This window comes from Paenibacillus sp. ATY16, from assembly GCF_003399985.2.
In the GTDB taxonomy this organism is placed as follows: Bacteria; Bacillota; Bacilli; order Paenibacillales; family Paenibacillaceae; genus Pristimantibacillus; species Pristimantibacillus glycanilyticus.
Window position 1 is genome coordinate 115,344 of record NZ_NMOK02000046.1, and the last position, 52,489, is coordinate 167,832.

The window sequence follows — 52,489 nt, forward strand, 5'->3', positions numbered from 1 at the left end:
GTAGCTGCTTATTGGACGGTGGATTTCCTGCCAGTACCGGGAAATCCGGGGCATCGAGTCATCCCCGATGGCTGTGTCGATATTATAGTGGACCTATACGCTTCATCAAGCAGGCAGGCCGCTTATGTCGTGGGGCTAACGACGCAGGTCGAAGTTTTGCAATTTGCAAAAGCACGCTCGGTATGGGGCATCCGGCTCTATTCGGAGTCGGCTCGCACGATTCTGAAGTCTCCCATATCGACATTAACGGCAAATCGTGTGTTTTTGGAGGATCTCTGGGGACAAGAGGCTCTCGATTGGGTCGAAAAGCTGCTGATTGCGCAATCGTTGCAAGAGAGGATCGAGATCGTCGAGCAGCAATTGAGCCAAATATTGGCTACGACCGAGGCGCCTGCTCCCACTTTGGTCTACCAGAGCATGCAGTATATATACGAGGTCAAAGGTAATCTTTCCGTAACGGATTTGGCGGATAAAGTGAACTTCAGCGAGAGGCATCTGCGAAGGGCTTTTGAACTCGAGCTTGGCCTCAGCCCGAAGGAGATGCTTGGCATCGTTCGCTTTCAAAGCGTGCTTGAGGAATTGTACAGCGGAGACTATTTCAGCTTGACGGATTTGGCGCTTCAACACGGGTACTACGATCAGTCGCACTTCGCTGGCGATTTTAAGCGATATTACGGACTTCCACTCAAACGGCTGACCAAGCAGGAGTGAGGAAGTCCGTTTTTTACTATTTTGCAATGAAGGACAATTACTATAATGGGAGTGAAAATTAAGTAAGGCAAGGGGAGCTGCAAAGCATGACGGTAAAGTTGAAACGAGTCGCGATTTATGTAGAAGAGATGAAGAGGGCGTTGGATTTTTATCGCGTACTGGGGCTGGCTATTCCGGACGGCGCCGACGAAGCGCATCACGTAGACGTGGAGCAAGAAGGAATTGTGTTTGCATTCGATATGGTGGAATCGGTAAAGCGTGTTTTTGAAGGCTGGGAAGATCCTGTCGGCTACCGGACCGAGCTCGCCTTTCAGTTCTCCAGCAACGAAGCGCTGGATGACGTGTACCGTCAGTTGACGACGCTTGGGTATGACGGCTTCCTCGAGCCGCGAGATACACCGTGGGGAGAGCGATATGCGATCATAAAGGACCCCGATAACAATTTAATCAGTCTCGTCGCTTAGCGATGAGAAGATATGCTTGTTTCTTATTGAGGAATAAAAAACGGGACACATTAGTTTACAACAAAAAACCGGCAGCAGATCAATGATCTGCTGCCTGTTTTTATTGAAGATCATTCCCGAACCTACAGAAACTTTCACCCTCCTTTCCGATCTCCTTATAAAGCCTGAATCTCACTTGAAGTCAAGGAAGGAAAAAGGAGGGGAAAAGAATGTAAATTAATTCTTGACCGTTCAGTCCGGAAATGTTATTATAAACTCATCAAGCGGAGGGAAGCTCAAACGATATAGAAGCAGACTTTCACGCGATACAGGTAGTGGGCTTTTTTTTACAACATTTTAGACTGAATGGTCAAAAAACGGAGGGATTAACCATGTTAAATCAAAATCAACAAAACATCGAAATGAAAGAATCGCAAGAAACTATTCGCGAGCAAGCGCAAGAAACGTTCCGCAATCATCTGAAGCACCTGTCCGGCGGCAATATTGAGGCTTGGGTCGACTTGTGGCAGGAGGACGGTGTATTGGAATTCCCGTACGGACCAGCAGGGTTCCCCGACAGAAAGCAAGGCAAGGCTGAGCTCTTTGAATATATGCAGAACTTTCCGAAGCATTTTGAGGTTGAATTCACCGATCTCGTCTTTCATCCGGCACAGGATCCGGAGCTGACGATTGCCGAATTCAAGTCTGCTGGCAAGCATCGAGAGACGGGGAACCCGTATAATCAAACGTATATCAGTGTCGTTCGAACCAAAGACGGCCTTATCGAAAGTTACCGCGATTTCTGGAATCCTTTGGTGGCAATTGAGTCCGTTGGCAGCGAAAGCGACGCCGTACGGTTTTCCGGATAATGCGTATGCCGTAATCTTGACTGAACGATCCATTAAAGGTAGTATAGGGACGAGATAAGGGGGAATCCCATGTGGCAAGAAACAAAGAGTTCGATATGAACGTGGTTTTGCGAAAGGCAATGGAAGTGTTCGGACATTACGGGTACGAAGGAACGTCACTTCCGATATTGCTCCAAGAGCTGGGCATTGCGCGACAGAGCTTATATGATACGTACGGCACGAAGAAGGATCTCTTCATTAAGGCCGTAAAGCACTATGTAAACGAAAAATCATCCGCCGTTGTCGTTTATTTGGAGAAGTCGGAATCCGTGAAGGAAGCGATCAACGCCATCTTCCGCGAGATCGTCTTTGTCCTTCAGGATGAGAACCGGCGTAATGAATGTTTCATTCTAAACAGCGCTATTGATCAGGTTCCTCACGAACCGGAGATTGCCGCCTTGTTCGAAGAAGATCGGATAAAACTTGAGCGTGCCTTCCATGACGCTTTGGTTCGGGGAAAACGGCGGCAGGAGCTGAGCACCGAACAGGACCTGCAAGCGTTGGCCAGATATCTATATCATGCACGATATGCACTGACCCAAGTGGCAAAACTAACAAGCAATCCAGAAGTGCTCGAAGACTTTGCAAAAGTATCCTTATCGACACTTGAGGCTTGACGGGAAGGTTTTGCTTTCCTTTCGCTGCCTTTATTAGACCATTCAGTCAATAATGCATTTTTAGACCAATCAGTCCGAAATAGGAGGATGAAAAAGATGAATAGCAGCCCTTTTAAGGGATTGGCGGCGCTTTTGGTGCTTGCCGTCTCCCAATTAATTATGGCACTTGATTATACGATTATTTTTGTGGCGATGCCCTCGCTAGGAATGGAACTTGGCTTCTCTGCAAACCATTTGCAATGGGTCGTTAGCGCGTATTCGCTAGCGTTCGGAGGATTCCTGCTCATCGGGGGAAGACTCTCGGACATGATGGGCAGAAGAAGAATGTTCATAATAGCTATGTCCTTGTTCGGGTTAGGTTCGCTGCTTGGCGGACTGGCCGAATCCCAATTGATGCTGATTATAGCCAGAGGCTTGCAAGGCCTGGGTGGAGCCCTCCTATCGCCGGCAACGCTATCGCTCATCATGTCTAACTTCGAAGAAGGCGCCGAACGGAATCGGGCAATGGGTATCTGGGCTGCAATGGGCGGTGTCGGTATGTCGCTTGGCTTGCTGCTTGGCGGCGTGCTCACCAGCTTTATCGGCTGGGAAGCGACGTTGTTCGTTAACGTTCCAATCGCTTTGCTCACCGTTTTGCTAGCTCCGGTTGTTCTCAAAGAGAGCAAAGCATCGAGCGGCAGCAAGCATTTCGATATTGCTGGGACCGTTTCGGTTACGGCCGGCATGCTTCTCATCGTGTATTACCTGATTCAATCTCCCGTCTCGGGTTGGCTTAGCGCAAGCACATTGCCATTCCTGCTAGTCGGTGCCGCGCTTCTCGCATCCTTTGTCGTGATCGAAAAACGTTCGAAAGGTCCGCTGCTTAACTTCCGCATGTTTCGTAACCGCAATTTGACTGGCGCGGCTCTTATTGCCTTTTTGTTCTCTGCTTCGTTCGGAACGCTTTATTACTTCCTGACGCTGTATACCCAGAATGTCCTGCATTATTCGGCCATCCAGTCCGGCTTTACTTTCCTTCCGCTGACGCTGAGCGCGTTTCTTGGAGCAAGGCTTATAACCCCCATGATAACCAAAGTCGGGATTTCCGGCACGATTGCATCGGGGATGGCGCTTGGAGGCATCGGCTTCCTGTTGCTGACCCAATTATCGGTTTCAGGCAATGCCTGGGGGGTTATTCCCGGAACAATCATCATTGGCCTTGGGCAAGCGCTTGTTTTCACGACGATGTTTATCGCCGGAAGCACCGGAGTCGATTCAAGTGAACAAGGAGTATCTTCCGCTGTCATCAATACTGGTCAGCAAATCGGCGGAGCGATTGGGCTTGCGGTAATCATGGCCATAATTTCGGCTGCCCTCGGCTCCGATACTGCAATGGAATCGATGAGTCCAGCTGCTCTTAATTCGTCCATTCATACAGCGTTTATGGTTGCAGCAGTGGTTACGCTGGTCGGTATACTCGTGGCGTTCGTCGCTTTAAAAAGAGCAAACAAAACTTCAACCGAGGATAGGAAAGTAGTCGCAGGCCATTAATAACGGAGGAAAACGGAACTGAAATAAAGAAAGATTTGAACATTGAATATAGCTGATGGAAGACTATCAATATATGGTACTATATAGAAAAAGTCGAAATGCTGGATTACCAATCCGATTCATTCAGGGAGGAAATAACATGCTATACGAGTTGCGAATCTATACGATTTACGAAGGCCGAATGGATGCCATTCAAGACAGATTTAAAGAGCATACATTTAGCATTTTTACAAGACTGGGAATGAAGGTCGTGAATTTCTGGATTGATGCAACAGGCCAAAATAAACTATATTATGTGATGGAATTTAAGGATATGGCGCAGCGTCAAAGGCTATGGGAGCAGTTTAAGAAAGACACTGAATGGATTCAAGTAAAACGCAACTCGGAAGAAAACGGAGGGCTCATAGTCGAAAAAATTGATGAATATTTTATGAATCAAGCTGAATTTTTCGGATTGGGAAATTGAACTAAAGGGAAATGTTAGTCAAGAACAATAAATGGCAACTGATCCGGCTCAGTTGCCATTTATGCTGAAGTAAAGGGCAGGATAACGCAATGACACAGTAGCTGGCTGTGAGATTACCATTTCACTTGCAGTTATGTTAGACTGATATTTCAAACTAGAAGTTCTCTTTCATTCTCAGAAAAGGATTACCGAGAATAATGTATTTTGAAATGCTGAAGGGAGAAGTAATTATGGGAAGAAAACCATCATATACGGAGTCAGAACTACTGGACATAACAAAAAAGTTAGTGCTGGAGCATGGATATGACGGGTTTCACCTCAAGTTGCTTTCACAGCATTTACCCGGTGCCAGGAGTACGATTTATCAGTATTATGCCAATAAAGAAGAAATTGTGGCTGCCTGCATGAAGCGTGTGATCTCGAGCGTCATCGAGAAGGCTTCAGCAATCGATGAGACCGATACAATGCAAGCCCTTCAGGAACTGCTTGACATTTATGTTGACGAATCCAAGCTTCATCAACTTTTAGGCGATGCTCATAAAATTAATACAACAAATTCGGCTGCGGCTAGTCGGGATCTAGATGTTGTTGAGCAAGGCCATACTACGCTAAAAATTCAACTTACGCGTCTCTTTCAAAGAGCGCAACAAGAGAAAAATCTCAGAGAAGACATTCCGCTCCCGGTACTGATCGGTGGTTTTTTCAACCTCATTAACACCCCAAATATGATAAACGTCCCTAATCCCCAATGGAGCAAGCTTTTGTTTCAAATGTGGATAGGAGGGGCACAAAGGTAGGTGGCTCTCTTTTTAATTTGACACAAGTGTCGGATATGTTGTTTAATAGGGGGGACGGAATCTGTGAAAGTGCTTGATCTATAACAAAAATGACACAAGTGTCATAAATGAAGAGCGAGGAGTGACAGAGCATGTTTTTAGCTTTAAAGGAACTCATGCACAGCAAGATGAAATTTTTGATGATTGTCATTATTTTTGTTTTAGTTGCTTGGTTAGTATTCATCCTATCGGGACTTGGTAATGGATTATCGTCGCTTGCAGCGTCCACTTTCCAAAACATGAAGGCCGATTATGTGGTCTTTGAACAAGGGTCGCAGTCGACCATGGGCAAGTCCTTGTTATCCGATGAATTGGTGGCGCAAGCGGAGAAATTGTCTAATGTAACAGCCGCATCCCCAATGGGAAGTACGATGGCCACCGCTTTGAAAGGAAATAGCACAAAGAACGAGGATAAAGTCGATATCGCAATGTTAGGGATACTTCCCGGCAGCTTCCTGGAGCCGACTGTAATTGAGGGTAAAGGATTATCTATAGCCAATCCAACAGGCGTCATTGTAAACAAGACGATGAAGGATGAAGGCTTTAAGCTTGGGGATACTTTTCAACTTGACGGCTCGACACAAGCTTTGACGATTATCGGATTCGTTGATAATCAGACGTACAACCACCTCTCAGCCGTATTTGTTCCGATGTCCGAATGGCGGAAGATTGCGTTCGCCGCGCCGGGCTCGGATAAGGGAATTGCTGGCCCGATTAATGCAATCATGTTGCAGGGCAAGCATATCGATCCTACTTATATTAGCAGCAAGCTCTCCAATACCGATACCGTCACGCGCGGAGCGGCTATTCACGGTATGCCGGGGTACAAGGAAGAAAACGGCTCGATTATGATGATGCTGGGCTTTTTGCTTGCGATATCGGCATTCGTGCTAGGAGTATTCTTCTATGTCATTACGATGCAGAAGACCAATCAATTCGGCGTAATGAAAGCCATCGGCGCAAGAAACGGTTTTTTAAGCACTGCCATTGTCTCACAGGTCGTTGTACTATCATTGACGAGTATCGTTATTGGCGTTCTGCTTACTTACGGGACTGCCGCAATCATGCCGAAGGGAATGCCGTTCAAGTTGGAGACGAACCTCGTTATCGAGTACTCTGTCATTCTTCTTGTCATAGCCGTTCTTAGTTCACTGGTCTCGGTTCGTAAAATAACGAAAATTGATCCACTGAAGGCGCTTGGGAGGGCAGAATAATGACAACAGGACTCCATATCAGCAACGTTACGAAGTTTTATGCCGAGGGAAGGAACCGGATATCCGCGCTTGAAAAGGTCTCTATTTCGGTGGAGCCTGGGGAGCTTGTTGCTGTCATCGGGCCTTCCGGGTCAGGCAAGAGTACGTTTCTTTCCATTGCGGGTGCATTGCTTAAAGCTTCAGAAGGAGAAGTCAACTTGAATGGGCATCTTCTCTCTAAGCTTTCCGAGAAAGAACTTTCGAATGTACGATTGAAAGAAATCGGCTTTATTATGCAATCATCCAATCTGGTCCCCTATTTGAACGTCCTTGACCAGTTGCTTTTAGTGAAGAAAATGTCGGGAAAGGTGAGATCCGAGGATCGGATGTTTGCCGTTAAGTTGCTCGAGGAGATAGGGCTCGGATCCAAGTTGAAGAGCTACCCAGAGGAACTTTCAGGCGGTGAAAAGCAGCGTACGGCCATCGCGCGTGCTTTAATAAACAATCCCAACGTTATTTTGGCGGATGAGCCTACGGCCAGTCTGGACACCAAGCGTGCCCATGAGGTAGTCAGTCTGATTGCAAATGAGGTAAAGTCGCGTCGTAAAGCAGCGATTATGGTCACGCATGATGAACGCATGCTTGAATATTGCGATAAAGTGTATCGGATGGAAGATGGCAGATTGTCGCTAGCGGGAACCAATGTTTCCGGTTGGCTCAAAGAGAATCTTTAAACAATAATTGAAATCACAGCGGTCGCATGTCTATCAACCATTCAGCGGTCGATTGCTGATGTATTAGGAGGATAAAGCCGCGAAAATTCGCGGCTTTTTATTGTTGGATAAGCAACTCATGCTTCAACGGAAATCGCAGAGCGAAATGGAAAGTTATAATTTAGCGTGTTTAGGGGATTATATCCATGTCGTTCCCAATTCACGGTATGACCGGATGCTAGCAAGGAGGATTGACCAATACAGTTATGAAGATAAACACTTTAAACCGTGTGTTGTCTGTTATATGTTTGGCAGTGCTACTCTTGCTGACCGGCTGCTGGGATCGCCGTGAAATAAATGACGTTGCGTTTGTCTTAGCAGGTGGAGCTGATAAAGAAGGAGATCTTATTCGTATCAGCGTCCTTATTCCGCTTACGGGGAATATGGGTAACACGGGCGGCGGGGGTGGATCCGGTGGACAGAAACCTTTCACCATTAAGACAGAGACAGGCAAGACCGTTAGCGATGCCGTTTCAAAGCTTCAATTTCGTCTCCCGCGGCATCTGTTCTTCGGTCATCGACGTGTAATCATCGTTGGAGAGGAACTGGCAAGAACGGAAGGAATCGAAACCGTTATCGATGCTATAACTCGTACCCCAGAAAAGAGATTGTCCACTTTTATAGCCGTTTCTGAAGGGAAAGCGATTGATTTGCTTAACGCGAATACGCGTATTGAGCGTTTCTCTGCAGAATCGATTAGAGAGCAATTACAATCAGAAACGACTGCTCGCATCAATCTAAAGGAAGCGGTCTGTAAATTAATTACCGTAGGCGAAGATGTCTTTCTCCCGTATGTGCAGAAGGTAAAAACAAACATAAAGGGCCAGGAATCTGAAGATATTCGAAGCGAAGGTTTTGTCCTTTTCCATGATGGGAAAATGACTGGGAAACTAGAAGGGGCATCGGCTATAGGTTTCCGGCTTCTAAATCAGTCGGTTCGAGATTATGATGAGACCCTTCATTTAGACGGGAATTATCTAACAGTAACGATTAATCATGCGATTATAAGCATTAAGCCCATTGTGAAGAATGGCGAATTGTCCTATCGTATTCACTCCAAGGTGAAGGCGAGTATTAGCGAAGATAAAAATCAGGAAAGAAATTATGATTATTCGGAGCAACGAAAACGAATAGAGCAAAGCATCGCACAAAATATTGTCCATCATATTAATCTTGCTCTAAAAGAGATGCAGCAAAATAATAGCGATGCCATCGGCTTTGGATTAAAAGCGTATCTTGCTTACCCGCAAATATGGACCAAAACATATCGAAAAGATTGGGACGAAATATTTCCAAAAATAAAATTTGAAGTAGCGGCGGAAGCGAACTTATTCCGACTAGGCATGAGCAGCGAGAACCTAGGGAGAAAAGATCATTAGAATACGTACGGCATTAGAGGTATCACTGCGAGCAGCAGCCACAAATGTGGCTGCTTTTTTTGTGGACAAAAAAATCTTCAGGATTTCTTTAGAAAGAACCTACGCAGGAACTAAGTTTTTTTCTCTAGACTGATTTCAGCATCTAAATTCCAATGAGGTGATTACATGTTAAGGAATAATTCACTACTTTTTTTCAAAAAATTCATTCATAATCCTAAATATGTGGGGAGTATTACTCCCAGTTCGCGTTATTTGGCCAATCGTATGGTTGCAGCAGCCAAATGGGAGGAAGCAGAGAATATTGTGGAAGTTGGGTCTGGCACTGGCGCAATAACACATGCGATTGCAAAACGCGTCATGCATAAAAGCAAGGTGATTTTATTTGAAAAAGATGAAGAAATGGCCCAAAGGCTTCAACAGGATTTTCCGCAGTTTATGAGGGAAGGTAACGCTTTAAGATTAGTTGACCAGCTCAAAAAGCATAAAATCCATGAAGTGGATTACATTTTTAGCGGATTGCCATTTTATAATTTTTCCCCCGCCATGCGTCTCCAATTGATTTTACAATGCAAAGAAGCGTTAAAACCGGGTGGTAAACTAATTGCTTTTCAGTATTCCTTGCAAATGAAAAACCTGCTTTCGGAGCATTTTGAAATTGAAACCATTTCTTTGGTTCCCTTTAATATTCCGCCAGCTTTTGTTTATGTTTGTAGGAAACCAGTGAAGTTCGAAGGAGAGAAGTCATATGGGCGTCATATTAGTCGTAGATGATGATACCGAAATCAGAGACGTTATTCACGTTTACTTGCGAAATGAAGGACACTCGGTTCTCGAAGCCGGCGACGGATTAGAAGCAATCGAAAGGCTTTCTCGGCAGAAAGTGGATCTTGTTATTTTGGATGTCATGATGCCAAGAATGGACGGTATAAAAGCATGCATGCACATTCGGGAACAATATTCCGTCCCCATCATCATGCTCTCCGCGAAGGAAGGAGATATGGATAAGATCATGGGACTATCGACAGGCGCCGACGATTACGTAACCAAACCGTTTAATCCTATGGAGCTGATTGCCCGCGTGAAAGCGCAGTTAAGGCGACAGAACATGCTTGCATCGAAAGAAGCTGCGCATGACCAGATAACCATCGATGAACTCGTGATCGACATTGCCAAGCACTTTGTATCGATTCGGGGGCAAGTAGTCATGCTGACACCGCTTGAATTCGCGATTGTAAGCCTGCTCGCGTCTAACCCGGGACAAGTCTTTAGTGCGGATACCATCTATGAATCGGTGTGGAAGGAGCGGGTTGGATTCTCGGATAACACGGTTATGGTACACATTCGAAATCTGCGGGAGAAGCTCGAAATTAATCCAAGAAAGCCAGAGTATATCAAAACGGTATGGGGTGTTGGCTATAAAATGGATAAATAAGCGATTCAAAATAAAACGCAGCGTAAGATATTCTTTTCTGGGGGCTACGGTTTTTACCCTTCTATTGTCCTACCTTCTTAGTCTGTATATTATTGGCCTTGTCGGACAACTGCTCGATTCGATTACGTCCAAAGGAAAGCTTGAGTATATTCCGATATTAATCTTCGCATCGCTGGCTGTTTTCATCGTGATTTTTCTTTTAACTTTTTATCTGTTAACGAAGCGTATGATTAATTATTTTTCCGTGCTTTCGGAGGGACTCGGATTTATTTCTCGAGGTAATTTTGAATATAGGGTTCCTGTTCGACGGGAAGACGAGTTAGGCATGCTGGCTAGAAATATGAACATGATGGCGGAACAACTTTCCTCGCAAAAAAGGAAGGAAAAAGAGGCCGAGGAATCTAAAATGAATCTTATCACGGGTGTGTCTCATGATCTTCGCACTCCGCTCACGAGTATGATTGGCTATTTAGATCTGCTTCGCAAAAGATCCTATATAGACGAGAATGAATACAACCGTTTTATAAACAATGCTTTTAGCAAAGCCCAACAACTAAAAAAGCTGATTGACGATTTATTTATCTATACCCGTCTAACTTCTGGAGACATGATTTTGACCAAGCAACAAGCAGATATGCGGGAGCTGGTGGAGCAGGTGTTGTTTGAGTTTATCCCCATTGCCGAAGAAAATCATGTGGTCGTAAGGCAACATATAAGTATACAGGAGGCAGCCGTCCATATTGACCCCGAACAGGTCGCAAGAATCTTGGATAATTTGCTGATGAATGCTCTGAAATATTCAAAGCCACCCAAAGTTATTGATGTACGGCTAACGTCTAACGAAGCATTCGTATATTTAACAGTAGCGAACGAGGGAGAACAAATCACGAAAGAGCAAGAAATTAAACTCTTTGATCGTTTTTATAAGCCGGAGAATATGGACCCCAATACTCATATCCAAGTAGGTGCTGGTCTAGGTCTTGCCATTGCGAGGCAACTTGCAGAGCATCAGGATGGTTGCCTTACACTCGAGTATGAGAATGGTCAATATGCGTTCACATTGGAACTCCCCCTTGCCTAGGGATGATAAATGAACAACAGCCGATTATATGAAATCGGCTGTTGTTCATTTGCGAGTTATAATCAGCGCCAAAAAGTAATTTGCTCGCTGTCCAAACGTACAGATTCATGTCCCTCTTGCGAGGCTTTGCCGATCGAGAGGATCATAACCGGTACATAACGTTCATCGTCCAGATCGAATGCGCGGACAATCGTATCGCGTTCAAAGCCCGCCATAGGATTGGTATCATAACCATGCGCGCGGGCAACCAGCATCAGTTGCATGGCAAATAAACTTGCATCGATTTTGGCGACCTCGATTTTAATTTCTCTAGGGAGCAGGGGGAACATGTCCATAATTTGCGTGACTTGCTTATCGCGCAAATCCTTCGGCATTTTCCCTTGTTCTACAGCTGAATCATAAATTTCCTCTACGTAAAGTTCGCTTTGAGTGTCGCCCAAAATAATAAGCATAGCGGCTGATGTATCATTTTGCCCCGTATTGAATTGCACGAGTGGCCGAAGCTTGTTTTTTCCTTCAGGGGTATGAACGACGATAACGCGCCATGGCTGCATATTCGCGGAAGAAGGCGCCAGGCTCGCTTCCTTGATGATATCCAACATTTCTTCCTTTGAGATCTTAATGTTCTCATCATAATGGCGTACTGACCGCCGGCCAGTGACGATGTTGTTAAAATCGTTGTTCGGTATTGGTTTCGGCATGAGATCTCTCCTTTTGATAGCCAGTTTATTTGACTTTCGTTATGTCACTGGTTAACATGTGCTTATTGTGAACTATGAACCTTGGTTCATAGCAAGTATGAATTTATTTTAGGGTTCAGAGGGGAATAGGTAATGAAAGCGAGTGAAGTATCCAAGCTGACGGGGCTGCCGATATCCACCTTGCGCTTCTATGAACGCAAGCAGGTGATTCCGGTGCAATTTGTATCGAGGGATGAAAATAATTATCGCGTCTACGCTAAAGAAGTGGTGGGCTTTCTCGAAGATGTAAGAACGCTGCTCTCCGTAGGCTTTACCATTCAGGAATTAATCCTGCTCATCAATGAAAGCGAAAATTCTTATTCGGAGAAGAAAGCGTTGGTACTGGAGAAAATTCAACATATTCAGGAGCAAAAAGCAAAGTTGGAATCATCAAAAATATTTTTAATGGACGTGTTGAAGGGCAAAGCGAGTTTTCAGACCCATTGCCAATCTTAAAAAGCACGCATAATAAAGGCAAGCGGTCGTCAGGATCGCTTGCCTGTTCGGGTCATCCTATTTTAATTGATAGCTAAATTCGTTTGCTACGCACTTACCCCTTGACTCCATTTGAAGAAGCCGTATCCCAACCCCTCATAGAACTCTAAAAAACCATTTCCCGCTTGTATAGGTTCAAGTATTACCTTAATCGTTTTAGTGGTGTCACGCAAATGAATGAGCTTACCCACCCATTCTCCATTTAACATTTCTTCTTTCACCTGTTGCATCGTTTGACTTACGTACATGCAGTTCCACCTTCCCTGTGTCTCTTATTAGTGGCGGCAACTTTCAAATACACGCTACCTTGACTATCATTTCGGTATTCATAGTTTTTGCCGCTACTCGATTATATAGAAGGTTGCGGATAAATAATGTCACTTTCCGTTGTCGCATATTAGGTAGTTTTATCGACGTTTTTTGAAGAAGTTGGCGATATTGACATCCTCGGTACTTCGTGTTACTTTATAGTGGTAGTAAGTACTGCTGAATACCGGTGATGCAGAATAGCAAGGAGTGATTGTGCTGGAAAATCTAACTGAAATGCTTAAAGGCGTGCTTGAGGGGGCTGTCCTTGAAATTATAAGCCGCAAAGAAACTTACGGCTATGAAATCACGCGGCGGCTGAACGCCCTTGGCTTTACGGATGTTGTGGAGGGGACGGTGTACACCATCCTGATTCGGCTTGAAAAAAACAAGCTGGTGGAGATCACGAAGAAACCCTCCGACATGGGACCGCCGCGGAAATTTTTCTCGATCAATGACGCGGGGCGCCAGGAATTGCGGAGGTTCTGGGATAAGTGGGAGTTCATATCATTAAAAATGAACGAGTTAAAGGAGGAGAAGCCATGAATTTCTGGGAAAAAATCACGGGCAGCGACATGACCAAAGAATTCAAAGCTTTTGAATCGCGCGCCAAAAAGCTGCCGGCTGATTATCAAGCGGCATGGAAGGAAGTTTTATCCATTCTATTCCAGTATTCCGATTTTACCGGTCGTAACCTCATGCCGATTCTTGATGGCGTTCTGGGGCTGCTTGAGGAAACGGCTGCGGACGGTCAGAGCGTCCGAGAGGTTCTGGGTGACGATATCAAAGGCTTCTGTTCGGCGCTAGCCGGCGAAGAAGGGGCAAAGTCTTTCCGCGACAAATGGCGTGAGCAGCTGAACAATAGCATCGCCAAAAAACTAGGCAAATAGGAGGGTAAAATGAGCATACGGGATATTATCGAAGGCAAAAAAGAGTGGCGTGCGCACGTGGCGCGCATCAAAGCCCTCCCGCGTGATTATCAGATCGTATATAAAGAGATCCAAAAGTATCTCTTTAAGGTCGGCCCTGTCGAGCTCACCGACTGGATGGGGGTGCTGTCGGGGATTATCGATCTTTTCGAAGAGGGGGCAGCCTTGGGGAAAGGCGTGCTCGAAGTGACGGGTAGCGACGTTGCCGCTTTCTGCGACGATCTGATCAAAAATTTAAAAACCTAAGCGGATAGCATTCAGTAGATGAAAAGAAGCCGATCAGCATGCGCTGTACCGGCTTTTTTCTTGATGATCGCGGATTAATCACGAAAAGCTCGATCCCCTTAGGACGGAGCTTTTCGTTTCATTTGGCGGCAAAGTGAGCCCGAAGGGCGACTTATGAACTTGGCTAGGCAGCAGCGGCTTATAGGTACTGCAGAAACCAACCGCATGGGTGACGCTGCCGATACATACCCAACCGGTCGCCATAACGAGGTCCCCCTGCCGGCGGAAGTGGATAATATTGCTATGCATGCAGAAATAAGTATCGGTATTGACTAACAATCGTTTAACCACCTTGTTCAATATATTTACAGAACTATACCATAATTAGTCTATGTTGGGAGGCGGCTAGATTTAGGGATGAGGTAGAGATAATTAAGATTGTTTGAAGCGTTAATAACAGCTGAGCGACGGAGCCTCATTGATTATGCTATGAGAATGCGCTCATGTTAAGATAGAAGTAAAAACTTTTTCGGAACGGAAGCAAATGGAGGAACCTATGGCAAATACGCATGTCTATTCGAAAAAAGAAGAAGCAGCTAACGCAATCACCCATGGCATTGGTGCCGGATTGAGTATTGCCGCATTGGTGCTGCTCATTGTCAGGGCGAGTTACATTGGTGAAACATGGCATATCGTATCGTTTGTCCTGTTTGGATTTTTTATGTTTATTTTATATATGTCATCAACCCTTTTGCATAGCTTTCCGGAAGGAAAAGTAAAGGATTTGTTTGAAATTTTCGATCATGGATCGATTTATTTGTTTATTGCCGGCACATACACACCGTACCTGCTCGTTACGATACGAAGTCCGCTGGGTTGGAGCTTATTTGGCGTTGTTTGGGGGCTTGCGATCGGCGGCGTGGTGTTTAAATGCTTCTTCGTAAAGCGATTTCTATTCCTATCTACGCTTGGTTACGTCATTATGGGGTGGATGATCGTCTTTGCATGGGGAGCTTTAGTTGATCATTTAGCCTATGGCGGTCTTGTATTTCTGGTCATCGGCGGCGTGTGTTATACGGTAGGCAGCGTCTTTTACGTATGGAGAGGATTCCTTTACCATCATGCGGTATGGCATCTCTTTGTTATCGCCGGATCGATTTGCCATTTCTTTTCGATTTTCATATATGTCTGAGAAACATATGAATTCATGAAAGCCGCGAAAATCGCGGCTTTTTTGTGTTGTTAATATTCGTTCTATTGGACTTTTCTAAAATACGGACTTAAAAAGATTCCTACGCAACGAAACCCTATATTGGCTGCCAAGAACCAAAACATGCATGTTTGCAACCTGAGGAGGTATATTTTGAAGAAGAAAATTTCCTATATATTAATCGGTGCTTTAAGCACAATTATGCTTTCTTACGGCGTTGTTGCCTACGCAGACTACGATTCTTCCGCAATCAAAGAGGACAATCGGGCAGCAAGCGATTCATACGTTGTCCCGTCAAAGACGGCTGCGGCTGAAGTTAAGCTTGCATCAGCTCAACCGACCGCCAGCGAAGCTCCAATTCAGCTTGATCAGCTGAAAGCATTGGAGTTGAAAATCGATGGCAATAACGTGAAAGTTAAGATCGAGCTTGAAAAGGAAGAAGCAAAGACCGAGTCCAAGGTAGAAATTAAAATCGGCGAGGATCAGAAAAAATATTTGACGGGAAATGAAGCGACTCAATTCATCGAGCAGCTGCTCGCGGCACTCAAGCTGCAAGCAAACATGGACAAGCAGCAAGTCATGGATGCGTTGTTCACTCATTTTGCCGTCGAGCCTGCTAAAGTCGAAATGAACATCGATATGAAATGGAAGGATCGTTCGGAAGAACTTAAATTCAAGGACGAGAAAGACGACGCTGACGTTGACGCTGGCGATGAAGCTGACAAGGACGAGGCGAAAGCTCAGACGGTAAAATCAACGGTGCAAGATAATCAGAAGGCACAGCTTGCAGCTAAGGAGCAATCCGCGAAGCAAGAGCAGAAAAAGACTTTGATTGCACAGAAAAAAGCGCTTCAGCAAGCTTGGCAGAAGGCTCATAAAGAGCAGCAAGAAAAGAAGAAACAGCAAAAGCAATTGAATCGCAGCGACCGGGACCACGACCAAAATAAAGGTCAAAAAGATGACGAAGACGATGATGATCAAGGCGAGGACCACGGCCATGAAGGCAATCATGGTAAACACCAAGAGCATGAAGAGCATGACCACGAGGATTAATACGAAACTCAAAAAAGAGCCGGAGTAACGATGTCCGGCTCTTTTTTGAAGCAAAAATGATCAATTTTCCGAGCGATTAGCGTCCGCCGCAAATTCCCTTCGGCACCTCCGCATACTTATTCGTATAAAATTCCTTGTTAGAAGTGATTTGTTGCAACGCCATTATTAGTCGATCGACCTCATCAGATGTATTATAAAAGCTTAAACTAATTCGGACTAAGCCTGGAGAGGGAATGCCGGGATCTTTCCGTATTTCATCCAGCCTCTCATCGCTTAGCAGAAGGAGCTTCTGCACATAGGGATACGCACAGAAAAAGCCGCTCCGGACGGAAATGCCCGCTTCTTTCGCTAAGAATTGCGCAATGTCCTGATGATGCAGCCCCTCAATGGTAAACGAAAGAACGCTCACTTGCGGCAGATTGTGGTTCGAAGCACTAAATAAGCTTAAACCGTTAATAGCATGCAGCCTATTAATAGCGTAATTCATGAGCTGCTTCTCATTTTCCTTGATCGTTTCCATATTAATCTGCTGAAGGGTACGGATGGCTGCTTGCAAGGCCACAATACCCATCACATTAGGAGTCCCGCCTTCAAACCTTTCGGGGGCTTCATTCCACTGAACAAAAGATTTCAAAGCGATTTGAGCGGTTCCTCCTCCTTTAAGCAACGGCTCCGCATCTTGAAATTCATCTTTTCCTCCAATCAGCACAGCCGTTCCGAATGGGGCATACAATTTATGTCCCGTAAAAGAGAGGAAATCGATATTTTCAGCCAAGTTGGGACGCATCATTTCGATGGATTCATGGGGAATGAGCTGGGCAGCATCGACGTGTAGTTTTCCTCCGTATCGGTGTGTCAGTTCGGCTGCCTCGTAAATCGGGTTTACGCAGCCTGTCACGTTCGATGCCCCCGTTATGGAGACAAGCCCGATTTGTCCCCGCAATTTTATAAGCTTGTCTTTTAAATCCTCCAATTGAATCTGGCCATCTTGATTAACGGCGATGTATTCAACCTCGAAGCGCTCTCTCCAAGGAAGATTATTCGATATATGTTCCATTTCCGATACGAGAACATAACGTTTATCCGTGATCTGCTGCAAAATATGCGAGAGAAGATTCATGGACTCTGTGCTGTTTTTCGTGAAAATAACCGTGTGGCTATCTTCCTTTCCGCCTACAAAATTCAAAATATTCAAGCGTGTACGCTCGATGTATTCTGCTGTGCGCTCTGATTTGTAGCCTTTTCCCCGGCCAACAGACGAATACCAGGGGGCAAATTGTTCGATAGCTTTTAAAACGCTTTTGAATGGCGGGGTTGTGGCCGCATTATCGAAATAGATTCCTTTGACGAAGCGCCCATCCTCTACAGGAATCTTTTCCTCCAACCCCATGATTAATTTTCTCAGCTTTTTGTTCGGCTTGGGTTGCATTTGATTAGCTAGAAAATGTCTCATATTGCTATTGGCCTCCTTTTCGAACCTGCCTGATCGGCACTTCACTTAAACCCATAAGAACGAATCCATTTCGTAATTGGATTGTAGTTGGTAATACCAAAGACAATCGCTCCTAGTGCCATTAAAGAGGAGAAGCCCACTCCCCACCAAGGATTCAATAATGCAATGGGCAAAGCCAACAGCAGTAAAAAACCAAGGATGAAGCTATATACCCTCTCCGCATTCCATTTACCGCCCATATTTTCCGATTCTATTTCACCCTGCCACTGCGCCATACCGCCTCTAAAGTTAAACACCTTGCCATGCGACTGAGCTAATCGTTCCGACACTTTACGGCTAGCCATGCCGACATAGCAGATGATTACAATTTCTTCTTCGGATGACAACTTGGGCGGTTTCGACCAGGAGGGATAAGGAATATTGATAGCGCCTTTGATATGACCGCGTTCAAAGCTTTTAGGCGACCGAACATCAATAATCTTTACATTCTCTCTTTTACTTAATTTGGCTTGCAGCTCATGAAAGGTTAGATCCGTATAGGCAGCATTCATTATTCAAACCTCCTCAAATAGGCTTTTTCCCGATTCTCAAACTCAATTCCGGAACAGCAAGAATGCATACGATCGCCCCGTAAAGTCCAATCGTATAGCTGGTTGCATAAGTAATGCCAATCATCTTGTGCAGGATGAAGGTAAACAGGTGAATGAGCAAATTCGTAAAGCAGAAGGCATAGCTGCGGATCATCCACCGGCGATGCTGAAGAACCCGTTTTTTCCGGATGTGCACAATCGCTGTCGTTGTGACGGCGAGCCAAATCAGATTAAGCAGATTAAAGCCCATGCTGCTCATTTTTCCTCCTGTGGCATAAGGGGCCATATAGCCGGAGGTCAGTACTACCAGCAGCACGGACGATACGTAAACGTAACCATTCAATCGATGAAACCGGGGGGACTTCGCATGACTGTTGGCCCGAAAGTTGAGAAGCCCCGAAGCCATGGCGATGCAGGCGAACGCGATATGAACATACAAGACCGTTAACCAGGCTGACGTTTGAAGCTCCCGCGTTAGATCCGTCTTGCGACTTAGGAACGTCTCCGCACCCGGATCGATCATGTAATTGCTGGCCAGCGAATAGAGGATGTAAACGGCGCAACCAACGGCAACCAATTTGTAGAAAGATAGATTTTTAACCAAAACTTCTCGTAACCTCCCATGTATTGAAGCGCTAAATAGAAGGATAACAAGAGAGTCTCTCGAATTAGACGCACAAATCATCACAAAATAATAAACAAACCGTCACAATATGAGGATCGCTCGTTTTTTCCGGGACGAAGATGGTACACTTTTGATCACGGGCATACTTGGAAGGAAGGCGGGATGAACATGAATAAGGAAGAACCGACCGTCTTGGTCGTGGATGACGATCAAAGTATCGTTGAATTATTGAGGGACTTTTTGGAGAATGATCATTTCCGGGTTGTGACGGCTAACGATGCCTTGGAGGCATGGGACATCCTTCAGCAAAATACCGTTCATTGCATCATCCTCGACATTATGATGCCGGGACAAAACGGCTTTGATCTGTGCCGGCGAATACGGGCGGAGAGCAGCATTCCCATCTTGTTCTTGAGCGCCCGCAGCGAAGATGTCGATAAGATTCGCGGTCTTACGCTTGGCGGGGACGATTATATTGTCAAAACCGCTTCGCCCGGCGAGATTGTTGCCCGGGTAAAGGCTGTTCTGCGGCGCACGGGAACGCCCCCATCCAATAAGAATCGGGTGTTCGAATATGGCCGCATTAAGCTTGATACGAGTACGAGAGAAGTGTTCGTGGATCAAGCGAATGTCTCGCTGACTCCGAAGGAATACGAGCTGCTGCGATTGTTCCTGGAGCACCCGAAGCAGGTGTTTACTTATGACCAGCTCTTGGAGAAGTTCTGGGAGGGCATTGGGGATAAACATACCGTGCGCGTTCATTTGAGCCGTCTTCGCGAGAAAATCGAGCTTGATTCCGATCAGCAGCAGCTTATGAATATATGGGGCGTTGGTTATCGCTTCGAGGGTGTGTAGGATGCAAAAACTTCGTCTGCGTACGCATTCCTTGCTTAGCTTAGGATTACTTCTGCTGCTGCCTTGGATTTTCTTTGTCGCTGTATTTTTTATTACTACGAAATCGCTGCATATTAGAGAGGACGGGCCGGATTCCTATGCGGTTCCCATGGTGGCTGCTTTCGTGGGCTTGCTGACCGCATTCGTTATCGTTGGCTTGCAAATGAGGAAGTTCCTGCTTAAGCCCCTTGAGGGGCTAGGCCTGGCAGCGCGCAAGATAGCGGGAAGCGATTGGAACATAGAGCTGCCCCAATCGACGATCAGGGAAATTTCCGAAGTTCGGAATGGCTTTGCATTAATGGTAAACGGGCTACAGGACTCGCATTTGAAACAAGCGAAGCTGGAGGAAGAGCGGCGGTTCATCATCGCTGCCGTCGCTCATGACTTGCGGACGCCGTTATTTGCCTTACGCGGATATTTGGACGGACTTGAGCAGGGCATCGCGCAAACGCCGGAACAAATTTCGAAATACGTAGCCGTGTGCAAGCAAAAATCCGCGCAATTGGACCGGTTGGTCGAAGATCTCTTCACCTTTACTAAGATGGAATATCAGGAGGCGGAGTTAAATAGAAAACGAGTGGACTTTGGAGGTATCGTTCAAAAATCGATAGAGAGCTTGGCGCCGCAAGCGAAAGCCAAGCGAATCTCCGTTCTTCTTCATTCCATGCCGGACGACTGCATCATTCAAGGAGATTCGCACCTGCTTGAGCGCGCAATAAGCAATCTACTGGACAATGCCGTTCGGCATACACCGGATTGCGGACGCATTTACGTTCAATATTGGAGAGAGAAGGATCAAATGTCTTTTACGATCCACGATTCCGGGCAGGGCTTTTCAATGGAAGAGCAGGAGCAGGTTTTTGAACCGTTATACAGGGGAGAGAAGTCTAGGAATCGCTTGACCGGAGGAGCCGGCTTGGGGCTCACCATATCACGGCGAATCATTCGCCAGCATGGAGGCGAGTTAGCTGCTAGCAATCATCCAGCAGGAGGGGCCCTTCTCTCGGGCTGGATTCCTGCTGACGGTAACAGCTGAACTGCTTAGGATAACGGGTTGGTCAGATCCCTGTACGATACTTGCGTTCGCTGGAGGAATCCCGTTTCGTGCGGTCTTTCTCCTTCTCGTCCTGCTGCTCAATCGTCTGGTCCTCGACCGGAATGGGATCAACGGTGCGTTCGCTGGCAAACTTGTCGAACAGACTCTCTTTCTCCGTTGGAACGCCCTCCGGATTGTCACGCTTGCCCTGCTGTTTGCGCCGGCGGTCGGCGCTACGCTCGAATGGATTCATCGCAATCACCTCACATCGTTTATGATTATACTTACCCGCCTTTTCACTATACTCAAACGATTTGCAGGAAAAGCTTCCCTGTACTTCACTAGCTTTCCCGGTTTATCGATTGCATCACTGCCTGGCGAATTCCTGTCGAACGCGCATTTTTGTAGTGCTCTTAATTACTAAATGTGTTACTTTTATAAGTAATTTCCATTAATGAATTGGAGGCAGAACGATGAATTTTGAATGGATGAATGAGAGCGAAATCATTGAAACGGATGGAAGAATTGAGATACTGGCGACAGAGAGGAGCGACTTTTTCATTAACCACGGGGCAGCAGCCGATGAAGGGATCACGCCGGAATCACTATGCAATGCGCCGTTTTACTATACGCATATATCCGGCGATTTTGTTATGCGGGTGAAGGTGTCGCATGATTTCAAAGATACATACGATTCTTCTTCCATTATGGTCATGAAGGATCTCACGCATTGGGCAAAGGCTTGCTTTGAATTAACGGATTTTGATACTCACGCGGTTGTTAGCGTTGTTACGAAGGAAGAATCCGATGATGCGAACGGCTGCAATATCGAGGATAACACGGTGTGGCTCCAAGCGTGCCGAAGCGGGAATTCCTTTGCCTTCCATTATTCCACGGATGGCGAGAATTTTTATATGATGAGGTTTTTCGCCTTGCCTGCGGATGAGACCGTCAAAGTCGGTTTATTGGCACAAGCGCCGTTAGGAAACGGCGGCAAAAGAATTTACGAGAATCTGACCATTGTAAGAAAAACGGTCAAAAATATTCGCATGGGTAAATAAGGTTTGGGACACGACAGCAGCCGGGAATTTCCGGCTGCTGTCTTTGTATTCCTCGCTGCAGCATGGCAGGTTGATTAAGCCCAGTCGCGGACCCACGTTTTCATCTCGAGCAAAATGCCGCTGAATGCTTCTCCTTTGGCTGTCAGCCGGTATTCAACGGTTGGCGGGACGGTGGCATGGATCGAGCGAATGACGACCTGATTTTCCTCTAGGTGGCGAAGCGTCTCCGTAAGGGATTTGGAGCTGATCCCATGAATAGCGCTCTTAAGCTCGGTGAATCTTTTTGTTCCATGAAAGAATAGCTCGCGAATAACAAGAAACGACCATTTGCCGCCAATGATACGCAATGACTTCTCAATCTCGCATTCATAGATTTCAGGGTTTCCCATTGCTGATTGCCTCCTACGTTTAGGTGAACATTTCCTTGATAGTATTCGAAGAAGCGGGCCGGATTTCCTTCCAATAGTCACCGCAAGGTAACAAACTATGGTTAAAGTGCGTACTTACGGAAACGTTGAAGTTCGATTAAGATAGGGCAGAACGCTATCTTAAGGAGGTTTGTCATGTATACGAGAAAGCTGGGCAAAACGGGAATTGAAGTATCCAAGATCGGTTTTGGAGCATATGCATCCGCCTCTGTTCGTCCGCTATTATCCGAGGATGATTTGAAGATCATCGAACAAATAAATTTAGTCATTTCATAGGGAGGAGCGTCACACGATGAAAGTACTGGTAACTGGCGCATCCGGCAATGCGGGACAAGCGGTATGCCGGGAACTGCTGCAAGCGGGCCATCAAGTGAGAATGGCGGATGTTATGCCTTCCGGGGTAATAAATGAGGGAGCTGCCGAATTTGTCCGTTGCGATACGCGGACGGTCTCGGATGTTCAGCAGGCCGTGCGGGGGATGGACGGAGTTATTCATCTAGCGGCTTGGCATTGCGCCCATCAACCGCCTGTCAGCGACGATACGATTTTCGCGGTTAACGTTGACGGTACCTACAATGTATTGGAGGCATGCAGAAAAGAAGGCATTCGTTCCATTGTTTACGCGTCGTCGATGGCATATGGCTGGGGGTCTGTCTATGGCGTCAGCAAAGTAATAGGCGAAGATCTGTGCCGGGCTTATCATGAGATGACGGGAGCTTCCATCGCGATGCTCAGATACCATGAATTTATTCCTCGCCTGTATTTGGAATTCGGAGCGAGACTGCTCCGCAACGGCGTTGACCGCAGGGATATCGCTTCGGCGACGGTTAAAGCGCTGGAAGCCGCGGCTGCGGAGAAATTCGGACTGTTCCAGACGATTATCCATACGAGCCATGGCATGCCCGAGTCTATCCGGGCTGATTTTGCGCGATTAGGGGCGGACTGGTGCGAACAGCAGGTTCCGGGCAGCGCCAAATTGCTGGACAGCTATGGCATCGAATTGCCGCAGGAAGTTGAGCAGCATGATCTATCCGAAGCCAAAAGAGTTATGGGGTGGCAGCCCCGGGTTGGATTTATCGATTTCCTGCGGGATCTAAAGCTGCGGGATGAACAGGGGCTTCGAATACGCGGACTTGTCGTGCCTTCCGAGCTTCCGAATTGATGGTTGAAATACGAGAATGGCAGCGGGACTCCTATCCGTTGCCTTTTTTATTTTATATGCAAGTTGCCTTACCGCAATAAAAATTGCTCCAGTAAACATAGTTTGTCCGGGTTTACAATGTTCGCTTATTGAAAAAACGTTTCTCTAGACCCACTTGAACTTTGGCTGGTACGATTGAAAAAGTCATGGATGAGCCGAAGGGAGTTTTTGGAGAAGCATGGAGCAGCAGCAACGATATGAAAATCTTAAACTAGGCGAACGCGGAGCTATTGTCAGTATTATTGCCTACATCTGTTTATCCGCACTCAAGCTGATTATAGGAAATATATCGGGATCGGAAGCCTTAAAAGCGGACGGATTAAACAATGCGACGGATATCGCGGCATCTATAGCAGTGCTTATCGGTTTAAAGCTGGCTCAAAAGCCGGCCGATAAGGATCATCCGTACGGCCACTGGAAATCGGAGACGATCGCCTCCTTAATCGCTTCTTTTATTATGATGGCGGTTGGCATAGAGGTGTTAATCAATGCGGTTTCATCCGTATTTAGAGGAAGCGGGCAGTCCCCGGACTTCATTGCGGTATGGACAGGATTATTTTGCGCGGCGGTTATGTACGTTGTTTATCGTTACAATATCAATCTGGCTAAAAAAATTAAAAGCCAAGCCGTTATGGCTGCCGCAAAGGACAATATCTCGGATGCTCTGGTGAGTATAGGCGCAGTAATTGGCATCGTGGGTTCTCAATTCAAACTGCCTTGGCTTGATCCCGTTACAGCCGTCGCGAGCAAGTTGAGGGCGTTGAGGATGTTAAGGATCTGAAGGCGAGGAACTATGGCAGCAATGCAGTAATTGACGTGGTTCTGTCGATTGATAAGAACCTCGATTTCCATAAAGCGCATGATATAGCGACAGAAGTAGAGAATGAATTGAAAAAAACGTCGGAAGTACTTGAAGTACACGTGCATTATGAGCCGGCGAAATAAGGGATGAATCGGCGGCTGAAAGAGATGAACTGCACTCTAACTAAGATACCGTATAGACATTAGAGAGCAGTTCATGAACAAGCCGTACTCACCTGATTGTGCCCATCGAGATGATTTTAACGTGAACGTCGAATTCAACCTCCGCATGCGAGAAAGCCTCGCCCCATTCCTCCTCTAACGGTTTGAAATGCTGGTATTGGTATGCGCGCGCATAAATACCGAACCCCACCGGATCGATTCGATTACGCTGGAATTTGCGAATTAATTTCTCCAATTGATCCTGCATTTGCTGCGTGAGCTGCGCCTCAAGCATATCCGCGTGTTTTTGGATATCGTACTTGAACAGCTGTTCCGTTAAAGCCGCTGACACCTTCATTTGAACCCGGAAGCGAAACCGATTATCCGAATAGGAAGATTCGATCCTTGTCTTTAAATTTGCCGGTGCAATTGCTTAAGCCTTTCCTGATTAAGTCTTAGATTGGCCTCCAGCGAATCGGAATCCGCAGGTTGGATGCGGGCTTTCGGTCCGCGATACTTCCGAAATCCTCTCGTTAGAGATTTCCCGTACATAATGCCACCATCTCTTATTTCCCTTATTGTTTCCGTCACGTGAGGGCATATGCATCCGGAATCGCAATGGCAGCAAAAGTTAAATAGTCGGCCGGTTCATTTTCACGGGTATAAGTTTACTATTGGTTAAAGAATAAATATAATCTATATTTATAATTATTTTCATTACTAAAATAAATGAGTTTAGGCCATAGGAGCGTAGACAAATGGAACTGACCCAATTGGAATATTTTTTGAAAGTGGCAAGAATGGAGCATTTAACAAAGGCCGCTGAATCCTTATCCATAACTCAGCCTGCTCTCAGCCATTCGATCTTGAAGCTGGAAGCGGAGCTTGGAGTTCCTTTATTCGAGAGGAAAGGTAGAAATCTAAAGATCAACCGGTACGGCATGATGTTCTCGAAGCATGTGGAGATGATTCTGCAGGAAGTAGAGCGCGGGAAAAAAGAGATCGAGGAGCATTCCAATCCGGAATCCGGCGTGATTCATCTCGCTTATTTGAATATACTCGGGGTTGATCTGATTCCTAAGCTCATCCGGGAGTATCAGCTTATAAACCCGGCAATCACCTTCGAATTGTCGCAAGGCGATAAAGGCGCTATTCTGAACCAGGTGGAGGAAGGCTATTCGGATCTTATGATTACTTCCGAACAACCGGTAAACGAAACCTATGAGTGGGTGCCAGTGTTATCCCTTCCGCTATTCCTTGTCGTCTCAAATGAGCATCGTTTAGCGGATCAGGCATCCGTTCATTTAGGAGAGATTACAGGGGAGCCGTTTGTCGGCCTGAAGCATAACTGCAGCTTGAAAAACTCGCTGCTGGCTCGGGTTCATCATCAGAATTTTACTCTTGCCGCCACCTATGACGCGGAGGATCTTCAGACGGTGGCTGGTTTTGTGGCGGCTGGACTTGGTGTATCCGTGCTGCCGAGAACGGCCGGTTTAAATCTCGAAGGGATAAAGTGGATTCCGATTGCTGAAGAGGGATGGCGCTGGGAGGTTGGATTGCACCTCAAAAAGGAACGATTCTTGTCTCCCGCGACTGCGCGGTTTGTCGCTTTTATTAAGGAAAAAGCCGGATTATAACGTTATGCGCCGGATTTATTCCTAAATAATTTTAAATATAATGAACTTTCTAAGCCTCAGCTTGCTCTTATCTATGAAAGGGGAGAGAACTTTGAAGGTAAGCCGGTTAGTCAGACAAGCCCAGAATGGCAATAAAGAAGCTTTATTGCAGCTAATCATGGCCGACCAGGACGCATATTATCGCCTTGCCTATACGTACATGGGGAACGAGCATGACGCGATGGATGCTATGGAGGATATGATTGTCACTTTATACGAAAAGATTGACCAGCTCCAAAAGAGAGAAGCCTTTTACAGCTGGAGCAAAACGATTCTGGTTAATCGATGCAAGGCCATGCTTCGCAAGAACGGGAAGTTCACGCCTCTTGGGGATGAGCAGGATGCGGTAGCCTATGAGTTAATGGCAGAAAATCCGTATCTCGGCACGGAAGCCGAGATGGATATGAAGACGCTGCTCTCCCATCTGAATGCCCATCAGCGGGAAGCTATAGAACTTCGGTATGTCCATGACTTTGCTTATCAGACGATTGCCGACATGACGGGTGCTCCGCTCGGAACCATCAAGTCAAGAATTTCGCAGGGCATAGAGAAATTAAAGGGGATTATCGGAGGTGATCGGTATGAAAGCGATTGAGGATAAAATCCAAAGGCATAAACAAAATTTGAATCAGATCCAGGCTCCGGTTGAATTGGAGGATCGGCTGCGGCAGGCTCTCCACCGGATTCCCGGGAAAAAACGCAGGAATAACAAGGCTCTTATGTGGAGTATTTCCGCGGCAGCGGCTCTGCTGATTATCGTGTCCACGTATCAATACCCGGCATTCGCCTACATTGGAGGTAAGCTGCTTAACAGAGTCCAGCTAACCTCGCTCAGCTTCTCCGAAGTCGCGGAGCAAGGGTACGGACAGACCGTAAATAAGAGCAAAACGTTCAAGGACGGCACCGTTATTACGATTAACGGAGTTATTGCTGACGATAATGCCTTTCTCATGTATTACACCATCAAGCTGCCGGAGGGCTTAACGTTTAAGGATGATGAATTTATCCGTTATGGCGTAACCAAAGTAAAAGGATTTATGACGAATTCCAATGTGACGGAAGGCGGAGGCAATTACAGCAAGGATAAAACGCAATTCCAAGGGGTTTATAAATTCGAGCCCGTTAACCCGTTTTCCCGAACATTAACGGTGAACTTCAGTGAACGGCTGGATAACGGCGAACAAGAGAAACAACCGATCTCCTTCAAGTTTGAGGCCAACAAGGCTATGCAAAGCATCATTAACGAGAAAATCTCGAGAGAAGTAACTGTCGATGAAGGAACGGTTCATTATGACTCCGTCATAGCTTCTCCGACTTCAACGGTCATCAGAGGACATTACGAACTGAATAATAATGGAGGGCACCCGATGTTCCCGGGGAAAACAAAGCTTTTTGTTAATGGTACGGAGGTGGAATCCTTCGGCTACCGGTCGGGCGGGTTAGACGGGAAAAACAGCCCTACATTCGAGTTTAGTTACGATGTGCTCCCAACGGATAAGATTGAGTCGCTGGAAATCGTACTCGATAAATTCAGCGGTTACGAGAAGATAACGGAGCCGATTCCGCTTACGTCGCCTTCCGATCAATCCATTAAAATCAACAACGAGAAGTTATGGATTCGCAGCGTAACGCAAACCGGAAGCGGCTATGATATCGTCATCGCCAGAAAAGAATTTACGATCTTGGACACGACCCATATGCTTGTGCAAGCCGGCGGCAAAAAAGTTCCCATCGCTCCGATATCCGCATCGCGTCCTTGGGATTTGGGGAACGGAAATGTTTTAAGAGAGCAGACTTACTCCGTTCAGACGCAGGACAAACCGGAATTTCTGCTGTTAGAAGGATTCCATTACATTAAGGAGTATAATACAAGGATATCCATTCCAATTGTTCATAAGTAAGGCCGTATTCGAGAAGGGAGAGGGAGGATTTGACTTCGTTTTTTGCCCGGTACGTGGAACAAGAATTTATTCCCTACTCCACTTCACATACCGTTATGCTTGCCGCATTGGTTGTGCTGGCGCTTCTTCTATATGGCTTTCGGGCGGGAATCCGGAGTAATACTCTAGTTAAAACCATGATCCGGTACGGCATCCTTGCGGGTCTTCTCGTACCTCAAATCGTTCTTTATTATTGGTACGCCAGTGTGGGCCTCTGGAGCGTTAAATATACGCTTCCGCTCGAGCTCTGCAGCATATCGCAAATGCTTGCGATTATCATGTTGTTTACGCGAAGCAAACTGCTGTATCAGATTGTATTTTTCGCCGGTATCGGCGGTGCGATGCAAGCAATGCTGACGCCGGATTTGGATTATCCGTATCCGCATTTCCGGTTTTTCCACTTCTTCATTGTTCATATTGCCATCATCCTTGCCCCTCTTTATATGACATGGATCGAGAGCTTCCGGCCGACTTGGAAATCCGTTTGGATTACGATGATTTTTCTGAACATTCTTCTTGTTGCGGTGGGAGGAACGGATTATTGGTTGGATGCCAACTACATGTTCCTGAGGGAAAAGCCGGAAGGCGCGTCCCTATTGGATGTATTGGGGCCTTATCCGTATTATATAGTAGCGGAAGAGGGGATTGCTCTTGTTCTATTCTCCTTGATGTACCTGCCCTTTATTCCATGGAGAAGAAGGCAGATGTAAGGTTTATCGAAAATGAAAGAACCCTTTAGCCCATCGCTAAAGGGTTCTGCTATTTAGTCTTCCTTAGGTATAAAATCGAATATTTCACCGGATTCGAAAGAATCGATTAAACGGTGCAGCCAGCGGTAGTATTTGAGAGCCTCGTTAATTTTCTGCTCGTCCACTGAAGTGATTTCCTGCAAGGTGTTGTTGTCGGGATCTGATGCTTGAAGCGCGTGAATCTCTTTTAATGACTTTTGCAGAGAGGCCATGTTGCTTTCCACGGCTTTCCGCCATTTAATCGAGAAGAAGTCCGTAAAGTTCTGGTACCAGTCGGGAACCACCTCGTAAAAGTCTTTCCTCGAGCCTTTGCCCCATACCTTATCGATCATCTTCAAATCCATTAACGTGCGCATCCCGGTGCTCATGGATGTTTTGCTCATTCCCATCTGCTGGCTCATTTGATCCAGGGTAATGGGATCGTTCTGAAAATACATATAACCATAAAGATGACCGATTGATAGTGTTATGCCGTAAAGATCCATATTTTTACCGATTGAGTCAATCACACGCTGGCGGGATACGTGCAGCGACCGTGATTGCTCAGGCGTTAGACCGCCTATATTTTCGTCCATAATTGCCTCCTGGGTCACCTTGTCACACTTCATTTGTTATTGTAAGCCGATCTGAAATTAAAAGTAAAGCATTCATTTCCATAAGCATTATGGAGGAAATGGAAGGGATCAGGAGTATTCGCATCGTACAGTTTAAACTGTACGTAAATTACGTACGGATATTAACGTTGACTAATCGAGGTCACAAGGCCTAAACTGGCGTCAGACCAAAAAAGTGAGCTTTTGCTTACGAAGCAATAGGGAGGGAAAGTATGTCCATCATCGAAGCCAAACAACTGACTAAAATATTCGGGAGTCATCCGGAGCAAGCGATGCAGTACCTCAAGCAGGGATGGACGAAAGAACGAATTCTAAAAGAAACAAGAATGACAGTAGGGGTAAACCAGGCTAGCTTCTCCATTGAAGCAGGCCAGATCTTTGTCATCATGGGTTTATCCGGAAGCGGCAAGTCCACCTTAATCCGCTTGTTGAATCGATTAATTGAGCCTACATCCGGTCAACTCTTGTTTGAAGGGCGGGATATCGTTCAGATGAGCGCCAAAGAGCTCAGGCAATTCCGCCGCAAAAAAATGGGAATGGTCTTTCAGAAGTTTGCTCTGTTTCCTCACCGGACGGTTCTGCAAAACGTAGAGTACGGCCTTGAGATTCAAGGAATCGATAAGCAGGCGCGCAAGGAAATGGCTGAGCAAGCTTTGCAGCTTGTAGGCCTGGGCGGATGGGAGAACAGCTATCCGGATCAATTAAGCGGAGGCATGCAGCAGCGTGTCGGCTTGGCCAGAGGGCTGGCTAACGATCCGGACATTCTGCTAATGGATGAAGCGTTTAGCGCGCTTGATCCGCTAATCCGCAAAGACATGCAGGATGAATTATTGCAGCTGCAATCCACCATGAAGAAGACGATTATTTTCATTACCCACGATCTTGACGAAGCGCTGCGCATCGGGGACAAGATTGCGTTAATGAAGGACGGTGTTATCGTTCAGATTGGCACGCCTGATGAGATTTTGATCAATCCGGCTACCCCGTACGTTGAAAAATTTATAGAGGATGTAGATCTCTCCAAAGTGTTGACCGCTGCTCATGTCATGAGGAAGCCTGCAACGATTACTTTAGAACGCGGTCCGCGTGTTGCGCTTCAGCATATGAAGGAGCAAGGGGTATCGAGCTTGTATGTGACCGATAAAGGAAAGAAGCTGCTTGGCGTCATTACGGCAGAGCTTGCTTCCGCGGCACTGAAAGAGAATTTGTCGATAGGAGATATTCTGATTAAGGAAGTACCGACTATAGACTCGGCAACACCGATTAATGAATTATTTGAACCTATGGCGGCCTCGAGCATTCCGCTCGCGGTAACGGATGACACGAACCGGCTGCTTGGCATCGTCATTCGCGGAGCCGTGTTTGCCGCACTTGCCGGGAACGCTGTACCAGAGGCAGGTGGTGCAAGATGAATAACATTCCTAAGCTTCCGTTAGGCAATTGGATTGAATCGTTGGAAAGCTGGTTAGAAAATCATTTTACCCCTTTGTTTGACTTCATCCGCCTGATTATAGGCTCAATCGTTGATTTTCTGCATAATGTTCTTCTCTTCAGTCCTTCAATCCTTATGATTCTGATTATTACGGCATTAGCCTGGTTCCTCGGAAAATGGAAGGTTGCCGCATTTGCGCTTATCGGACTGCTGCTGATTGATAATCTAGGCTATTGGGAGCATGCCATGGAGACGTTAGCCATCGTGCTTACGGCATCTTTGCTCTCCATTATCATTGGCGTGCCAACCGGTATTTTGTGCGCGAGAAGTTCATTCTTGCAAGGTATTATAACTCCTTTGCTTGATTTAATGCAGACGATGCCCGCATTCGTGTATTTGCTGCCGGCCGTATCGTTCTTTTCGCTTGGAGTTGTGCCCGGCGTCATCGCATCGATCATTTTTGCGGTACCGCCAACGATTCGCCTGACGAATCTCGGTATCCGCCAGGTACCCTCGGAGCTGGTGGAAGCAGCCGACGCGTTCGGCTCCACGCCTAACCAGAAGCTGTTCAAGCTGCAGCTGCCTATGGCGCTTCCTACCATGATGGCGGGAATTAATCAGACGATTATGCTGTCGCTGTCCATGGTCGTTATTTCTTCCATGATCGGGGCGCAGGGACTAGGGGCCGACGTATACCGCGCGGTTACCCAGACCAAAACCGGAATCGGCTTTGAAGCGGGGATTTCCATTGTTGTATTGGCCATTTTACTTGACCGGATGTCTAACCATATCGTGAAAAAAAATAAACGCTAGAGGTGAAGCATGTTGAAGAAAAAATGGGGATTGGCATTAACAGCTGTAATCATGTTGGCGGCTGCGGTGGCAGGCTGCTCACAGAAAACCGACTCGAAAAAGATTAAATTGGCATACGTGGCTTGGGATTCGGAGATTGCAAGCACGAATGTCGTCAAATACGTTCTGGAATCGAAATTGGATTATTCCGTTGAGCTCCTTCAGGTAGATGCAGGCCCCATGTGGGCGGGCGTTTCGGATGGCAGCGCCGATGCGATGGTAGCGGCTTGGCTTCCTACAACGCATGCGTCGTATTTGGAGAAGTACGGCAGCAGCGTAGAGGATCTTGGTCCTAACCTGGAAGGAACAAAAACAGGGCTTGTTATTCCTTCTTATATGAAGGAAAACTCGATAGAAGATCTGAACAACGACGCCACCGGCAAATCGGTTGATTATCAGATCATCGGAATTGAGCCTGGGGCCGGCATTATGCAATCAACCGAACAAGCGCTGAAGGACTATGGCCTGGATGGCAAATGGAAGCTGATCGAAAGCTCCTCGGCCGCAATGGCAACGGAGCTGCAGAAGGCCTATGAAGCGAAGAAGCCGATTATCGTTACCGGATGGACGCCGCATTGGATGTTCGCCAATATGGATCTGAAATATTTGGAGGATCCAAAAGGCGTGTACGGCGGTGAAGAAAGCATTCATACCGTTGCCCGTAAAGACCTGAAATCGGATAAGTCCGATGCTTATACGCTGCTCGACCAGTTTACGTGGACGGCGGACGATATGGCAGAAGTCATGGTTGCCATTCAGGAAGGGCAGTCGCCGGAAGAAGCAGCGAAAGCCTGGGCCGATAGCCATTCGGAACAGGTCGACAAGTGGCTGGAAGGCATTAAGTAACAACAAAGTTAACCAACCGGAAGATAGGAGAGGCGAGCAAGCAAGCCCTCCTGTCTTCTTTTTTTACATAATTATGTTAGCTGGGGAGAACAATGTAAACCGTAAAGATCTCATTAGAAAGTTGGATGTTAAGTATGGTTTTTATTATTTCTATCGTCATTATTGCCGTATTTGTTTTATGGGGAGCGTTTGCTCCGGAACAGCTTGCCGATGCGGCAAATCAAGTGTTTTCCTTCTCCATCGGAAATTTTGGCTGGTTTTATTTGATGTCCACGCTGTTTATACTTGTTTTTGCCTTCTATATGGCTTTTGGAAAATACGGGTCCGTTAAGCTTGGAGCGGATGACGATGAACCCGAGTATTCGACAATTTCCTGGTTTGCGATGTTGTTTAGCGCCGGGATGGGAATTGGCTTAGTGTTTTGGGGAGTTGCGGAGCCTTTATCCCATTATTCCTCCCCGCCGGAGGGGGCAACGGGAGGCACTACGGAAGCTGCCAGACTTGCGATGAGATACTCCTTTTTCCATTGGGGGCTTCATCCTTGGGCGATCTATACGGTCATTTCGCTAACACTGGCATATTTCCAATTCCGTAAAGGTTACAAAGGCTTGATTAGTTCTACGTTTATTCCTCTTATAGGAGAAAAGCTCGCGCAGGGTTGGGTAGGGAAAATCATCGATACGCTTGCCATCATTGCTACGGCTTTTGGTGTAGCGACCTCGCTTGGTTTAGGTACTCTCCAAATTAATGGCGGCTTGTCGCATCTATTCGGGCTGCCCAGCTCGATCCTAGTCCAGACCTTAATTATCCTTGCGGTTACCATCCTGTTTCTGTTATCTGCAACAACTGGGCTGGACAAAGGGATTAAGCTGTTAAGCAATCTGAATCTAACGATAGCCGTCATTCTCATGCTGTTTGTGCTTCTAATGGGGCCAACGTCTTTTATCTTTGATACCTTCACCTTGTCACTTGGCGGCTACCTGCAAAATATAATTGAAATGAGTCTGCGGCTCACACCGTTTACGCAAGGAACCTGGGTGGGAGCATGGACGCTGTTTTATTGGGCTTGGTGGATCGCTTGGGCGCCGTTTGTAGGCACTTTTATTGCCAGAGTCTCCAAAGGCAGAACGATTAAAGAATTTGTGCTAGGCGTGCTGCTTGTTCCAAGCACCTTCGGTTTTATTTGGTTTGCGGTATTTGGAGGGACGGGATTGAGACTGGAGATGTTTGACAAGGTTCATCTGGCTCAAGCCGTAAAGGAGGATATGACAACCGCTTTGTTCTTGACGCTTGAGCAGCTGCCTCTTGGAACGATCATATCGGTTGTCGCTACCTTATTGATCATTACCTTCTTTATTACGTCGGCTGACTCGGCGACTTTTGTTCTCGGCATGCTTTCTTCTGACGGCAGGCTGGATCCTTCTAACAAAGTGAAGATTATCTGGGGGGTTCTTCAGTCCTCGATTGCATTGGTCCTACTAATAAGCGGAGGATTAAACGGGCTTCAGACGGCTTCCATTGCCGCAGCATTGCCTTTCGCCATCATTCTTATCGGAATGTGCGCCTCCCTGCAGAAGGCTCTTCGGGAGGAAGATAAGTTAAGAGTCAAGAAAGAACGGATAATGAAGAAACAATTAAAAGCATTGCTTGAGAAAGAATTTAATGAAGCTTAACTCCCTTCTGGTTGCGGCATGCCCCCCTATCCATTATGATAATGGCAGACTTCAAAGGGGGAAAATGTCATGGCGATTCAATTTGACCGGCCGGAAGCGGTAATCTTTGATATGGACGGTACCTTGTTTGAAACAGCTACCCTGCTGGAAACGGTGCATGAGCGGTTGTTCCGCACCTTGCGCGAGGAAGGACTATACGATCGGACGCCTCCGCTCGATGATTTGCTTGGCTGCCTCGGCATGCTGCTAGAGGATATTTGGCGGAAGCTGATGCCGGGCAGCTCGGAAGCCGCGCGTCTTCGCGCCGACGAGCTTATGGTGCAATATGAGCTCGAGGAGCTGGAAGCGGGAAGAGGCAGACTGTACCCTCAAACCGCTGAAACGCTAAAGAGCCTGAAGGAGCGGGGCATCAAGCTGTTTGTGGCAAGCAACGGGCTGGAGGCTTACGTCAAGGAAGTGGCGCGATTCCAAGGGATTGCGGAGCTGTTCGACGGTTTGTACAGCGCGGGCGAATTCCAGACTGCGAGCAAGGTTGACCTTGTCGCCAAGCTGCTTAGCGACCATCGGGTCAAGACGGCCTGGATGGTCGGCGACCGTTCCTCGGACGTGGAAGCGGCCAAAGGCAACGGCCTTGTTGCAATCGGCTGCGCGTATGCCGGTTACGGACGCGATTCCGAGCTGGCAGACGCGGACGTTTGCATTCAGGCCATGCCGGAACTTTTAGCCTTGCTAAAATAATTTTCACTCAAAAATGGCGTCACAGCGATTAAACGGTGACGCCATTTTTCTGTCCTCTTTTGTAAGGGAATTCCAATCCTATTTGGATTGTTCCGAGGAATCCCCGAGCAATGGCGATCGGAAGAACATTCGAATGCGCAGTCCGTTAACGAAGTTCCATCGTTTAGAGAATGTTTATCTTTTTCTGTTAAGATACTAACGAAAGAATCTCATCCCGAAAGAAGTGCCGCCATGAAAGTAATCAACCGTATCATGCTATCGAGCGCCTTGTTGGTGATGCTTTCCCTGCTCTCCCTGCTGACCGTGTTTGGGATTATTTTGTTCTTCGATTCCATGAACGGCGACGGCGGCAAGGAAATGCTGGATGCCAAGCTATTCAAGGCGGAGGAGCAGATGAGCGGCTTCGATGCCTCTGCAGAGCAGTGGGGGCAGCTGCATGAACAGCTTGACTCGTTTGGCTACCAGCTGCTTGTCATGCGGGAAAACAACGTGATCTATAATACGCTGGCCGATTCCGGAGAGGATAGGATCAACAGCCTAACTAATATACGGCTTGGCAAAGACGTATTGGCAGGCAGAGTGCAGGACGCCACTTTTATCGCGATGAATAAAGAAAGTTATTTAATCTATGCCGTGAAGCAAACCGCGGACAAAAGCGGCGGCAATTTCTATGCCATTCTGAAGCCGGCTATTCTAATCAGTATAGCGGTCATTGTCGTAATCGTGCTGCTTAGCCAGCTGTTTACCCGCAGGATGGCTTACCGGATTGTCCGCCCGCTGAACGCCTTGTCGGAAGGCGCGAGACGAATCGAGAACGGTGATTTGGCCCAGCCGATCATTTACAAGGGCAATGACGAATTTGCCTCCGTGTGCACGGCTTTTAATCACATGCAGGAGCATCTGCTGGAAGAACGGCGGAAGAACAATGCCTATGAACAAGCGCGGATTGATCTTGTTGCCGGCATCTCCCATGATCTGCGAACGCCTCTTACCTCCATCAAAGGCTACATCAAGGGCCTTCGCGACGGCGTCGCCCAAACACAGGAGAAGAGAGAGCAATATTTGAAGATTGCTTATCAGAAGTCGACTGAAATGGACAAGCTGCTACAAAAGCTTTTTTATTTCTCGAGTCTGGAAACAGGCAATTTGCCGCTCGCGCTTAAACTTCGGGACCTGGGACAGTTTGCGCAACATTATGAGGCTGCGGTTCATGAGGAGCTTGCGCAAATGAATGCAACCTTGACCGCCAGCATTGAGCCCGCTCCGCATCCCGTACGGCTGGATAGCGAACAGATGAACCGCGTAATGGCGAACCTGACCGAAAATGCAATCAAATACGCAGGGGTAAGCCCTCTCCGTTTGACCGTATCCGTCTGGAGGGAAGGGGATTCGGAGCATCTGTTATTCGCCGACAATGGCCAAGGCGTTCCGGAGGAGCATCTTCCTCATCTGTTTGAGCAATTTTGGCGAGGGGATGAGGCGAGAACTCAAACGGACGGGAACAGCAGCGGACTAGGACTTTATATCGTGAACTATATTGTAGAACGGCATGGCGGGACGGTCACGGCCCGCAACCATCACGGCTTGCAGATCGAGATCGTGCTGCCTGGCGGAAAGGAGGCAAGCGTTGAGTAAAATCTTAATTATTGAGGATGATCCGGATATCGCCATGCTGGAGAAAGATTACCTGGAGATTAACGGATTCGAGACGGAGATTATCGCGGACGGGAAAGAGGCCGTTACCGCCATTCTTGCGCATCCTTACGATCTGATCCTGCTGGATCTGATGCTTCCCGGGCAGAACGGATACGATATTTGCCGGGAGGTACGGGATAAGACCGATGTTCCGATTCTGATGGTAACGGCAAGGACGGAATCGATGGACAAAATCAGAGGATTGGGGCTTGGCGCCGACGATTATATTGCGAAGCCGTTTGATCCTGCGGAGCTGGTTGCCCGGGTGAGGTCGCATCTAAGCCGCTATGAACGGCTGATTGGTTCATCCAGGAATGCAGACCCTGATCGGGACATCACGGTTGCCGATCTGGTTATCAAGCGGAGAAGCTGGAAGGTCTACAAGGCGGGGCAGGAAATCCGGTTCCCGAATCGCGAGTTTGAGCTTCTCTTATTTTTGGCCGAGCATCCGAATAGGGTGTTTTCCAAAGACGCCCTGTTCGACAAAATATGGGGTTACGAATACTCGGGCGACAGCGCAACCGTTACCGTTCATATCAACCGGATTCGGGAGAAGATTGAGGATGACCCGTCCAAGCCCGCTATTATCGAGACAGTGTGGGGTGCGGGATACAGGCTGAACCTTTAAGGGAGACAGACAACCATGCCCCGTGCCTTACGCGCTCGGCGTGGTTTTTTTATTGTTCGTTTATAAATTGTTTATAGGTTGTTTGAGGACTTGTTACGCCTTTCTGTTATGCTTTAATGGGCACCATTCCTAAATTCGCGTTTAAGTTATGCCGAAATAGCTTACACTTAGCAAAAATAATACAGAGTGCGGTGATGTACATTGTCCTTGCGGTTCAGACTGTTGCTATCTTTTACCTCGGTTGTCATTGTATCGGTTATTCTATTTGTCCTGTCTTCCTATTTGCTGTCCGTTGCCGTAACGGGAGATGTGCGAAGCTTCAATAATTTCTACAAAATTCATTATTCCCTCCATCCTCTATCGGAAGAAGAGGAGAGTCTCTTTCTTGACCTGAAGTATTTGGCGAAAAACGATCCGGGGCAGTTAAAGAACATTCAGCTGCTGGAGAAGTATAATACCGATCTGAAGATGGAGAAGGCGGCGCTTGTTGTCCGCGAGAACGATTCGATTCTGTACGCGGCGCCTTCGCTTAGCGGCGTTGATTTCCCGTCAATCCTGCCTGACTACGATATGGGGAACAACATGATCCGCAATACGATTAACGCCGGAAGCCGGTTTTTCTCTTATTCCAAGTTTGATTTTTATTTCTCGGCCGAAACGAAGGAGAAGGGCAGCATCTTTGTCATCCATGAGAGGAGTCCGTTCGCCCAGGTCATCCGCAGAATGCTTCCGATCCTGATCGGTTTGTTTGCGGTCATCTTATTGCTGACCGGCTTTCTGCTGTACCGTTACGTCACCCGGCAGATCATCAAGCCGCTAAACCAGCTTAGACGGTCCGCCGAGCATATCAAGGACGGGGATTTGACGGTTGAGCTTAAGCCGGGATCGAAGGATGAGGTGGGTCAATTGGTTCAAACCTTTGACCAGATGCGGCAAAGGCTGTACGAATCGATTCAGCTGCAGCTTCGCTACGAGGAGAACCGCAAGCAGCTGATTTCGAATATTTCGCATGATTTGAGAACGCCGATTACAACGATTAAGGGTTACGCCGAAGGGATCCGCGACGGCGTCACCAACACGGAAGAGAAGCTGAACAAATACGTTTCGGCGATTCATACCCGCGCTTCGGACATGGAGCGGCTTGTAAACGAGCTGCTGTACTTCTCCAAGCTGGATTTGAAGAAGGAGCCTTTTTCGTTCCGGAAGCTGGAGCTAAGCCCGTTCCTCTATAATACGGCGGATGACATGTCGATTGAATTCCATAATCAGCATGTGGAGGTAAGCTGGGAGAAAATGCCGGAGCAGCCGCTGTTCGTGCTTGCGGACCGCGAGAAGCTGAAGCGGGTTCTGATCAATCTGTTCGATAATTGCCTTAAGTACATGAATCGGCCTCCGAAGCGCATTGGGATTGCGGTTAATCACGATGAGGACGATGCGGTCATTACGATAACGGATAATGGCCCCGGCATTCCCGAGGAGGCCCTTCCTCATATTTTTGAACGCTTCTACAGGGTGGAGCCTTCGCGCAATCAGACGGTTGCCGGAGGGAGCGGGCTTGGCCTTGCCATCGCCCAGCAAATTATAGAAGGACATGGAGGCACGATCCGGGCCAGCAGCAAGCTGGGCCAGGGGACAAGCATTACCTTTACGCTCAAACGAGTGCGATAACGATAACAGGCGGTGACGGTTATGACGCGCATATTAATTGTAGAAGACGATCCCTATATCGCGGATCTGCAGAAGGACTATTTTGCGCTGCACGGTTATGAGGCCGAGATTTGCCATGACGGGCAGGACGGACTCAAGCAGGCATTAAGCGGGGATTACGATTTGATCATACTGGATATTCAGCTTCCGGGCATGAGCGGGTTCGAGATTTGCAAGACGATCCGCGAGCGGCTGGATGTGCCAATTCTTATCGTGTCCGCCAAAAACGAAGAGCTGGATAAGATCCGAGGCTTTGGCTTTGGCGCGGATGATTTCGTGACAAAGCCCTTTAGTCCGAACGAGCTGGTGGCAAGGGCCAAAGCCCACCTGGCGAGGTATGAGCGGTTCAAGAGCGGGCAGAAGAGCAATCCGGACGAAAGTCTGCGCATCCGCGAGCTGACGATTCACCCTTCCTCCCATCGCGTATTCGTGCACGATCAGGAGGTGTTTCTTACGGCGAAGGAATTTGAAGTTCTCGTCTTTATGGCGACGAATCCGAACCGGGTATTCAGCAAGGATCAGCTGTTCGAGAGGATTTGGGGGCTCGATTCGAATGGGGATATCGCGACGGTGACCGTTCATATCTCGCGGATTCGGGAGAAGCTTGAGGCTGATCCGTCCAATCCCCAATTTATCGAGACCGTGTGGGGAGCCGGATACCGCTTTACGGTTTAACGCCATTTTGTAAAAAGTTATCGAACAATTTATAGTTTGTTTATACTTTCTTTTCCTCGAATTAAGAGCGGCGGCCTAAGATAGATTCAGGAACAGGCCATCACTTTAAACGGGGAAGGAAAGATGAATGATGAAGAAGATTCAGCAAAAGGCGGCAATCGCGGCGTTAACGGTATTAATCGGAGGAGGGGCGCTCCTGCCCCTCCAGGCGAAAGCAGCGGCTGCGGGTCCGGCGGCCAGCGCTGCGGCTTACTTTGATCAACCGGTAGAGCAAGTGATCCAGCAGCTCGTCAGCCAGAAAGTGCTTCAAGGCTATGAAGACGGAACGATGCGCGCGGAGAAGAAAATAACCAATGCCGAGCTTATCAAGATGATTGTGCTTGCGCTCGATCTGGAGACGGCTGCGGATTCCAAGGCCGCTAATAACAAATGGTATGCCTCTTACGTTGACGCGGCTGTAGCTGCCGGACTGCTCGAAAGCGCGCAAGGCTTCCAGCCTAATCAACCGGCATCCAGTGCGGTTGCTGCCCGGTATATTGCCAAAGCGCTGCAGCGGGATACGAAATCGGTCCAATACTGGATGTCGGGCATGAAGATTGACGGCAAGCAATTGAACCGGGGCGATGCGGCGAAGCTTCTTGTCCTGTCGGAACAAGCGGTCCGTTCCTCTAATGCGGAGATTGTATCCATCAAGGCTCTTAATAAAATCACGTTCGAGGTTACCTTCACGGCTCCTCTTACCATTGCGGACGAAACAACGGATCAGGCCAATGCCAATTTCACCTTTAGCGACGGCATCAAGCTGGTTAACCAGCCTCGATTGAAGACCGGAGCTATCGCAACTTATATTATTCCCGTGCAGACGATGAAGCCGGGCACAACGTATTCCTTGAACTATAAGGGCAAGCAGGACTTTAAGGTTGCGTCAAGCGACGAGATGATTCAGCTTCAAAATGCACGTCAGGTTACTTCCGATACGTTTGAAGTCGAGTCGTTCCGTTCGGACGGCGTTATTGATTACGGCTATTTGATTTCCGCTTATGCCGGCGGCCGCGGCGCAGATGCCGTTGTGTTGGATGACAGCAATAAGCTTAACGGCCGGCAGATGCAAATTATTTCCTCGCTTGCAACAAGGCAAGCGGTGCTCACCTCCGAAACCGGAGAGCGGACGACGGTTAATTACGTTGGCTTTACGCAGTCGACCGACGGCAAGCAAGAGCCCAAATTCCGTCTGCCGGCGGGCAAGACGTTGCAGCCAGGCGTGAAATATACGGTTACTTCCGACTGGTTCGCCGTGAACAACGGCACGTTTACCGCGCAAAGCGTCGAGCCTCTTGAGATCGGAGCGGTCCATAAGGTGAACGATACAACGCTGAACGTAACGCTGAAGGCAGATCCCGGCGACGAGCTGTTCGCTTACCGTTCCATTGCCCTTAAAGGCTCCGACGGGACCACCTTGACGGCGCAATACAAAGTGCAGACCCGCAAAGGCGCCGTTGGCGTATTTGAGCTTCAGAATAACGGCAAGCTTGGAGCCGGCGTTCAATATGAAGTAACTCCTGTCGGCAGCTGGGCAACGGCAAACAACGTAAAGCTAAACTCCAATTAATACGTCTCGTATCAGTAAATTAAAGAAGTAATTTTTCGATATTGATCCTTTGCGTGCTTCGATCTTCGTTCCATCCACGAAGGTGGTTTTCCATCGTCATTTTCATGACTTATGGGACGCCACCTTCTTTCATGTTCCGAATCGTTTAGAAATCGTTTATCTTTTCTCCCCCGTATATTTAGGTCTGCGGCTTACAATTGGAATATGGAAACCACGACAAATCGGAGGAAAGAACGTGAAACTGACAGTAGACCGCGTAAGCAAGCATTACGGGAAGAAGCAGGCGCTCTCCGGCGTCAGCTTTGAGATGGACAACGGCGTATACGGCCTGCTCGGGCCAAACGGAGCGGGCAAATCCTCGCTAATCCGCATATTAGCAGGTGTCATGGAGGCAAGCGTTGGAGAGGTGCTGGTAAACGGCGTGAACCGGAAGCAATGCGAGCGCGAGTATCGGATGAAGCTTGGTTATTTGCCGCAGTCCCTCGACTTTTACACGGAGTTCACCGGACGGGACTATTTGCGGTATATTGCCGCGCTGAAAGGACTGAAGGGATCGGCGGCAGAGCGGAAAATAACCGAGTTGGCCGAGCAGGTGCGGCTGACGGGAGATTTGGAGCGAAAATGCGTCCATTATTCCGGCGGGATGAAGCGCCGGCTCGGAATCGCCCAAAGCCTGTTGAACGATCCGGAAATTCTTATTCTGGACGAGCCAACCGCAGGACTCGATCCGTATGAGCGAATCAAATTCCGGAATTTGATCTCGTTCATCTCCCGCGAGCGGACCGTGCTTCTCTCCACCCATATCGTATCGGACATTGATTCCATTGCCAAAGAGACCGTTATGATAAAAGCCGGCAAGGTTGGCCGGATGCAAAGCAATCAGGGCTTCGTGAACGATATGGAGGGCAAGGTGTGGCTGGCCCGGATGCCGGTGGACGAGCTGGTGGTCTATCAAAATGATCATTTAATCAGCCGTGTTATGCCGGCAAACGATGGCATGGAGGTGCGTATTGTCAGCGACGTCAAGCCATTTATGCATGCTGTCCCTTCGGTGCCTACTCTTGAAGATGCTTATTTGTACGAATTCCATTCCGAGGTGCAATGATGAAGCTATTCCAATACGAAATGAAAAAGCTGCTCGTTAACCGGAACAAGCTTATTTTGCTTGTGGTCTTGTTCGTCATTTATACCGGAGTTGCCTGGGTGTCGGCCAAAGGGATATTCGAGCTCAGTGGCTCGGAAGGGGAAAAGGCAGTGAGTCACTATACCCGATTGCTGGATGGTCATAGCGGGGTATTGGATCGTGGGCAGCTTGCCTCTTCTAAGGCGATTCGCGATGCCGCTATTGAGAAATACGGAACGGGAGAAGGGCTGAGCGTAAGGATCAATCGTGATCCGGAACTAAAGTTCCATGTGCGTTATGCGGCATTCGGCAGCAAGGTGGATGAGTACTGGAACGGTCCGGCGGAGCAGGATCAAGATCATATCAAAGGCATCTATCCATTGCGGGAGAAGCTTGAATCGCTTGAAGCGGAAAATCATACCGCCACGTACGATTACAGGCTGTACTCGAAGGAGCTGGCTAACGAGCTTGCGATAGGCGAGCCGGTTTTCGAGAATACAATCTTCTGGAATTTCTTCTTTATCCGGTTTGACGGATTTATGATTGTTTTTTTGCTGCTGCTTGTCCTGACCTACTTCATGGCGCCGTTGTTCACGCAGGAGGTCCTAACGGAGATGGACAGCATTCTGCTCAGCACGGTAAAAGGCCGCAAGGAGATTGTAACGGCGAAGCTGTTGAGCGCCGGTCTAACGGCCGTCGTGATTACCGCTGTGTATCTGATAGGATCCTTTACCGGGACCTGGCTAGGGTACGGGGATTTAAGCGGTTTTTCCGCGCCGCTTCGCAGTCTGGAAGGGTTTGAGTTCTCCACGCTTCCTTTCTCGATTGGCGGGACTGCCTTGCTAGGCGCCGTGTGGCTGATCGCTTCGGCTGCTGCTTTCAGTATGGCGCTTGCTTTTATCTCCTCCAAGCTGAAGGGTCAAAGCTCCGCATTCGGAATCGGGATGGTTATTCTTCTTGCAGGCTCTTTGTCTAATTATTTCAGCAACGGGATCAAGAAGCTGATTTGGCCGATTGTCGATTTCAATTACGGCTCTCTTGCCATGGTGAACACGATCTTTGGCGCGCCGAGGTATTACGACTTTTTCGGATTCCCGTTATCTTACGGCTTGGCTGCTTGTCTCGTAGGCTGCCTCCTCGCCATTGGCGCGGTGCTGCTTACTTATGCCGCGCAGAAGAGGCGGTCGGTGGCATAACCTCATCCCGCAGCCACTCGAACCGCAGCGTTTGCTTGCCGGTGGGTCCGGTCGACATGGAGACCGCCTTCATGCCAAGGCGGAAGAAGAGAGTCAGGCTGGGCACGTTGTCGAGCGCAACCTGACAGGTCAATCTTCCCAGCTTCTTCATAATGGCTTCCATTACCGCGTTCCCGACCCCAAGGCCGCGAGCCTCGGGGTGGGTTACGACGATGCAGCACTTTTCGCCTGCTTCCTCCGCGTAGCCAAGTCCTACTATCCGGCTGCCAAACCGCGCAACCGCCATAACGGTCCCGCTCTCCTCCTGCGAGAGCAGCTCGGGAGGCAGACGGCGAAGGGAATGGATGGCTGCAACCGTCAGCCGCTTCTCCCCGAAACGGACGGCAAAATCAATGAGTCTCTTGCGTTCTTTCGCCCATAATTCGGGGGTAAGCAGCTGCAGTTCCATTATCTCGTCGCCTCCTGCTTCACTCGTTCGTTTCTCATCCTGGCCAGATAGGTGCTGTATTGGAAAATCCGTTCAAGCGACTTCTGCCGGATATGCGGCTCGTCAAACTTCATCGGCTTGGAGTTGGCTTCGAAAAACCAGATATGGCCTTGACTGTCTATGCCCAGGTCCATGGACATTTCGCCAAGCATAAAGCCGGAGCCTTTTTCAATCTGTCTGGCGATCATAATGGAGGTTTGCTTGGCTTTAATCAGTATCCTTCTCGCCTGATCGGCGTTGAAGGAGCTTTTCAGCAGCTTCTCGGGATCTTCGATGGAGCCGCCCCTCGGGACATGGGTCGTAATGCTGGAGGACCCTGCTACCCTTGCGCCGATGCCGGTCAAATCCCATTTGCCGCGTTCGTTTTTTTGCACGAGAGCCCTGAGATCAAAGCGGCGGTCGTTAAAGGAAGCAAGCTGAATGCCTTGCTGGGCGATATAAGGCTCGCTGCCGCATTCCTTCTTGATGCGGTTCCACAGCTTTTGAAAATCCGCGCAGCTGAAGGTAGAGCTTTTTTTGTTCTCCTGCACCTTAAGCAGATACGGAAGCGGCTTGTCGGGCTGCACCATGACGGTCATAATGCCTTTGCCGGCTTTGCCGCTCTCCGGCTTCAGGTAGAGAAAGGGATGCTTTTGCAGCATTCTCTCCAGCCTTGCCGCCGTTAGCAGCTTGCGGGTTGCCGGGATAAAAGGTTTGGTCGACTTGCTGCCGCGCAGCCATTCGAACAGATACCATTTGTTGAAGAAGGAAGGGTTGAACAGTTTGATCCGCGGATCCCGCATGCAAGCGGCAATTTTGTTCCGCACGGCAGGAAGCATCTCGTCTTCGCGCTGCGGAATCCGGTTGTAGATTATATCCGGGAAAGGCAGCAAGCGCTGCTGCCATGTATCCTTCTGTTCGATATAGACAAATCCCCGGAGTGTGGAACGGTTCAAGACCAGGTTTTTTACGGTGAGCACATAAACAAGGAATCCCTTTTCTTGACCCGTTTTTATAATGTCCGCGAAGTTATTCCGGTTGCCCCGGAAAAACTGTTCGTCGTTCTCAATCGTCAGTATGGCGAGTACCAGGCGTCCAGCCGGCCGATCATACACCTCTTCTTTCTTCGATGCTCTTAGCTCCATTAGCTGTTCCCTCCTTGAAACTTGCTGAGGTACAAGCAATGATCAACGATGCATTCCACGGATGCACGGCCTTCCGCTTCAAGGGAAGGGTGCTTGAAGATAGAGCGTCCCGGCTTTGCGTTGGCTTCGAACATCCAGATGTCGTTATCTTTGTCGATGCCGATATCGAGGCCCAGCTCGCCAAGCCGGTGCGGATAATTACGCTCAATCGCCTCAGCCATTTTGATGGAGACCTTCTTCGCATTCTCCAAGATTTCTTTGCCCTTTGCGCCAAATGCGCGGCTCAACGCCTGCTCAGGCGTCATAAGCGAACCGCCGTTTTTCACATGGGTCGTTACGCTGCCTTTGCCGGCTTTTTTCGCGCCGATGCCTGCCGGTACCCATTCGTTTTTGCCGTTCTTGTGCATATGAAAGCGGAAGTCGAGAGGGCAGCCGTCAATCTCTACCAGCCTGATGCCCTGCTGCGCGACATAGCTGCTTAGAGTTGCGCCATGACGCGCTTGCAGCATTTTATACAGGCTGTTGAAGGAAGAAAAGCGCAGCAGGACGTTTTTTCCGCTCTTCCGGTAGCGGGCGAAATAACCGCGCTTCGGATGGTAGGTGAGCCGATAGATGCCGACGCCAAGGCTGCCTGCCGTTGGTTTGAAATAGACGAAATGATGCTTCTCCAAAAGCTGCTTCAGCTTCTCGCTTGTTGGCGCGGCTACGGATTCCGGCAAATGCTGAAGAGCCTCCGGATCGTTATCCAGCAGCTTATACACATCCGATTTATTAAAGAAGCCCCAGTTGAAGAAAGGAATTTTTTTGCGAAGCAGCCTTTCGCGGAGCGAACCGATATAATTGGACGTTTCCGCTTTGCGGCTCCGGAGCCGGTTATAGATAACATCGGGGAGCGGGACGGTCTTGCGGTACCAGCCCCCCTGCGGGTTCAGGAAATAGCCGAGCACCGTCTCCTGCTGCCAATTGATATCCTGAGGCGTAAAACCGAAGAGGAATGCCTTTCGGTCGCCGGATCGGATAATCTGCTTAATAAAATTTGTTCTCATGCCGAAGGGCTGGCTAGCCGATTGGGAGTAGCCCGAATCGCTCAATACGCCGATGAGAGGTCCGATCTGCACCTCGTTTTCGCCGTTTTTATGGACGAAGATGCTGCCGGTTTTGGGCACCCGGATGTATTGCCTGACCCCGGCGGACAAATAAAGATGATTGCCTTGGCGCCTGACGGGCCTGACGGCTGTTGTTACCACTTCTTTGCCGAGCTTCAGGTGAACGGTTTTTTTGCCGGACAGCTTCAGCTCCTTGAGAAGCGTGTTGGATAAATAAATGACTTTATCCGATTGTTGCGAGAAATGGACGTTACAAGTTGTCAAGCTCATGGGTGAACCTCCTGAACGTTATCAGACCGGATCCTTTTGTCTGCCTGACTGTCTTGGATCCGACCTGTTGCGGAGTCGTTTATGATCAAAGGTTTGTTAAGCCCCTGCGTAAGCAGGCGGGCATATCGGAGCGGCAGCTCGACGGACATCCGCTCTGCCTGGTTGTCGCCGGACAGCCGGAAGGAGGAACGTCCCGGCCTGGAGTTTACTTCCAGAAGCCATATCCGTCCGTCCGGTTCGATTCCGAAATCAATGCCCAGCTCGGCTAATCGTCCGTAGTTGTTTTCCAGCTTCTCTGCTGCCCGCAGGCTGGCATCTATTATTTTATTCAACGTCCGCTTGGCTTTTGCTTCGCCAAACAGACGGGACAAGTAATCGGATGGCTGGCTTGCCGTTCCGCCGCCATGAAGATTGGAGGTGACGGTTCCGGAGCTTCCGGCACGGACGGCGGCGCCGGTGACGCCCCAGCGTCCCTTGCCGTTTTTCTGCGCAAGCACGCGAAGATCAAACGGATTGCCTTCCGGGTCTGTCAGCTGCAGATAAGGCTGAGCGATATAAGACGCATTCCCCATAAATCTAGCGATCCATTGCGACAACGAAGAATAGTGGTTGAAGCGAAGCCGGAACGGGAGATTGCTTCCGGTCCGCCCGGCAGCAACCCATTCGCGGGTTAAAGGGGACTGCTTCAGATGAATAGCCCCTTTGCCTTGCATGCCCGCCGAGGGCTTTAAGAATAGTTCCCCGTTATTACCCTTTAGAAGGCGCAATAGAGTGTCCGGGCGGTCCAGCCTGGTTGTGGAAGGAAGAAGCGGAGCCAGAAGAGCGTCCTGGCGAAGCGTACCGTATACCTCCCATTTGCCGGGGAGACTTCCGTTTAAGATCGTCACGGGCTTTTGTTCCCGGATGGCCGCAAGTACCGCTTGGCAGAGCATGCGTTCTTCAATCGTTCGATAGAAGCAGCGGTCGTAGAGGATATCCGGGAGCGGGCAGGGTTCCTTTACCCAGCTGCCATGGCGAAGCCGGAAGGCATTCAGCTGTCCGGTTTTTTCCTCGTATTCGGCTGGGGAGAAGACATACAGGTCAATGGCCAGAGTGCCGGCCGTTTCGCTGAGCATTTGCGCAAATGCCGGCTCCGGCAGCTTAATGCCGTTCTCCGGTCCTGCGCCGGCTTCTATGGAAGCGACATACAGTCCTACTCTCACAAGCGCAGCCTTCATAAGGGCCTCCGGTTAGAATCCCGACAGGAAGCGGGAGTATTGTATGACATTTCGGACCGATGGACGGATCTTGTTGTCATTTTCCTGGTTGAGAGGCGTGTTGTCGCTTTTCGAAGGCTTGGAGTTAACCTCCAGCAGCCATACTCGGCCATTGGTGTCCAGCGCCAAATCGATTCCCAGTTCGCCGAAATGCGCCGGGATATGCTTATCGATTCCTTCGGCAATCGTCAGGGCGGCCGTTCGAAGACGTTTGGAGGCCCCTTCCTTGCCGGCAAAAATATTGGAGCGCGCGACAGCCTCGTTAACGGTGCTGAGCGTTCCCCCGCGTGCGAGATTGGAGACGAAATGCTGGCTGCTCGCGGTACGCGCCACTACGGAAGTCAACGTCCATTTGCCTGTTGCGTTCTTCTGCACCACTGCGCGGAAGTCGACCGGCCGCTTCTGGATCTCAATCAGATTGAGTCCTTGCTGGGCTTGATATTTAATGGTTTTCATCTTGGTCGAAATGCTCGAGAACAGCTTCACAAGGTTCGGGTATACCTGCCGCCTTGTTCCGGTGCCGGTTGTGAAATGCGCCTGATAGATGTCTCCCTCGAGCTTTGTTACGCGGATAATGCCTTTGCCGAGACTGCCTTTGGAAGGCTTGAGGAATACGTTGCCGTAACGGGAGCACATTGATTTCAGCGTGGTATAGTTGCGGAGGAAGTGGGATTCCGGCAGATAGCGACGGACGCTTTCGTCTTTTTTCAGCGCATCGAAAACTTCCATTTTGTCCAGGAACTTTTCGTTAAAGACGCTGGCATGATGAGTACTCTTTATTTCCTTGAAAAACTGCTGCACAAGAGCGCGGCTTTCCAGTTTGCGAGACGTCAGGCGGTTGTTCACGACATCCGGCAGCGGAAGCTTTGCCCGCTTCCATCCGTTCGCAAAGGTCCAACCCTCGATTTGCTTGTCGCTGCTTCCCGAGACATGGTTCGGAGTGAAAAAGTATACATGCGCCCCCTGATTCGCGCAGCCGTCGACCAATTCCTTGCAGAACATCGTAATCGTGCCAAACGGTTTGTCGGGCGTACTCGGATAATCCCGGCTGATCAGAACGCCGATCAGAGGCCCAAGCCTAAGCGTGGAAGACGAGGAATCGTAGCTCAGGCGAAGGGAGGTGCTGCTAAGAATGCCCATCTGTCTGGCAAGCGATTGGTTGATGCGCATTCCGTCGTACTTCGGTACCGGAATGACCTTCACCGTCTTCTTGAATGCTCCGAACCGCAATACGATCGACACGCTGTGAGAAATATGCCATTGCTTCAGGTAGGCTTCACCGAGCATAATCGTATCTTCCGGAAGCATGCCGGAGCTGATAAGCTGAACGGCTACTTTCGATTTTTGCATTGTGTAAATCTCCTTCCAAGCAGGAGGATGACGAAAAGCGGATAAAGGCCCATAGGTGTTTTACACGAATTACTTCATCATATGAGGACATCTATCCCTTGGTGATTGGCCAAAGAAATTAGTGGAGCGGTCATATCCGGCGGTTTGTCTTCATAGGATAGTGGTGCGGACAAGCAAAAGCTATTGAAGCGGGAGTTGATTCGAATGAGGGGAAAAGCCCGGCATATTATGTATCTGGCAGTTGCTTTGGCGATGCTGTTCTACGGGGTAACGAAACTGGATCTTACGGGTCCATGGAATGCAGTGACGATATTCGGCGTAGTGTGGACATTGTTTGCGCTGCTCGTTATTGCCGCTCATTTAAATGCGCTGCTCTGGATGAACGAGCAGAGGAAGAAAGAACTGGACCGCATCAAGCGGATGAAGAGAAATACCTGGGAGCGCAGGCTGCAGCAGGCGGTGGACAGGGGTTCGAACCGAAGTGCAAGAGGTTGAGGCATAGACGAAAAGCGCTAGGCCCCCGCAAGGGGGCTTTTTCATTTGCTAAGCTTTTTGAGAATGGGTAGTCGCGCTTGCCTGTTAATCGATTTCTTTGAACTGAACAAGCTGCTTGACGAATTTATATACCGCTTCTTGTTCCTTGACGGATAACCCTTGAAGCTGAGATGCGATTTTCTCCGCATAGGTGCTTTCTTCGTGAGGTGTCCCGGGCATATGGACCAGCTGCTCAAGCGGACATTGGAGGGCGTGGGCAATTTTGCTCAAGACATCGACCGTAGGACTTTTCTCGCCTCGTTCCACTTGGCCCATATAAGAGCCGTTGATTTCGGCCCGCAGAGCCAGCTGCTCTTGGCTGAAGCCTTTTTGTTTGCGTATTGCCCGTATATTCTCACCGATATTTCGGCTGATTTCGTTCACATTCGTCACCTCAGCCTTAAGATAGAGCTTTCCTATTCCGGCAACAACGTCTTATAGTCCTTATTAAAAATAGTGCCTATAGTCATTGACCAAAGGTTATGCTTTTTATTATAATTGTGTAAAAAGGTTCTACCTATTAACATCATTTCCTAAACAGGAACTTTTTAACAAGGAGCAACGCTTATGGTTGATGAGTTTGAGTTTTTTCGAAACGTACAGACTTACTATCAGCATATGCGGTTTCAGGTGCAGTTCACGTACCGCATTTTACATAAGACCAATAAACCGGCGAAGGCGCACGGCAGCTTTAATTGCAGGGTGAATCCCCGCACGCAGCAGGTGGAATTTCAGATGAGCCTGCGGTCGGAGACGATCGCAAGGCCTTTTAGCGAGAAGGGTTCCTTTTTATTTTCCAGCCAATATCCGGAAATCCCGCCTCAATCGGTCGTTCTTGAGAATTATCCGATTCTGAAGCTGAAGTATCCCGTACCTATCAATTATGATTGGTACTCCTTTATATTTAAAGGAACGCAAGAAGCATTTACGGTGCAGTCCCTCCAGCAGGTGTTCGACAAATATCGTTGTACCGGGTCAGACGGGGAAGATGTGGATGCAGGACTAAAGGTCGCAGCCGTCTCTATCGACTGGTATAATGGAATGAAACGAACGAAGGTTTAATTGGGGGAGGGCGGTGCCGGTGGCATCCGTTTCCGGAATGGATACAAGCACGAAGCGCGAACAAATTCTGCAATACATAGAGACGCTCGATATAGGCGAGAAAATCTCGGTAAGGGCAATCGCCAAGGCGCTTGGCGTAAGCGAAGGAACCGCTTATAAAGCGATTAAGGAAGCGGAAGCTTCCGGACTTGTAAGCACGAAGGAAAGAATCGGGACGGTCCGCATTGACCGGCGAAGGCGCGAGGCGCTTGATCAGCTCACCTTCGGCGAAGTCGCGGAGATTGTCGAAGGGCATATATTCGGAGGCACTTCGGGGCTGGACAAGTCGCTCCACAAATTTGTAATCGGCGCAATGGAGCTGGACGCGATGCTCCGCTACATCGATGAAGGCAGCCTGCTTATTGTAGGCAATCGCAGCGGCGCGCATCGCTGTGCCCTGGAGCAGGGAGCCGGCGTTCTGATTACGGGCGGATTCGAGCCAAGCGAGGAAGTGAAGGCGCTGGCCGACGAGAACGGACTGCCTATTATTTCATCGCGGTACGATACGTTTACCGTTGCATCGATGATTAATCGGGCAATGTATGACAGGCTGATCAAACGCAAAATTATGCTCATCGAAGATTTGATGACGTTCAGCAAGCCGGCAGACGTGCTGCGGTCCGGCAATACGCTGCTCGACTTTCACAAATTAAGCCGGGAGACCGGCAATTACCGATTCCCGGTTATTGATGACAGAGGCAGGGTTGTCGGCATGATGACCTCGAAGGATGCAGCCGGTTCATCGGATGAAAGTTCAATCGACAAGCTGATGACCCGTCATCCGATCACGGCCGCGCCTAACATTGCGGTGACTTCGGCCGCGCATACGATGGCTGCCGAAGGAATTGACCTGCTGCCGATCGTTGACCGCCACCGGAAGCTGCTTGGGGTCGTCACCCGCCAGCAGCTGCTGGACGCTCTCCGTTTTGCCGGCAAGCAGCAGGAGATCGGAGAGACCTTCGACGATCTCATCTGGTCCGGCTTTGACGCGGATGAAGCGGATGGCGTTCCGCTCTACAAAGGAGCCATTACGCCTCAGATGTCCGGATCTCTTGGCATGGTGTCCGAAGGGATATTGGTTACCCTGATGACCTTGGCCGGACGCCAAATGATCCGGGACGCAGGCAAGCGGGACTATCTGATTGACGGAATGACCGCCTTCTTCGTCAAGCCGGTGCAGATCGACAGCCAGATTACGATCGTCCCCCGCGCCCTCGAAATGAGCCGCAAAGCGACCAAGCTCGAGATCGAGCTGATCGATCAGACGGGGTTGGCGGCGAAGGCTATGATGACGGCGCAGATGATTGATTCGTATTAGGGTCAGTCTTACAGAAATGTATCTCCTTCCGGCCGCTGTTGTAATCGTGAATTTTAGAATCAACTCGCCTATGCGATATTTCACGATTACAAAGGCGAACGCTAACGCTCCTCCAGGAGATACATTTCTTCCATCCTTCCACATACGAATCAATCATCTTTATAAGAGATAGTTAAAGGAGGTGTCCCATAAGTCATGAAAATGACGATGGG

The 52,489-nt window shown here is 48.4% G+C and carries 59 protein-coding genes and 1 pseudogene (1 of these 60 running past the window's edge); 44 read left to right on the top strand and 16 right to left on the bottom strand.

The window, feature by feature from the left end:
• The 13 genes from CFI03_RS24800 to CFI03_RS24860 all read left to right on the top strand — a co-directional run.
• Window positions 1-711, top strand: partial view of a helix-turn-helix domain-containing protein gene (locus CFI03_RS24800; protein WP_116394372.1) — the 3' portion only. Its footprint begins 108 nt before the window's first position; 711 of the gene's 819 nt are visible here — the last part of the coding sequence; the start codon falls outside the window, past its left edge; the stop codon is at window positions 709-711.
• 86 nt (window positions 712-797) lie between these two features.
• Window positions 798-1,175 carry a VOC family protein gene (locus tag CFI03_RS24805; protein WP_116394373.1) on the top strand — a complete coding sequence of 126 codons (378 nt, stop codon included), beginning with the start codon at window positions 798-800 and terminating at the stop codon, window positions 1,173-1,175.
• 371 nt (window positions 1,176-1,546) lie between these two features.
• A complete protein-coding gene (locus CFI03_RS24810) occupies window positions 1,547-2,023 on the top strand; it encodes a nuclear transport factor 2 family protein (protein WP_248760584.1) in 477 nt (158 codons plus the stop codon).
• 71 nt (window positions 2,024-2,094) lie between these two features.
• The gene (locus CFI03_RS24815) at window positions 2,095-2,679 is read left to right on the top strand and encodes a TetR family transcriptional regulator (protein WP_116394374.1); all 585 of its coding nucleotides are present in this window, start codon (window positions 2,095-2,097) and stop codon (window positions 2,677-2,679) included.
• A gap of 96 nt (window positions 2,680-2,775) precedes the next feature.
• On the top strand, window positions 2,776-4,209 hold the full coding sequence (locus CFI03_RS24820; RefSeq protein ID WP_116394375.1) for an MFS transporter: 1,434 nt from the start codon (window positions 2,776-2,778) through the stop codon (window positions 4,207-4,209).
• A gap of 139 nt (window positions 4,210-4,348) precedes the next feature.
• Window positions 4,349-4,675 (top strand): NIPSNAP family protein, encoded by a 327-nt coding sequence (locus tag CFI03_RS24825; RefSeq protein ID WP_116394376.1) that lies wholly within the window; start codon window positions 4,349-4,351, stop codon window positions 4,673-4,675.
• A 230-nt stretch (window positions 4,676-4,905) separates the two neighbouring features.
• Window positions 4,906-5,472 (top strand): TetR/AcrR family transcriptional regulator, encoded by a 567-nt coding sequence (locus tag CFI03_RS24830; RefSeq protein ID WP_116394429.1) that lies wholly within the window; start codon window positions 4,906-4,908, stop codon window positions 5,470-5,472.
• Window positions 5,473-5,603: 131 nt separating this feature from the next.
• Entirely contained in the window at window positions 5,604-6,725 is a 1,122-nt protein-coding gene (locus tag CFI03_RS24835) for an ABC transporter permease (protein ID WP_116394377.1), read from the top strand.
• On the top strand, window positions 6,725-7,438 hold the full coding sequence (locus tag CFI03_RS24840) for an ABC transporter ATP-binding protein (protein WP_116394378.1): 714 nt from the start codon (window positions 6,725-6,727) through the stop codon (window positions 7,436-7,438). The genes CFI03_RS24835 and CFI03_RS24840 overlap by 1 nt, the downstream gene beginning before the upstream one ends.
• Before the next feature lie 230 nt (window positions 7,439-7,668).
• Window positions 7,669-8,856: a Ger(x)C family spore germination protein gene (locus CFI03_RS24845; RefSeq protein ID WP_248760587.1), complete on the top strand. Its 1,188-nt coding sequence runs from the start codon at window positions 7,669-7,671 to the stop codon at window positions 8,854-8,856.
• Window positions 8,857-9,021: 165 nt separating this feature from the next.
• A complete protein-coding gene (locus tag CFI03_RS24850; protein WP_116394380.1) occupies window positions 9,022-9,627 on the top strand; it encodes a class I SAM-dependent methyltransferase in 606 nt (201 codons plus the stop codon).
• Window positions 9,602-10,288, top strand: a complete 687-nt coding sequence (locus tag CFI03_RS24855; protein ID WP_116394381.1) for a response regulator transcription factor — start codon at window positions 9,602-9,604, stop codon at window positions 10,286-10,288. Before CFI03_RS24850 ends, CFI03_RS24855 begins: the two co-directional genes overlap by 26 nt.
• Window positions 10,266-11,369 (top strand): HAMP domain-containing sensor histidine kinase, encoded by a 1,104-nt coding sequence (locus CFI03_RS24860; protein ID WP_248760589.1) that lies wholly within the window; start codon window positions 10,266-10,268, stop codon window positions 11,367-11,369. Before CFI03_RS24855 ends, CFI03_RS24860 begins: the two co-directional genes overlap by 23 nt.
• Window positions 11,370-11,431: 62 nt before the next feature.
• Here CFI03_RS24860 and CFI03_RS24865 read toward each other — a convergent pair whose 3' ends face one another.
• Window positions 11,432-12,070, bottom strand: coding sequence for a nitroreductase family protein (locus tag CFI03_RS24865; protein ID WP_116394382.1), 639 nt, complete (start codon window positions 12,068-12,070; stop codon window positions 11,432-11,434).
• 132 nt (window positions 12,071-12,202) lie between these two features.
• On the opposite strand from CFI03_RS24865, the gene CFI03_RS24870 reads away from it, so the two are divergent.
• Entirely contained in the window at window positions 12,203-12,565 is a 363-nt protein-coding gene (locus CFI03_RS24870; protein WP_116394383.1) for a MerR family transcriptional regulator, read from the top strand.
• A gap of 86 nt (window positions 12,566-12,651) precedes the next feature.
• On the opposite strand, the gene CFI03_RS24875 is transcribed toward CFI03_RS24870, so the two are convergent.
• Entirely contained in the window at window positions 12,652-12,852 is a 201-nt protein-coding gene (locus CFI03_RS24875; protein WP_116394384.1) for a hypothetical protein, read from the bottom strand.
• A gap of 295 nt (window positions 12,853-13,147) precedes the next feature.
• On the opposite strand from CFI03_RS24875, the gene CFI03_RS24880 reads away from it, so the two are divergent.
• From CFI03_RS24880 to CFI03_RS24890, 3 genes are read left to right on the top strand one after another with little or no spacing between them, the layout of a single operon-like run.
• Window positions 13,148-13,456 carry a PadR family transcriptional regulator gene (locus CFI03_RS24880; protein ID WP_283094688.1) on the top strand — a complete coding sequence of 103 codons (309 nt, stop codon included), beginning with the start codon at window positions 13,148-13,150 and terminating at the stop codon, window positions 13,454-13,456.
• Window positions 13,453-13,800, top strand: coding sequence for a DUF1048 domain-containing protein (locus CFI03_RS24885; RefSeq protein WP_116394386.1), 348 nt, complete (start codon window positions 13,453-13,455; stop codon window positions 13,798-13,800). Before CFI03_RS24880 ends, CFI03_RS24885 begins: the two co-directional genes overlap by 4 nt.
• Before the next feature lie 9 nt (window positions 13,801-13,809).
• Window positions 13,810-14,085: a DUF1048 domain-containing protein gene (locus CFI03_RS24890; RefSeq protein WP_116394387.1), complete on the top strand. Its 276-nt coding sequence runs from the start codon at window positions 13,810-13,812 to the stop codon at window positions 14,083-14,085.
• A gap of 78 nt (window positions 14,086-14,163) precedes the next feature.
• Here the strand turns inward: CFI03_RS24890 and CFI03_RS24895 are convergent, their stop codons facing one another.
• Window positions 14,164-14,328: a hypothetical protein gene (locus CFI03_RS24895; protein ID WP_248760593.1), complete on the bottom strand. Its 165-nt coding sequence runs from the start codon at window positions 14,326-14,328 to the stop codon at window positions 14,164-14,166.
• A 292-nt stretch (window positions 14,329-14,620) separates the two neighbouring features.
• Here CFI03_RS24895 and trhA point away from each other — a divergent pair, with 292 nt between their 5' ends.
• Together trhA and CFI03_RS24905 are read left to right on the top strand one after the other, a co-directional pair.
• Window positions 14,621-15,256: a PAQR family membrane homeostasis protein TrhA gene (gene trhA / locus CFI03_RS24900; protein WP_116394388.1), complete on the top strand. Its 636-nt coding sequence runs from the start codon at window positions 14,621-14,623 to the stop codon at window positions 15,254-15,256.
• Between the two features lie 171 nt (window positions 15,257-15,427).
• Window positions 15,428-16,327, top strand: a complete 900-nt coding sequence (locus CFI03_RS24905) for a YusW family protein (RefSeq protein ID WP_162862789.1) — start codon at window positions 15,428-15,430, stop codon at window positions 16,325-16,327.
• Between the two features lie 76 nt (window positions 16,328-16,403).
• Here CFI03_RS24905 and CFI03_RS24910 read toward each other — a convergent pair whose 3' ends face one another.
• Genes CFI03_RS24910 through CFI03_RS24920 form a run of 3 tightly spaced genes read right to left on the bottom strand, consistent with a single transcriptional unit; the run spans window position 16,404 to window position 18,974 of the window.
• Window positions 16,404-17,780, bottom strand: a complete 1,377-nt coding sequence (locus CFI03_RS24910; protein WP_116394390.1) for an aminotransferase class V-fold PLP-dependent enzyme — start codon at window positions 17,778-17,780, stop codon at window positions 16,404-16,406.
• Window positions 17,781-17,821: 41 nt separating this feature from the next.
• Entirely contained in the window at window positions 17,822-18,331 is a 510-nt protein-coding gene (locus CFI03_RS24915; protein WP_116394391.1) for a rhodanese-like domain-containing protein, read from the bottom strand.
• 13 nt (window positions 18,332-18,344) lie between these two features.
• Entirely contained in the window at window positions 18,345-18,974 is a 630-nt protein-coding gene (locus CFI03_RS24920; protein WP_116394392.1) for a DUF2306 domain-containing protein, read from the bottom strand.
• A gap of 189 nt (window positions 18,975-19,163) precedes the next feature.
• Between CFI03_RS24920 and CFI03_RS24925 the strand changes: the two genes are divergently transcribed.
• A complete protein-coding gene (locus CFI03_RS24925; protein WP_116394431.1) occupies window positions 19,164-19,850 on the top strand; it encodes a response regulator transcription factor in 687 nt (228 codons plus the stop codon).
• Window position 19,851: 1 nt separating this feature from the next.
• Window positions 19,852-20,925 carry a sensor histidine kinase gene (locus tag CFI03_RS24930; RefSeq protein WP_116394393.1) on the top strand — a complete coding sequence of 358 codons (1,074 nt, stop codon included), beginning with the start codon at window positions 19,852-19,854 and terminating at the stop codon, window positions 20,923-20,925.
• Window positions 20,926-20,947: 22 nt separating this feature from the next.
• Here the strand turns inward: CFI03_RS24930 and CFI03_RS24935 are convergent, their stop codons facing one another.
• Window positions 20,948-21,178: a hypothetical protein gene (locus tag CFI03_RS24935; protein WP_116394394.1), complete on the bottom strand. Its 231-nt coding sequence runs from the start codon at window positions 21,176-21,178 to the stop codon at window positions 20,948-20,950.
• A 220-nt stretch (window positions 21,179-21,398) separates the two neighbouring features.
• On the opposite strand from CFI03_RS24935, the gene CFI03_RS24940 reads away from it, so the two are divergent.
• Complete coding sequence (locus CFI03_RS24940; RefSeq protein WP_116394395.1) at window positions 21,399-21,986, top strand: DUF1349 domain-containing protein; 588 nt, start codon at window positions 21,399-21,401, stop codon at window positions 21,984-21,986.
• Window positions 21,987-22,060: 74 nt separating this feature from the next.
• On the opposite strand, the gene CFI03_RS24945 is transcribed toward CFI03_RS24940, so the two are convergent.
• Window positions 22,061-22,375 (bottom strand): winged helix-turn-helix transcriptional regulator, encoded by a 315-nt coding sequence (locus CFI03_RS24945; RefSeq protein WP_116394396.1) that lies wholly within the window; start codon window positions 22,373-22,375, stop codon window positions 22,061-22,063.
• Window positions 22,376-22,549: 174 nt separating this feature from the next.
• Here CFI03_RS24945 and CFI03_RS24950 point away from each other — a divergent pair, with 174 nt between their 5' ends.
• The 3 genes and pseudogenes from CFI03_RS24950 to CFI03_RS24960 all read left to right on the top strand — a co-directional run bounded on the left by CFI03_RS24950 (window position 22,550) and on the right by CFI03_RS24960 (window position 24,560).
• On the top strand, window positions 22,550-22,690 hold the full coding sequence (locus CFI03_RS24950; protein WP_162862781.1) for a hypothetical protein: 141 nt from the start codon (window positions 22,550-22,552) through the stop codon (window positions 22,688-22,690).
• A 16-nt stretch (window positions 22,691-22,706) separates the two neighbouring features.
• Window positions 22,707-23,576, top strand: coding sequence for an NAD-dependent epimerase/dehydratase family protein (locus CFI03_RS24955; RefSeq protein WP_116394397.1), 870 nt, complete (start codon window positions 22,707-22,709; stop codon window positions 23,574-23,576).
• Between the two features lie 217 nt (window positions 23,577-23,793).
• Window positions 23,794-24,560: pseudogene (locus tag CFI03_RS24960) on the top strand (cation diffusion facilitator family transporter).
• 88 nt (window positions 24,561-24,648) lie between these two features.
• Here the strand turns inward: CFI03_RS24960 and CFI03_RS24965 are convergent.
• The gene (locus CFI03_RS24965) at window positions 24,649-25,008 is read right to left on the bottom strand and encodes a Ger(x)C family spore germination C-terminal domain-containing protein (protein WP_116394398.1); all 360 of its coding nucleotides are present in this window, start codon (window positions 25,006-25,008) and stop codon (window positions 24,649-24,651) included.
• Between the two features lie 328 nt (window positions 25,009-25,336).
• Between CFI03_RS24965 and CFI03_RS24970 the strand changes: the two genes are divergently transcribed.
• The 4 genes from CFI03_RS24970 (at window position 25,337) to CFI03_RS24985 (ending at window position 28,904) form a co-directional block, all read left to right on the top strand.
• Window positions 25,337-26,215 (top strand): LysR family transcriptional regulator, encoded by an 879-nt coding sequence (locus CFI03_RS24970; RefSeq protein ID WP_116394399.1) that lies wholly within the window; start codon window positions 25,337-25,339, stop codon window positions 26,213-26,215.
• A gap of 91 nt (window positions 26,216-26,306) precedes the next feature.
• Window positions 26,307-26,849 (top strand): RNA polymerase sigma factor, encoded by a 543-nt coding sequence (locus tag CFI03_RS24975; protein ID WP_116394400.1) that lies wholly within the window; start codon window positions 26,307-26,309, stop codon window positions 26,847-26,849.
• A complete protein-coding gene (locus CFI03_RS24980) occupies window positions 26,836-28,155 on the top strand; it encodes a DUF4179 domain-containing protein (protein WP_116394401.1) in 1,320 nt (439 codons plus the stop codon). Before CFI03_RS24975 ends, CFI03_RS24980 begins: the two co-directional genes overlap by 14 nt.
• Before the next feature lie 29 nt (window positions 28,156-28,184).
• The gene (locus tag CFI03_RS24985; protein ID WP_116394402.1) at window positions 28,185-28,904 is read left to right on the top strand and encodes a YwaF family protein; all 720 of its coding nucleotides are present in this window, start codon (window positions 28,185-28,187) and stop codon (window positions 28,902-28,904) included.
• Between the two features lie 53 nt (window positions 28,905-28,957).
• Here CFI03_RS24985 and CFI03_RS24990 read toward each other — a convergent pair whose 3' ends face one another.
• Complete coding sequence (locus tag CFI03_RS24990) at window positions 28,958-29,518, bottom strand: GbsR/MarR family transcriptional regulator (RefSeq protein ID WP_116394403.1); 561 nt, start codon at window positions 29,516-29,518, stop codon at window positions 28,958-28,960.
• 251 nt (window positions 29,519-29,769) lie between these two features.
• On the opposite strand from CFI03_RS24990, the gene CFI03_RS24995 reads away from it, so the two are divergent.
• The 12 genes from CFI03_RS24995 (at window position 29,770) to CFI03_RS25050 (ending at window position 43,731) form a co-directional block, all read left to right on the top strand.
• Complete coding sequence (locus CFI03_RS24995; protein WP_116394404.1) at window positions 29,770-30,969, top strand: quaternary amine ABC transporter ATP-binding protein; 1,200 nt, start codon at window positions 29,770-29,772, stop codon at window positions 30,967-30,969.
• Window positions 30,966-31,802, top strand: coding sequence for an ABC transporter permease (locus tag CFI03_RS25000; protein ID WP_116394405.1), 837 nt, complete (start codon window positions 30,966-30,968; stop codon window positions 31,800-31,802). The genes CFI03_RS24995 and CFI03_RS25000 overlap by 4 nt, the downstream gene beginning before the upstream one ends.
• Before the next feature lie 9 nt (window positions 31,803-31,811).
• Window positions 31,812-32,687 (top strand): glycine betaine ABC transporter substrate-binding protein, encoded by an 876-nt coding sequence (locus CFI03_RS25005; RefSeq protein WP_116394406.1) that lies wholly within the window; start codon window positions 31,812-31,814, stop codon window positions 32,685-32,687.
• Window positions 32,688-32,821: 134 nt separating this feature from the next.
• Window positions 32,822-34,360 carry a glycine betaine uptake BCCT transporter gene (locus CFI03_RS25010; RefSeq protein ID WP_116394407.1) on the top strand — a complete coding sequence of 513 codons (1,539 nt, stop codon included), beginning with the start codon at window positions 32,822-32,824 and terminating at the stop codon, window positions 34,358-34,360.
• 69 nt (window positions 34,361-34,429) lie between these two features.
• Window positions 34,430-35,098 (top strand): HAD family hydrolase, encoded by a 669-nt coding sequence (locus CFI03_RS25015; protein WP_116394408.1) that lies wholly within the window; start codon window positions 34,430-34,432, stop codon window positions 35,096-35,098.
• A gap of 231 nt (window positions 35,099-35,329) precedes the next feature.
• Window positions 35,330-36,733, top strand: a complete 1,404-nt coding sequence (locus CFI03_RS25020) for a HAMP domain-containing sensor histidine kinase (protein ID WP_116394409.1) — start codon at window positions 35,330-35,332, stop codon at window positions 36,731-36,733.
• Window positions 36,726-37,421 carry a response regulator transcription factor gene (locus tag CFI03_RS25025; RefSeq protein ID WP_162862790.1) on the top strand — a complete coding sequence of 232 codons (696 nt, stop codon included), beginning with the start codon at window positions 36,726-36,728 and terminating at the stop codon, window positions 37,419-37,421. The genes CFI03_RS25020 and CFI03_RS25025 overlap by 8 nt, the downstream gene beginning before the upstream one ends.
• Before the next feature lie 201 nt (window positions 37,422-37,622).
• Window positions 37,623-39,089 (top strand): sensor histidine kinase, encoded by a 1,467-nt coding sequence (locus tag CFI03_RS25030; RefSeq protein ID WP_116394411.1) that lies wholly within the window; start codon window positions 37,623-37,625, stop codon window positions 39,087-39,089.
• 21 nt (window positions 39,090-39,110) lie between these two features.
• On the top strand, window positions 39,111-39,803 hold the full coding sequence (locus tag CFI03_RS25035) for a response regulator transcription factor (RefSeq protein ID WP_116394412.1): 693 nt from the start codon (window positions 39,111-39,113) through the stop codon (window positions 39,801-39,803).
• Window positions 39,804-39,930: 127 nt separating this feature from the next.
• A complete protein-coding gene (locus CFI03_RS25040) occupies window positions 39,931-41,412 on the top strand; it encodes an S-layer homology domain-containing protein (RefSeq protein WP_248760602.1) in 1,482 nt (493 codons plus the stop codon).
• Between the two features lie 235 nt (window positions 41,413-41,647).
• Complete coding sequence (locus CFI03_RS25045) at window positions 41,648-42,517, top strand: ATP-binding cassette domain-containing protein (protein ID WP_116394413.1); 870 nt, start codon at window positions 41,648-41,650, stop codon at window positions 42,515-42,517.
• A complete protein-coding gene (locus CFI03_RS25050; protein ID WP_162862791.1) occupies window positions 42,514-43,731 on the top strand; it encodes an ABC transporter permease in 1,218 nt (405 codons plus the stop codon). Before CFI03_RS25045 ends, CFI03_RS25050 begins: the two co-directional genes overlap by 4 nt.
• On the opposite strand, the gene CFI03_RS25055 is transcribed toward CFI03_RS25050, so the two are convergent.
• The 5 genes from CFI03_RS25055 to CFI03_RS25075 are packed head-to-tail and all read right to left on the bottom strand — an operon-like array spanning window position 43,694 to window position 49,324.
• Window positions 43,694-44,179, bottom strand: coding sequence for a GNAT family N-acetyltransferase (locus CFI03_RS25055; protein ID WP_116394415.1), 486 nt, complete (start codon window positions 44,177-44,179; stop codon window positions 43,694-43,696). The two genes, CFI03_RS25050 and CFI03_RS25055, sit on opposite strands and share 38 nt — an antisense overlap.
• Window positions 44,179-45,342 carry a YheC/YheD family endospore coat-associated protein gene (locus tag CFI03_RS25060; RefSeq protein ID WP_116394416.1) on the bottom strand — a complete coding sequence of 388 codons (1,164 nt, stop codon included), beginning with the start codon at window positions 45,340-45,342 and terminating at the stop codon, window positions 44,179-44,181. The genes CFI03_RS25055 and CFI03_RS25060 overlap by 1 nt, the downstream gene beginning before the upstream one ends.
• The gene (locus tag CFI03_RS25065) at window positions 45,342-46,718 is read right to left on the bottom strand and encodes a YheC/YheD family endospore coat-associated protein (protein ID WP_116394417.1); all 1,377 of its coding nucleotides are present in this window, start codon (window positions 46,716-46,718) and stop codon (window positions 45,342-45,344) included. The genes CFI03_RS25060 and CFI03_RS25065 overlap by 1 nt, the downstream gene beginning before the upstream one ends.
• Window positions 46,715-47,935 (bottom strand): YheC/YheD family endospore coat-associated protein, encoded by a 1,221-nt coding sequence (locus tag CFI03_RS25070; protein ID WP_116394418.1) that lies wholly within the window; start codon window positions 47,933-47,935, stop codon window positions 46,715-46,717. Before CFI03_RS25070 ends, CFI03_RS25065 begins: the two co-directional genes overlap by 4 nt.
• A 12-nt stretch (window positions 47,936-47,947) precedes the next feature.
• Window positions 47,948-49,324, bottom strand: coding sequence for a YheC/YheD family endospore coat-associated protein (locus CFI03_RS25075; protein ID WP_116394419.1), 1,377 nt, complete (start codon window positions 49,322-49,324; stop codon window positions 47,948-47,950).
• A 204-nt stretch (window positions 49,325-49,528) separates the two neighbouring features.
• Between CFI03_RS25075 and CFI03_RS25080 the strand changes: the two genes are divergently transcribed.
• On the top strand, window positions 49,529-49,819 hold the full coding sequence (locus CFI03_RS25080) for a hypothetical protein (protein ID WP_116394420.1): 291 nt from the start codon (window positions 49,529-49,531) through the stop codon (window positions 49,817-49,819).
• An 84-nt stretch (window positions 49,820-49,903) separates the two neighbouring features.
• Here CFI03_RS25080 and CFI03_RS25085 read toward each other — a convergent pair whose 3' ends face one another.
• Window positions 49,904-50,242, bottom strand: a complete 339-nt coding sequence (locus CFI03_RS25085) for a helix-turn-helix domain-containing protein (RefSeq protein ID WP_162862792.1) — start codon at window positions 50,240-50,242, stop codon at window positions 49,904-49,906.
• Window positions 50,243-50,425: 183 nt separating this feature from the next.
• Between CFI03_RS25085 and CFI03_RS25090 the strand changes: the two genes are divergently transcribed.
• The gene (locus CFI03_RS25090) at window positions 50,426-50,920 is read left to right on the top strand and encodes a hypothetical protein (protein WP_116394422.1); all 495 of its coding nucleotides are present in this window, start codon (window positions 50,426-50,428) and stop codon (window positions 50,918-50,920) included.
• A gap of 19 nt (window positions 50,921-50,939) precedes the next feature.
• Window positions 50,940-52,277: a DRTGG domain-containing protein gene (locus tag CFI03_RS25095; RefSeq protein ID WP_248760603.1), complete on the top strand. Its 1,338-nt coding sequence runs from the start codon at window positions 50,940-50,942 to the stop codon at window positions 52,275-52,277.
• Window positions 52,278-52,489: the final 212 nt, after the last annotated feature.

Excerpts from the sequence above, each read along its gene's own strand:
- CFI03_RS24805 (WP_116394373.1), top strand. The coding sequence starts at position 798 with ATGACGGTAAAGTTGAAACGAGTCGCGATTTATGTAGAAGAGATGAAG.
- CFI03_RS24810 (WP_248760584.1), top strand. The coding sequence starts at position 1,547 with ATGTTAAATCAAAATCAACAAAACATCGAAATGAAAGAATCGCAAGAA.
- CFI03_RS24820 (WP_116394375.1), top strand. The coding sequence starts at position 2,776 with ATGAATAGCAGCCCTTTTAAGGGATTGGCGGCGCTTTTGGTGCTTGCC.
- CFI03_RS24825 (WP_116394376.1), top strand. The coding sequence starts at position 4,349 with ATGCTATACGAGTTGCGAATCTATACGATTTACGAAGGCCGAATGGAT.
- CFI03_RS24830 (WP_116394429.1), top strand. The coding sequence starts at position 4,906 with ATGGGAAGAAAACCATCATATACGGAGTCAGAACTACTGGACATAACA.
- CFI03_RS24835 (WP_116394377.1), top strand. The coding sequence starts at position 5,604 with ATGTTTTTAGCTTTAAAGGAACTCATGCACAGCAAGATGAAATTTTTG.
- CFI03_RS24840 (WP_116394378.1), top strand. The coding sequence starts at position 6,725 with ATGACAACAGGACTCCATATCAGCAACGTTACGAAGTTTTATGCCGAG.
- CFI03_RS24850 (WP_116394380.1), top strand. The coding sequence starts at position 9,022 with ATGTTAAGGAATAATTCACTACTTTTTTTCAAAAAATTCATTCATAAT.
- CFI03_RS24855 (WP_116394381.1), top strand. The coding sequence starts at position 9,602 with ATGGGCGTCATATTAGTCGTAGATGATGATACCGAAATCAGAGACGTT.
- CFI03_RS24865 (WP_116394382.1), bottom strand. The coding sequence starts at position 12,070 with ATGCCGAAACCAATACCGAACAACGATTTTAACAACATCGTCACTGGC.
- CFI03_RS24870 (WP_116394383.1), top strand. The coding sequence starts at position 12,203 with ATGAAAGCGAGTGAAGTATCCAAGCTGACGGGGCTGCCGATATCCACC.
- CFI03_RS24875 (WP_116394384.1), bottom strand. The coding sequence starts at position 12,852 with ATGTACGTAAGTCAAACGATGCAACAGGTGAAAGAAGAAATGTTAAAT.
- CFI03_RS24880 (WP_283094688.1), top strand. The coding sequence starts at position 13,148 with ATGCTTAAAGGCGTGCTTGAGGGGGCTGTCCTTGAAATTATAAGCCGC.
- CFI03_RS24885 (WP_116394386.1), top strand. The coding sequence starts at position 13,453 with ATGAATTTCTGGGAAAAAATCACGGGCAGCGACATGACCAAAGAATTC.
- CFI03_RS24890 (WP_116394387.1), top strand. The coding sequence starts at position 13,810 with ATGAGCATACGGGATATTATCGAAGGCAAAAAAGAGTGGCGTGCGCAC.
- CFI03_RS24895 (WP_248760593.1), bottom strand. The coding sequence starts at position 14,328 with ATGGCGACCGGTTGGGTATGTATCGGCAGCGTCACCCATGCGGTTGGT.
- trhA (WP_116394388.1), top strand. The coding sequence starts at position 14,621 with ATGGCAAATACGCATGTCTATTCGAAAAAAGAAGAAGCAGCTAACGCA.
- CFI03_RS24910 (WP_116394390.1), bottom strand. The coding sequence starts at position 17,780 with ATGAGACATTTTCTAGCTAATCAAATGCAACCCAAGCCGAACAAAAAG.
- CFI03_RS24915 (WP_116394391.1), bottom strand. The coding sequence starts at position 18,331 with ATGAATGCTGCCTATACGGATCTAACCTTTCATGAGCTGCAAGCCAAA.
- CFI03_RS24925 (WP_116394431.1), top strand. The coding sequence starts at position 19,164 with ATGAATAAGGAAGAACCGACCGTCTTGGTCGTGGATGACGATCAAAGT.
- CFI03_RS24930 (WP_116394393.1), top strand. The coding sequence starts at position 19,852 with ATGCAAAAACTTCGTCTGCGTACGCATTCCTTGCTTAGCTTAGGATTA.
- CFI03_RS24935 (WP_116394394.1), bottom strand. The coding sequence starts at position 21,178 with ATGAATCCATTCGAGCGTAGCGCCGACCGCCGGCGCAAACAGCAGGGC.
- CFI03_RS24940 (WP_116394395.1), top strand. The coding sequence starts at position 21,399 with ATGAATTTTGAATGGATGAATGAGAGCGAAATCATTGAAACGGATGGA.
- CFI03_RS24945 (WP_116394396.1), bottom strand. The coding sequence starts at position 22,375 with ATGGGAAACCCTGAAATCTATGAATGCGAGATTGAGAAGTCATTGCGT.
- CFI03_RS24950 (WP_162862781.1), top strand. The coding sequence starts at position 22,550 with ATGTATACGAGAAAGCTGGGCAAAACGGGAATTGAAGTATCCAAGATC.
- CFI03_RS24955 (WP_116394397.1), top strand. The coding sequence starts at position 22,707 with ATGAAAGTACTGGTAACTGGCGCATCCGGCAATGCGGGACAAGCGGTA.
- CFI03_RS24970 (WP_116394399.1), top strand. The coding sequence starts at position 25,337 with ATGGAACTGACCCAATTGGAATATTTTTTGAAAGTGGCAAGAATGGAG.
- CFI03_RS24980 (WP_116394401.1), top strand. The coding sequence starts at position 26,836 with ATGAAAGCGATTGAGGATAAAATCCAAAGGCATAAACAAAATTTGAAT.
- CFI03_RS24990 (WP_116394403.1), bottom strand. The coding sequence starts at position 29,518 with ATGGACGAAAATATAGGCGGTCTAACGCCTGAGCAATCACGGTCGCTG.
- CFI03_RS24995 (WP_116394404.1), top strand. The coding sequence starts at position 29,770 with ATGTCCATCATCGAAGCCAAACAACTGACTAAAATATTCGGGAGTCAT.
- CFI03_RS25000 (WP_116394405.1), top strand. The coding sequence starts at position 30,966 with ATGAATAACATTCCTAAGCTTCCGTTAGGCAATTGGATTGAATCGTTG.
- CFI03_RS25005 (WP_116394406.1), top strand. The coding sequence starts at position 31,812 with ATGTTGAAGAAAAAATGGGGATTGGCATTAACAGCTGTAATCATGTTG.
- CFI03_RS25010 (WP_116394407.1), top strand. The coding sequence starts at position 32,822 with ATGGTTTTTATTATTTCTATCGTCATTATTGCCGTATTTGTTTTATGG.
- CFI03_RS25015 (WP_116394408.1), top strand. The coding sequence starts at position 34,430 with ATGGCGATTCAATTTGACCGGCCGGAAGCGGTAATCTTTGATATGGAC.
- CFI03_RS25020 (WP_116394409.1), top strand. The coding sequence starts at position 35,330 with ATGAAAGTAATCAACCGTATCATGCTATCGAGCGCCTTGTTGGTGATG.
- CFI03_RS25035 (WP_116394412.1), top strand. The coding sequence starts at position 39,111 with ATGACGCGCATATTAATTGTAGAAGACGATCCCTATATCGCGGATCTG.
- CFI03_RS25040 (WP_248760602.1), top strand. The coding sequence starts at position 39,931 with ATGATGAAGAAGATTCAGCAAAAGGCGGCAATCGCGGCGTTAACGGTA.
- CFI03_RS25050 (WP_162862791.1), top strand. The coding sequence starts at position 42,514 with ATGATGAAGCTATTCCAATACGAAATGAAAAAGCTGCTCGTTAACCGG.
- CFI03_RS25055 (WP_116394415.1), bottom strand. The coding sequence starts at position 44,179 with ATGGAACTGCAGCTGCTTACCCCCGAATTATGGGCGAAAGAACGCAAG.
- CFI03_RS25060 (WP_116394416.1), bottom strand. The coding sequence starts at position 45,342 with ATGGAGCTAAGAGCATCGAAGAAAGAAGAGGTGTATGATCGGCCGGCT.
- CFI03_RS25065 (WP_116394417.1), bottom strand. The coding sequence starts at position 46,718 with ATGAGCTTGACAACTTGTAACGTCCATTTCTCGCAACAATCGGATAAA.
- CFI03_RS25070 (WP_116394418.1), bottom strand. The coding sequence starts at position 47,935 with ATGAAGGCTGCGCTTGTGAGAGTAGGACTGTATGTCGCTTCCATAGAA.
- CFI03_RS25075 (WP_116394419.1), bottom strand. The coding sequence starts at position 49,324 with ATGCAAAAATCGAAAGTAGCCGTTCAGCTTATCAGCTCCGGCATGCTT.
- CFI03_RS25080 (WP_116394420.1), top strand. The coding sequence starts at position 49,529 with ATGAGGGGAAAAGCCCGGCATATTATGTATCTGGCAGTTGCTTTGGCG.
- CFI03_RS25090 (WP_116394422.1), top strand. The coding sequence starts at position 50,426 with ATGGTTGATGAGTTTGAGTTTTTTCGAAACGTACAGACTTACTATCAG.